Below are 55644 nucleotides of genomic sequence, written 5' to 3' on the forward strand. Positions count from 1 at the left end.
ATGCGAAAGCTGCTCGTGCTGGCAAACTGCCTGCTAGCTCAGGACCGCCTCTGGACCCCAAATCCGCCTTGACAACCAACACAGATTCTCATCCGCCTGCCGGCACCTTCTCCCCGTAAACGGGGCGAAGGGACCATGCCGCGACCTCTCCGTCCCTTGCCAACCTCTCGCAGGGCACGTCCCCTCGCCCCGTTTACGGGGAGAGGGTTAGGGTGAGGGGCGAAACCACAAGTTTCAGGGCAATGCATTAAGCCGCCATCGCCCGCAGCGGATGCAGCGTGCCGTCGCTGTAGACGAAGCGGCCGGCGCGGAAGGTGGCGCGGATGCGGTTGATGTCGCCGGGTTCCACCGCCACCAGATCGGCGCGCTGACCGAGGGCGATTTCGCCGCGGTCGGAGAGGCCGGCGGAGCGGGCGGCGTTGGCGGTCGCCATGGCGACAGCGGCCGGCAGGCCGCCTTCCACCATATCGGCGAGCTTGAAGATGCCGGGCACGAAGGCGGCCGGATGATAGTCGGCGGCGATAACGCTGAGCAGGCCGGCCTTGGCGGCATCGAGGGCGCTGAGATTGCCGGACATCGACTGGCCACGGAGCGCGTTCGGGGCGCCCATCAGCGTCCAGAGACCGCGGCGACGCGCTTCTTCCGCGGCAGGTGCCGTGACCGGAAACTCGCTGATGGTGACGCCGAGATCATGCATTTCGGCGACCTTTTCAACGCTGTCATCGTCATGCGAGGCGAGCGACAGCTTGTGCTTCAGCGACAGCGCGACAATCTCTTTCAGCTTGGCCTCGATCTCAGGATTGCTGCGCATGGCGATGCGCTTGGCGACGATCTCGGCGGCCATTTCCTCGGAGATGGCGCGGCGCTCGGAAATGCTGAGGATGTAGCTTTGCAGGTTGTTGTATTGGCCCTGACCCGGCGTGTGGTCGGTGAGCGAGACCATGTCGACCTGATCGGCATTCAGCAGGCGCTCCAGTGCCGGAGCGGCGCCGACATTGGTGATTTCGTAGCGGGCGTGGACGCGGTGGTCGATCAGCAGATCGTCGCGCAGACGGTTGATGCCCTCGATTACCGCCGAGGTCGTTTCCAGCGAGCGGACGTGGCCGTAAACGCTTTCGGTGGCGAAGGACACTGCGGCAAAGGCCGTTGTGACACCGGCAGCGGCGAGCTTCTTGTCGAGTTCGTGAATGCCGAAATCGATCGGCATCGTCGCATTCGGCCGCGGCGCAATCTCGCGCTCGATCATGTCGCCATGGAGATCGACGAAACCGGGCATCAGCAAGCGCCCGCCGCCGTCGATGGCGGCAGCGGCAACCGGCTCGGGCCGGATCTCGGCGATGACGCCATCCTCGATACGCACGGAACCTTCACTCACCACCCCGTTCGGGAGAACGAGGGTGAAATTGCTGAGCCACATGGTCTTCTCCTGACCGCATCCGATGATTGCCGCAGCGGATAGAACCGCTTGGTGACAGCCGTATGAAATTACGAGCGCTATTCTTAAAGCGGAAAGCTGAGCTTTGGAATGGCTGGATGGGCTTGCCCCGATTCACGATCATCGATCCAGGCAGCATATATCCAGAAGGCGCCGGCCCCGGCGGTCGCATTGACTAGTAATAAAATAACTAGTAATATTATGACTATGGCGATCAAACGCTCTCCCATCGCCCTCGCCGTCCTTGCAATGCTCATGGAAGAGCCACTGCATCCCTATCGAATGCAGCGGCTCATCAAGGAGCGCGGCAAGGCCGAGGTGATCAATGTCACACAGCGAGCGAGCCTTTATCAAACAATCCAGCGGCTCGAACGCGAGGGTTTGATCACCGCGCAGAAAACAGTCCGGGATGACAAGCGTCCCGAGCGGACCGTATACGAGATAAGCGCGAAGGGCCGCGAGATCTCGCTGGAATGGATGCGGACGATATTGTCGACCTTAACGCAGGAATATCCGGAATTCCCCGCAGCCATATCATTTCTTCCTCTGCTCACACCTGATGATGTGGCGAGACAGCTCAAGCTCAGAGCAAAAGCCCTCGAGGCGGAACTTCACCGGATCGACGAAGTCCTGCAGGAAGCGCAGGTGGTTCCAAGGCTCTTCCTTCTCGAAATGGAATATCTCCGAGCGCTTCACGCAGCCGAATTATCCTGGGTCAACGGCATTGTCGGGGACCTCGGCGCCCAGCGCATCGCCTGGACGGAAGAATGGCTGAGGCAGATCGCCGCCAAGTTCTCCACCGACGCCAAACTCGACCAAGAGTAACACCATGAAGGTTTTGATTATCGGCGCCGGGACTGGCGGCCTGGCACTCGCTCAGCTGCTTAAGCAGGCGGGGGTTTGCGTAGCGGTGTATGAACGCGACCTCCAGCCGAATACCGACAGCGGTGGTTATCGCGTCGGCATCAGCCCGGCTGGAAACCGAGCGCTGCGAGCCTGCATTCCCGGCGAGCTCTACGATCTCTATGTCGCCACCTGCGCCAGATCGCCGCGTTATTTCAACATGCTCACTGAACAGCTCTGCGAAGTGCTGAGCTTCGATATCGATGATGCAGGCCCGAATGCTCTCGACGGTGAAAGGAATGTCATTCGAAAGACGCTGAGGCGGGTTCTGCTCAGGGGTCTTGAAGACGACGTCCTCTTCGGGAAAGCGCTTCAAGGCTACTCAAGCAACGCCGACGGGTCGGTCACCGCCTGCTTTCAGGATGGGAGCCGCGTCACGGGAGACGTCCTGGTCGGCGCCGACGGCACGGGTTCCGCGGTACGCAGGCAACGCCTGCCGGAAGCGCGTCTGGAAGATACGGGGATCATATCGATCGGGGGCAAAATTCCTATGACGGCCGAGACGAAAGCTCTGCTGTCGGACAAAATGTTCGAGGGCATGTCGCTGATTATGGCGCCGATGGGCTTCGGCGCAATCATTCACTCGCTCGAGTTCGCCGACAGCCGAAATGATCCCGGTGTCGCTGCTCGATGGCCGGATTTCGTCGAAGCACTCGACGAGGACAGCATCGGCTGGGGGATATGGGGCGCTCGGCAGAATTGCCCGCGGGATCCGGCCACCCTGAGCGGCGAACAGCTGAGGGAACTGGCTCTCGAGCTCGCACGGGACTGGCATCCGCATTTACGCACCCTCATCCGCATGACGGCCCCCTCGACGATCCGCGACATCAAGGTCAGGACCTCGGTCCCGCTGACGCCTTGGGCGAGTTCAAATGTCACTCTGCTCGGTGACGCCATCCATACCATGACACCCGGACGAGGCGCGGGCGCCAATACAGCCCTTCGCGATGCCGCTCTGCTTGGACACATGCTGGTCGAAGCAGACCAAGGACGAAAGCCGCTCGTCGAAGCCATACATGCCTACGAAGTCGAGATGCTTCGCTACAGCACCGGCGATCTGGTGCATCGGCCGCTTGTCGGCAGACTCCAGCTCGCTGTGACGCGCGGCGTGATGCGCATCGTCAACGCGATGCCTGCAGTCAAGCGGCGCGCCTTTCGGCAAATGATGCGCGTTCGCGGGGAGAACTAATACCCCTCGTGGATCATGTCGATCCGCGCCACAGGCCACGTCAAGAAGCAGGTCCCGATCGCCTTCCCCGCTATCGAAGTTTGTCCCTGTTCAACAGCGCCCATTGCAGCAGCACGATCGTCTTGGCGTCGAAGATCTCGCCGGTTTCGATCATTGCGGCGGCTTCGTCGAGCGGGACTTCGAGAATCTCGATATCCTCGTGCTCCTCGTCCAGGCCGCCGCCTTCCGCCACGCGATCGGCGCTGTCGATCAGAGAGACGAAGAAGTGGACCACTTCGGTGATGGCACCCGGCGAGGTATAGCATTTGAACAGGAAACGCGCGTCGCGCAGGTGGTAACCGGTCTCCTCCATCGCCTCGCGGCGGATCGCGGCTTCGGGATGATCGTCGTCGAGAAGGCCGGCCGGCACCTCGATCATCCAGGCGGGATCGCCATGGAGATGGACAGGAAGGCGGAACTGGCGGACGAGGACGACGAGATCGCGTTTCGGATCGTAAAGCAGGATGCAGGCGGCCTGCGTGCGGTGATAGACCTCCCGCTTCAATCTCTGGGTCGCGCCTCTGCGGTCGATATAGTCGAGCAGATAGCTGCTCAACCGCGTCCAGCCATTCGACAGCGTTTCCTCGCTGACGATTTTCACCCGTGATTTCGGCTGCATCATACTGCGTCCTTGCGAAGCCAGACCTTGTTGTCGTGTACGGCCGCCCCGCCATAGGGCGCGACCGGGTCGGCGCCGGTCAAGACGTTGATACCCTCGCCGTCGACATGCGCCTTGTTCGGCCAGAGGCCCTCGGCGATCAGCACGCCCGATTTCACTTCGGTGGTGATGCGGGCGTGGATGCGCAGGTCGCCGCGGCTGTTGCCGATGCGCACAAGGTCTCCATGGGCGATGCCGCCGGCCTCGGCGTCGGCCGGATTGATCATGACCTCGGGGCGGCCTTCCTTCTGGCGGGAGGTCTTGGTCTCGGAGAAGCTCGAATTCAGGAAGTTGCGTGCCGGCGAGGTGGCGAGACGGAAAGGATGCTCGGGATCGGCGACTTCGATGACATCGACCTGATCCGGGAAGGCCGGCAACGCAGCATGCGGCCCGAGCACGCCGATCGCCGCCGGCGGCTTGTTCGGCGCCGGCTGATTGATCCAGTCCGGGCGGAAATGGAACCTGCCATCGGGATGGGCAAAGCCGTTCAGGAAGTGCGCCTCCTCGAAAGCCGGCTGGCGATCGAACCATTTGTGCTCGAGGAAATGCTCGTAATCCGGCAAACCACTCGCCTCGAGCACGCGGTCGACCATCTCGCGGGCAGTGAAGCCGAAGCCGGGACGATCGGCGACGCCGAGGCGCTTGGCCAGCTCCTCGATGACGAAGAGATTGCTGCGCACGCTCGGCGGCGGCTCGACCAGCTTCGGCCCCAGCAGAATATGGTTCTGGCCGCCGGCGCGGTAGATATCGTCATGCTCGACGAACATCGTCGCCGGAATGACGATATCGGCGATGTCGGCCGTTTCGGTCATGAACTGCTCGTGGACGGCAACGAAGAGGTCGTCGCGGGCAAAGCCGCGCCTGACGAGGCGCTGCTCGGGGGCGATGTTGGCCGGATTGGTGTTCTGGATCAGCATGGCCGTCACCGGGCCGCGATGGCGCAGCGCCACCGGATCGCCGGTCAACACCCGGCCGATCTGCGACTGGTCGAGCATGCGGATATCGGCATCCTTCATCGCCCGGCCGGTCAATTCCACATTGTTCATGCGGAAGATATCGGTGTTCGAATGGAAGGCGCCGCCGCCCTCATATTGCCAGGAGCCGAGAACCGTGGCGATCGAAGCGGCCGCATGCATGGCAACAGCCCCGTTGCGCTGGCGGGTAAAGCCGTAGCCCAGGCGGAAGAAGGTCTTCTTCGTCGTGCCGACGAGGCGGGCGAAGGCTTCGATCTCGTCGACCGAAAGGCCGGTGATCGCAGCCGCCCATTGCGGCGTCCTGGTCTTCAGATGCGCTTCGAGACCTTGCGGATCGTCGGCGTATTTCGTCATGTACTCACGGTCGGCATAGCCATCGCGGAAGGCGATGTGCATGACGGCGCAGGCGAGTGCCGCATCGGTGCCCGGCTTGACGATCAGCGCCATGTCGGCCTGCTTCATCGTCGGATTGTCGTAGATGTCGATGACGACGATCCTGGCGCTGCGCTCCTTGCGCGACTTGATGGCGTGGGTCATCACGTTGACCTGGGTAGAGACCGCATTGGTGCCCCAGATGACGACGCAATCGGTGCGGCCCATCTCGCGCGGATCGGGACCGCGCAGCGTGCCGGTCGCCACGGTGAAGCCGGTCCAGGCCGGGTTGGTGCAGATCGACGAGAAGAAACCGGAATAGCGCTTGGCATGGCGCAGGCGATCGATGGAATCGCGCTGCACCCAGCCCATGGTGCCGGCATAGAAATAGGGCCAGATCGCCTCGCTGCCGTCCCTCGCCTCGGCCTTCACGAAGGCTTCGGCGATCTCGTCAAGCGCATCGTCCCAGGAAATCTGCTGCCATTGCCCTGCCCCCTTGGCGCCGGTGCGGCGCAGGGGATGCATCAGCCGGTCGGGATGATAAAGCCGTTCGGAATAACGGGCGACCTTGGCGCAGATGACGCCCGAGGTGTAGGAATGATCGTTTGCGCCGCGCACGCGGCCGATGCGGCCATCCTCCGCTATCTCGACCTCCAGCGCGCAGGTGGATGGACAGTCATGCGGACAGGCCGTGTGGCCGACCTTGCTGTCCAGCTTCGGGGATTTGGCATGGATGGGGGTCGCAATGTTCATGGCCTTTGTATATTGCAAGGCTTCTGCGGCCAAAAGCCACAAAAACTCTCGATAACGCGAATTCATACGGGCATCAGCGAAAATGAACTACCGCCACATATATCATGCGGGCAATTTTGCCGATGTGCTGAAACATGCCGTGCTGGCGCGGCTGATCCGCTACATGCAGAAGAAGGACGCAGCATTCCGCGTGCTCGACACGCATGCCGGCATCGGGCTCTACGACCTCTCCTCCGAAGAAGCGCAGAAAACCGGCGAATGGCTTGAGGGCATCGGCAAGCTGATGCAGGCGGATCTCGGGCCGCAGGTTTCCGAGCTGCTGGAGCCCTATCTCTCGGCAATCCGCGAGCTCAACCCTGAGGGCGGCATCCGCTTTTATCCCGGATCGCCGAAACTTGCCCGCCTGCTGTTCCGGCCGCAGGACCGTCTGTCGGCAATGGAGCTGCATCCCGAGGATTATCTCCGGCTGCACCGGCTGTTCGAAGGCGATCACCACGCCCGCATCACCGAGCTCGACGGCTGGCTGGCGCTGGGCGCGCATCTGCCGCCGAAAGAGAAGCGCGGCATCGTGCTTGTCGATCCGCCCTTCGAGGAAGAGAATGAATATCAACGTCTGGCCGAGGGGCTGGAAAAGGCCTATCGCCGCTTTCCCGGCGGCACCTATTGCCTGTGGTATCCGCTGAAGAAGGGTGCGCCGATCAAGGAATTCCACGAGACGCTGCAGGCGCTCGACATCCCGAAGATGCTCTGCGCCGAACTGACCGTGCGCAGCGACCGCGGCATCACCGGACTGACGGGCTCCGGCCTCGTCATCGTCAATCCGCCCTTCACGCTGAAGGACGAGCTGCACCAGTTGCTGCCGGCACTGAAAGACCATCTGGCGCAGGACCGCTTCGCCTCGCACCGGGCCTTCTGGCTGCGCGGCGAGACCAAGGCGGTCAAGGATGATCGACTGGGGGACGATTGACGGACGGGGCGATTGACCGGGCAAGAGGCTTCGGGAATAGTCCGCCGCAGTTTTAAAAACTCGTCAGGTATCCCATGAAGCTTCTTTGGTCGTCCCCCTCGCCCTATTCCAGCAAAGTGCGGATGGCCGCGCATTTCCTGGGCCTGGAATTGAATGCCGTCCGGGTCGACACCAATGCCGGGCCGGCGATCCTGGTGGACAACAATCCGCTCGGCAAGATCCCGACGCTTCTGATCGATGACGGCGCCGCGGTCTTCGACAGCGTGGCGATCATGCATTATTTCGACCGGCTGGCGAAGGGCAAGCTCTACCCTTCCAAGAAGGGCAAACGCACCGATGCGGAAGTCCTCGAAGCGCTCTGCGACGGCATCTGCGACTGCCTGCTGGCGATCATGTACGAGCGGCGCTTTCGCGACGAGGAAAAGATCCACCAGCCGTGGATCGACCGGCAATGGAAGAAGGTCACGAGCGGGCTTGCGCATCTCAGCGCCAATCCGCCGAAAGCAGGCAAGAAACTCAACGGCGGACATTTCGCCTTGGCCGCCACGCTCGGCTATCTCGACCTGCGCTTCAAGGGCCAGTGGGAAGCCGATCATGCGCCGCTGATCGACTGGTTGGCGCAGTTCGAAAAGAAATTCCCCGCCTATCCGGAGCTCAAGACCAGCGCATAGCCTAGAGCATGTCGCGCAAAAGTGTGCGGCGGTTTTACGAGAACGACATGCGTAAAAACAAAGACCTAAAGCGCGAGGAGCGAATCTGAAAGATCGCGACGCGCTTTAGGCGTTTTGGGTCCTCCTTTTCCCAAGATTGACCAGTACCGCGATGACCACCGTCCCAGCGATGAACACGAACGCGGCGGCTGCGATGGCCGGACTGATATTTTCCCGGATGGTGGAGAACATCTGCCGGGCCAAAGTCCGTTGGTTTGGGCCCGCGACGAAGAGCGTCAGGACCACCTCGTCGAGCGAAGTCGCAAAGGCGAAGACAGCGCCCGAGATGATGCCCGGCATCGCCAAAGGCAGCGTCACGGTGCGCAGAACGACGTGGGGTGCCGCGCCTAGGCTCGCCGCCGCGCGTTCAAGCCGGCTGTCAATGCCTTGAAGTGAGGCAGTGACGTTTACGATGACAAATGGCACGGCCAGCACAGTGTGGGCGACGATCACGCCAATGTACGTGTTTGCGAGGCCATACTGAGCGAACATCAACTGCATTCCGACACCCAAAACAACGGCCGGCACGACCATGGGCAGGAGGAACACGGTTCTGATGAAGCCAAATACCAGCGAGAACGACGTCCCGCGGAGGCCAAGAGATGCAACGGTCCCGAGCACCGTTGCCAGCACGGTGGTCCCCGCCCCTATGATGAGGCTGTTGACGATGGACATCTTCCAGGCTCCGGCCGTGAACAGTTCAATGAACCACCGAAGGGAGAAGCCGGGAATGGGATAGTTCAAGAACACGCTGTTGGTAAACGCGAGCGGCAAAATCGCCACCAGCGGCGCCATCAGGAAGAAGACGGTAACGGCACCGAAAACCAGTTTCGAAATCGGCAGTAGCTTCATGCTCGCGCCTCCTCTGAGGAGAGTCGGAGGTAGACGACGTAGAGGGTGATGGTGGCCAGCAAAAGCACTAGCCCCAATGCTCCAGCCATTCCCCAGTTTGCCGCGCCCGTCGCGTAGTACGCGATCACGCCGCTGATCATCTGATCTTTCGCGCCGCCGATAAGCGCCGGGGTGATGTAGTAACCAAGTGCGCTCATGAAGACCAAGAGCGATCCGGACACGACGCCCCGCATCGAAAGGGGCATGAGGACGAGCCAGAAAGCCCTGATCGGCGGAGCCCCCAGGGAGGCTGCGGCGGGCATAAGGTTCCTCGGTACGGAGATCAGGACGCTGAAGATCGGCAGCACCATGAAGGGCAGCAGCACATGCGTCATTGCGATCACGACACCGACGCGGTTGAAGATGAGCGAGACCGGGCCGTCCGTGATCCTGAGAAATTCGAGTGCCGAATTAATGAGGCCGTTGTCCTGCAGCAGGATGTACCAAGCTGCCGTCCGCACCAGAAGCGAAGTCCAAAGAGGCAGAAGGACTGCTGCCAACAGGAGTTGCCGCCTCCATCCGGTGACGGACGCGGCCACCATGGCAAAGGGAAGTCCAAGCAGGACGCAGCAGATCGTCACGATCGCGGATGTGAACAGGGTGCGGACCAGAATGTCCCGGTTTGCCGATATACCTTCGGGGACAGAAGTGATGTTGCCTTGCGGGTCACGCATCAAATCGACGGCAGCCAGCAAGTTCCTATCGGTGATCGCCGATCTCGACGCGTCGCGCACTGCTATCCAAAAGGCCGGCTCAGCCCAACGCTCATCCACGGCCACCAAGTCGGCGAGATTCTCATCGGCCTCGGCGGCAGAACGTGTCTTGCTCATCAGAGTCCTGAATCCGGACTTCGCGCTATTCAGGCGTCGCACGAGATCGCCGAAGAGTTCAGGATCGTTGATCGCCCGAAGGTCGCGGACGAACATCTTCTGAACCTCGGCCGACGGGACCGATGCGCCGTCCCACCCCTTAAAGGCGGAGGCCGTGTTAGGAAGAGCTTCGGACGCGACCGGGTCGGACACCGCCGACGACATCATGTTCGCCAACGGTACCACGAAGAAGAAAGCCAGAAACAACGCCAGCGGTGCTATTAGCGCGAAGGATGTCAACTGCCTCCGGAAGCGAGCTTCGTGCGTCATGCCACAATCCAACACTGCTCGGCGGCAAAGGACGCGGTGACCTCGTCGCCGATCTGCGGCGGCGTCGCGCGGCGATCCGCCTTCACGATCAGGTCGAGGCCCTGCGCCGCAAGACGAATTTGGAGATGATCGCCGTGATAGACGATGTCAGACACTGTGGCCTTGAGGCGATTGGCGGAGGGCGAGCCGGCGTTGATTTCAACCCGTTCCGGTCGGACCGAAACCTTCACATTCTTGTTGTTGACCATATCCTGAGACGAATGAACATTCAGGTGCTGCCCGCCATCGAGCCTGACTTCGAAACTTCCGTCGCCGGAACGCGACACCTTGCCGACGAGAAGATTTGTCTCTCCGATGAACTGTGCGACGAACTGTGTGCGTGGACGATCGTATATTTCGGATGGCTCGTCGATCTGTTCGATCTTCCCGTGATTGAAGATCGCGATGCGGTCCGACATCGTGAGCGCTTCGGTCTGATCGTGCGTGACGAAGACGATCGTAAGGCCAAGCCGCCGATGGATATCGCGGATGTCGAGTTGCATCTGCTCGCGGAGCTTCTTGTCGAGCGCGCCCAACGGTTCGTCCATCAGGACGACCTCGGGCTCGAACACCAGTGCCCGCGCCAATGCCACGCGTTGTTGCTGCCCCCCGGACAACTGGATGGGACGCCGGTCCTGGAAGGCGGCCAGTTGCACCATGTCAAGCGCCCGGCCGACGCGCTCGACTGTTTCGGCCCTCGAAACACCTCGCATCCTGAGGGGGAAGGCGACGTTTTCCGACACGGTCATATGAGGGAACAGCGCGTAATTCTGAAAGACCACTCCCATGTTCCGTTTATATGGAGGTAACGCGTCGACGCGCTTGCCACCGACGGCAATGGAACCTTTCGACGGCCCCTCAAAACCCGCGAGCATCATCAGCAGCGTGGTCTTGCCCGATCCGGACGGTCCCAGCATGCTGACGAACTCACCCCTCGCGATCGTCAGGTCCAGGTCGTCGACGACCGTCATGATGCCGAAAGACTTGCTCACCTTCTCGAACTGGATAAATGCGTCTCTCATCTGGGCCCGCGATTTGGTGGTTGCCGCACGGAACTGACTACCTCATGCAGACAGTTCGAAGGGCGCGGGGTCGAAGCGGCCCCGCGCGATGTCTTACTGGCCGAGCCAAGCGTTGAAACGCTGCGTCAGCTCTTCGGAGTTATCGGTCCAGAAATCGACTTTTAGAGGGATCGCACCCTTCAGGTTTTCTTCCGTGGTCGGAAGCTCCTTCTTGTATTGATCCGGAACGAGCTTGGTCGCACCGAGGTTCGGAAGACCGTAGGCGATAAATTCCGGCAGCTTTGCCTGATTTTCAGCCTTGCTGGCATAGGCGATGAAATCCATCGCTGCGTCCTTGTTCGGACTATCCTTGAGGATCACCCAGTTGTCGATTGCATAGACGCTGCCTGGAAAGACGAAACCGAAATGCTTTCCTTCGGATCGGTTGATACCGCTGATGCGGCCGTTGTAGGCGGCGGTCATCACGACCTGACCGGAAGACAGCAACTGAAGCGGCTGCGCACCGGCATCCCACCACACAATGTCGGGCTTCAGTTCATCAAGCTTCTTGAACGCGCGATCCACGCCACCAGGGCCGCTCAGAACTTCATAAACCTTCTCGGCGGGAACGCCATCGGCCATGAGCGCGAACTCCAGGGCGTACTTCGGTCCCTTGCGAAGACCGCGCTTACCCGGGAATTTTTTGACATCCCAGAAATCGGCCCAGGACTTCGGCGCTTCCTTGAGCTTGTCGGCATCGTAGGAGAGACCGGTGGACCACACGATGTTGCCGACGCCGCAGTCGCTGACGGCCGCTGGGAGATACGCCTCCTTGCCGCCCAGCTTCTGCCAATCGATCTTTTCGTAAATGACGTCCGCGCAACCGAGGGCCAGTTCCTCGGATTCGACTTCGACGACATCCCAGTTTGGCGTGCCCGCCTTCACCTTGGCCCGCAGGACGCCGTATCCGCCATCCCAGCTTTCGTCGAGAACGGGCTTGCCGCTCTCCTTGGCGAAAGGCTCGAAGAAAATTTTGCGCTGTGCATCCTGGAAGTTGCCTCCCCAAGACACAACTGTGAGATCACGAGCGTGGACTGTAAGCGCGCCGCCCATGAGAATAGTGGATGCGATCAGTGTAGCAGTCAGGAATTTCATTTTTGGGGCTCCCCTGGTTTTCCTTCGACCGGGCGATAGGAAAACACGTTTCGAGGGATTTGGAAGTCGGCCTAACCGGCTTGGTGATTATTCTCACCACGACTTCCACGTGCCAGGGGCGCGCTAGTATGTAGGCGGCGTTATCGCGCTCAGTATTTCGCTCTCGCCATCGTGAACATTGCGGAACCTATGGGGCAATCGGCTGTCGAAGTAATAACCGTCGCCCGAACGCAGAACTTTCTTTTGATTCCCGACGGTTATTTCCACAGCGCCGGACAGGATCATCCCCGCCTCTTGCGCCGCATGGGTGAACTCCTCACCGGAGTCGGCCCCTACCCTGTACTTCTCGTGTAACATCAGCATCTGGCGGTTGGGATGGTCGAGACCAATCACGCGGTACGATATGGTGTCGACCTTTCCTATCTCGACGAGGTCCACCGCCGCGTAGAACGGTGTGTAGGGCAGGCTCGATTGCAGGTCGGAGAAAAAGCCGGGCAACGTCGTGCCGAGGGCATCGAGCACCGCTCCGAGAGTGTCGATGGATGGGCTCATTTTGTCCCGCTCTATCAGAGAGATCGTTGAGTGGGAGATGCCCGACCGAACGGCCAACTCCCGAACGCCCAGGTCGCGCCTACGTCGCAACTCCCGCAGCTTGCTCCCGATTTTCGGCATTCCGACCTCCTTGTTTCATGAAGTTGCCCGACGAACATGGCACCATGTCAGCGCGCTGGAAACTCGATGAAGCCGCGCACTTTCCAACCGGTGAAAATACTGAACAGGCGCCTTCGAGGCAATTGTCGGAATGAGTTCCGTGCGGGATGCTCCCGCCACCACGCACAAAGGGAGACACTCATGACGTCGCGGCTTGATGCACTCAAGGGCAAATTCACCCAGATCAAGGCTCCGAAACGGGACGCCGTTAACGACACGGCGGCGATCGAAAAGACCGTCAAGGAAATCATCGCCAATGTTCGCGAGCGCGGCGATGCGGCCGTTCGGGAATATTCCGCCATGTTCGACAAAGCCGACGTTGCGAACTTCGAAGTGACCGAGGAAGAAAAAAAGAAAGCGATCGCCGAGCTCGATCCCCAGACGCGCGAAGATACCGAATTCGCCATCGCGAATGTTCGCCGCTTCGCCGAGGCCCAGCTTAAGACCATCCTCCCGCTTGAGATCGAAAGTCTCCCGGGGCTCCATCTTGGACACCGCGTCATCCCAATCGAAATCGTCGGCTGCTACGTGCCCGGCGGCCGTTATCCGCTTCTCTCCGCCCCAGTCATGACGATCGTTCCGGCCAAGGTCGCAGGCTGCGATCAGATCATCGCCTGCCTTCCGCCGAACGCACATCCGGCAATGATCGCGGGTTGCCATCTCGCAGGCGCGGACCGTATCTTCCGGATCGGCGGAGCCCAGGCGATCGCTGCTATGGCCTACGGCACCGAGACGATTCCCGGCGTCGACAAGATCGTCGGTCCCGGCAACGCCTTCGTCAACGAAGCCAAGCGTCAGGTATTCGGGCAGGTCGGCATCGACCAGCTTGCAGGCCCGAGCGAAATCTTCATCGTCGCCGACGAGACTGCCAACCCGGCCACCCTCGCGACCGACATGCTGGCGCAGGCCGAACATGACGTCCGCACCCGCGTTGGATTGGTCACCACAGAGCGCAAGCTCGCGGAGGAGACGATCAAGGAAGTTGAGAAGCAACTGGAAAGCTTGTCGACCGCTCCCGTCGCCAGCGTTGCCTGGAAGGACTACGGCGAAGTGACCCTGGTCGAAGACGAGGCGGCGATGATCGCCTACTCCGACTACATCGCGACCGAGCATCTCCAGGTCCACACCCGCGATCCGCAAGCAACCGCGAAGAAGCTGCGCAATTACGGCTCGATCTTTATCGGCGAGCTGGCCAGCGTGGTGTATTCCGACAAGTGCTGCGGAACCAACCACACCCTGCCGACGATGGCGGCCGGCCGCTACACCGGAGGCCTTTGGGTGGGATCCTACGTAAAAATCGCCACCCACCAATGGCTCGACGAGCGTGGTGTCGCCGCCGTCGCCCCGGCAGCCGTTCGCCAGAGCGCCACCGAACAGCTCGAAGGTCACCGCCGTGCCGCCGCCCTGCGTCTGAGCCCACAGCAGCTATCCGCGGCGGAATAAAAGCCCCGCGTTTCTTTCCCAAGGTGAGCAGACAGCAAAAAGCCGGGTGATGAACCCGGCTTCTGCATGTTCGGAATGCTCAATCGGCTTAGAACTTGACGCCGATACCGAGCTTGACGCTGTTCTCGTCGTAACCGCGCGAGAAGCTGCCGGAGTCGAGGTCGTAGTCCTTGCTCTGGTAGTCGGTGTAGCGATATTCCAGGCGCGTCGTGATGTTGTTGGTCACGAAGGCTTCGACGCCGGCGCCGACCGTATAACCATAGTTGGTCTTGCTTTCGTCGGAGGTGCCGTCGGAAACCTTGACGTCGCCAATGGCCAGACCAGCCGTGCCGTACAGCAGGAAGGGGTTCATGTCGTAGCCGACGCGGCCACGGACGGAGCCGTTCCAGCCATACTTGTTCTTGACGCCGCCCTGCGAAACGTCGTCGCCGCTGTAGCCGAGATCGGATTCAACGCCGTAAACGATCTGGCCCTGCTGCCAGTTGTAGCCGGTGAAGACCTGGCCGCCGAAACCATAGGTGTGGCGGTCGGAACCGAAGCTACCCATGTTGTAGGTGCCAGCGCCGCCGAGGTAGAAGCCTTCCCAGTTGCCAGCCGGCTTGACCGGAGCATCCTGAGCGACCGGTGCTTCCGGAATCTGGTCGACGGCATCGGCCGCCTGAGCTGCCGAGATGCCGGCAATTGCAAAAACGGAGGCCATGAGGCCAGCAATGAGTACACGCATACTTAGTCTCCTTTCAGTCCCGCACCGCTTTTCATCTGTCTATCAGTGAAGCATTGGCGGGATATTGCCAGATGTCCCTTCCGGATCGAGACTGAAATTGGAACTCAAATGCGGATTTGAAAGAGCCAAATTGTGATATCATTGTGGCAGCCGCATGGCTGAAATTCGATGTTGCTTTGACGCAACATACATTTCATTAACCTTACTGAAGGGTTAAACTTAAAATACTTATTTTATGAAATCGCATTCTCAAATAATACATAGAATATCTCACCCGCGGGCGCAACCGCAGCGGCCTATTTATATAATCTTCGCCCGCCCCTATATAGTCGTCAGACAGACTCGCGGGATCAGAAGGCAGGATTTTGAACCACAAAAGACTTCGCTCAGCCCTTGTAACCGGGGCCGCCAAAAGAATAGGCCGGGCAATCGCCGAAGACCTTGCTGCAAATGGCTTTTCCGTCGCGATCCACGCGAACGGCTCCATCGGCGAAGCCGAAGAGCTGGTGGCGGAATTGCGGCGAAAGGGATATCGGGCGGTCGCGCTTCAGGCCGACCTGACCGATATCGGCGAAACAGGCGCGCTGGTCAAAAGAGCGTCGGAAGCGCTCGGGCCGCTCGATCTGCTGGTCAATAATGCATCGGTCTTCCAGCATGATTCCGTCCGCAGTTTCAACGCCGGCACATGGGCGCTGCATTTCGACCTGCATGTGCGCGCGCCCTCGATCCTGGCTGCCGCCTTCGCCCAGCAGATGCCCGCCGACGCGGCGGGGCTGATCGTCAACATCATCGATCAGCGGGTCTGGGCACTCAGACCCAGCTTCTATTCCTATACACTCTCCAAGTCGGCGCTGTGGACGGCGACACAGACGCTTGCCCAGGCATTGGCGCCGGGCATCCGCGTCAATGCCATCGGCCCCGGTCCCGCGATGCCGAGCGAGCGGCAGGCGCAGGAGGACTTCCAAGCGCAGGTCTCAGCCCTTATCCTGCAGCGAGGGCCGGCGCTGGAGGAATTCGGACAAACGATTCGCTTCCTTTACGACACGCCCTCGATCACCGGCCAGATGATTGCCCTCGACGGCGGCCAGCACCTCGCCTGGCAGACGCCCGATGTGGCGGAGATTACGGAATGAACGGACGAAAGCTGCCGGATGGCGGCGTTCTCTACGACGATACGGATGAGAGCGAAGACGATATCGAGGTGGAAGGCGACGTTTCCGCCGCTGCCCCGCTTGCGACCACGGTCGACTGGAACGCCGGCAGCCTCAACGAGACCGGGCTCGTCGGCGCCGAACTGATCGGCGAATTCGTCAAGCGGCTGCCGAACAGCCCCGGCGTCTACCGCATGTTCAATGCCGAGGGCGATGTGCTCTATGTCGGCAAGGCGCGCAGCCTGAAGAAGCGCGTCGGCAATTACGCCGTCGGCCGCGTGCATTCCAACCGCATCGCCCAGATGGTGCGCCAGACGGCGAACATGGAATTCGTGACGACGCGCACGGAAACCGAAGCGCTGCTCTTGGAAGCGAATCTGATCAAGCGCTTGCGGCCGCGCTTTAACGTGCTGCTGCGCGACGACAAGTCCTTTCCCTATATCCTGATCACCGGCGATCACCGGGCGCCTGCCATTTTCAAACATCGCGGCGCGCGGGCGCGAAAGGGCGACTATTTCGGCCCCTTCGCTTCGGCCGGCGCCGTCGGGCGCACGATCAATTCGCTGCAGCGCGCCTTCCTGATCCGCACCTGCACCGACAGCGTCTTCGAGACGCGCACACGCCCCTGCCTGCTCTACCAGATCAAGCGCTGTTCCGGCCCGTGCACCCACGAGGTCAGCGACGCTGGTTACGGCGAACTGGTGCAGGAGGCGAAGGACTTCCTGTCCGGCAAGAGCCAGAAGGTGAAGTCGCATATGGCCGAAGCGATGAACCAGGCGGCCGAGGACCTCGACTTCGAGCGGGCCGCGGTCTATCGTGATCGCCTGGCAGCACTCTCGCATGTGCAGAGCCACCAGGGCATCAACCCTGCCGGCGTCGAGGAAGCCGACGTTTTCGCCATCCACCATGAGGGCGGCGTCTCCTGCATCCAGGTGTTCTTCTTCCGCACCGGACAGAACTGGGGCAACCGCGCCTATTTTCCCAAGGCCGACCCGCAACTATCAGGCGCCGAAGTGCTGAACGCCTTCCTCGCGCAGTTCTACGACGACAAGCCGGTGCCGAAGCAGATCATGCTGTCGGAAACGATCGAAGAGATGGAACTGCTCGCCGCCGCGCTCAGCGAAAAGGCCGGCCATAAGGTTTCCATCCTCGTGCCGCAGCGTGGCGAGAAGCGCGACCTGGTCGATCACGTCGTCGGCAATGCGCGCGAGGCGCATGGGCGAAAGCTTGCCGAGACGGCGTCGCAATCGCGGCTGCTCGAGGGTTTCAAGGACACGTTCGGGCTTACCTATGCGCCGCAGCGCATCGAGATCTACGACAACTCGCACATCATGGGCACCAATGCCGTCGGCGGCATGGTGGTGGCGGGGCCGGAAGGCTTCGTGAAGAACCAGTACCGCAAGTTCAACATCAAATCGACCGACATCACCCCCGGCGACGACTTCGGGATGATGAAGGAGGTGATGACACGGCGGTTCTCGCGGCTGATCAAGGAGGAAGGCATTCCCGACCGGACGGCGCAGGCAGCCGCTGCCGATGCCGCCGACATGCCCTTCCCGGCCTGGCCGGATGTGATCCTCATCGACGGCGGCCAGGGGCAGATGACGGCGGTGCGCGGAATTCTCGCCGAACTCGGCATCACCGACAGCGTGACGGCGATCGGCATTGCCAAGGGCGTCGACCGCGATGCCGGGCGCGAGCGCTTCTTTCCGCCGGGACGCGAGAGTTTCACGCTGCCGCCGCGCGATCCGGTGCTCTATTTCATTCAGCGCATGCGTGACGAGGCGCATCGTTTCGCCATCGGCTCGCACCGGGCGCGGCGCAAGAAGGAGATGGTCAAGAACCCGCTCGACGAGATCGGCGGCATCGGGCCATCCCGCAAACGGGCGCTGCTCCAGCATTTCGGCACGGCGAAGGCGGTTTCGCGCGCTGCCCTTTCCGACCTGATGACGGTCGAAGGCATATCGGAAGCCGTCGCCAGGCAGGTCTACAACCATTTTCACGACGACGCCGCGAAATAACCGGCGTCCGTCGCAAATTCCACGCAAAGGCAGTGAAAAGACAGAAAGAATGTTGACGGTGCGCGGTCAAAGCCGTCATCTACCGCATCGGCCCGAAAATCGGAATCGATATCAGGAAAGCACGATGCGTCGGTTCAAAGTGTTACAGCGTCCTGAAAGACGCGCGGCGCTGTAGCGGCGCATCAAGTCAGAGAAACGATCATGGCATCGCGTGCGTACAGCATTCCCAATCTTTTGACCTACGGCCGCATCCTCGCCGTACCGCTGATCGTTCTCTGCTTCTTCATCGAGGGCAGGCTGTCGATCAGCAACACGGCTCGCTGGGTGGCGCTGTGGATCTTCGTCATCGCCTCGATCACCGATTTTCTCGACGGCTATCTCGCGCGCATCTGGAACCAGACCTCGAATATCGGCCGCATGCTCGATCCGATCGCCGATAAGCTGCTGGTTGCCTCGATCCTGCTGCTGGTCGCCGCCGACCAGACCATTGCCGGCTGGTCGATCTGGGCGGCGATCACCATTCTCTGCCGCGAGATCCTGGTGTCCGGCCTGCGTGAATATCTGGCGGCGCTGAAGGTCAGCGTGCCGGTGACGCGGATCGCCAAGTGGAAGACGACGCTGCAGCTGGTCGCCATCGCCTTCCTGCTCGCCGGCCCGGCCGGCGACGAGATTTTCCCCTATACGACCCAGGCCGGCATCGCGCTGCTGTGGATCGCCGCGCTGCTGACCATCTATACCGGCTATGATTATTTCCGCGCCGGGCTGAAACATATCGTGGATGACGAGGAATGACGCGGCTTGTCTATTTCGCATGGGTGCGCGAACGCATCGGCAAGGGCGAGGAGGAGATCGACCTCCCCTCCTCGGTCGTCACCGTCGCCGATCTGCTGAATCATTTGAAGACGCTGGGCGAAGAATATGAGACGGCACTTCAATATCCCGAGGTGATCCGCGTGGCGCTCGACATGGAGCATGTCGAGCATGACGAACCGATCGGCGCCGCGCGGGAGATCGGGATATTTCCGCCGATGACGGGGGGATAAGACGGTGACGGTGGTGCCGTGTCGCTACCCCCCTCTGTCCTGCCGGACATCTCCCCCACAAGGAGGGAGATTGGCTGGGAGCACGGACTTCCTCAAGCAATCAACGTCACAGCCCGGCAAAACTGTAGATGGGCACGATGGTGAAGCCGCTCGTGATCTCCCTCCTTGTGGGGGAGATGCCCGGCAGGGCAGAGGGGGGTTGGCACGGCACGCCCTCTCCATAGCCTCCCCGATGGCATCAAAGCAGTTGGGGATGTTATCATGACAGTCCCCCCCACCATCCGCGTCCAACGCGAAGACTTCGACCTGCAGGCCGAGGTCGACCTGCTCTCCAAGGGCAAAGCCGGCATCGGCGCCGTTGTGACCTTCTCCGGTCTCTGCCGCGATGAGGGCGGGACACTGGCAGCCCTCGAGCTCGAGCATTATCCCGGTATGGCCGAAGCCGAGATGACCCGCATCGGCGATCTCGCCATCGCCCGTTTCGGGCTGCTCGGCCTCACCGCCATTCACCGCTACGGCAAAATCGCCGTGGGCGAGAATATCGTGCTTGTCGTCGCAGCCGCGCCGCATCGGCAGGCGGCGTTCGACGGCGCCAATTTCGTCATGGATTTCCTGAAGACCGCAGCCCCCTTCTGGAAGAAGGAGCACGGCAAGGACGGTGCTACCGGCGACTGGGTCGCGGCGAAAGACGCCGACGATGCGGCGCGGGACAAGTGGAAATAAGTTAGAGAACAATTCGCTCCCTGCGGCTCATGACCAGGATCAGGACGAGCAGCGAGAAGATGACGAGATCGCGCCAGACGAAGGGGCCATAGGCGCCCCATAGGGTTTCGACGACGGCGAGGCCGGCGGCACCGCCTGCCGAGCGCAGCGGATCGGAATAACCGCCGACAGCGGCAATCAGCAGCACCTTCAACCCGAACATCAGGCCGGCGCCGAAATCCATCGAGCCGTAATAGAAGGTGGCGAGGATGCCGCAGATCGTGGCGACAAGGGCGGCGGCGGCATAAGCAACGAGGAAGACCCGGCTGGCGCTGGTGCCGCAGAGCTCGGCCGCCAGCGGATCGTCGGTGACCGCCCGCCAGACGCGGCCCCAGGCCGTGCGCCTGAGGATCAGCGTCCCGATCGCGACGATGGCTGCCATCAGCGCCGTGTCGATCAGCTGGATATGGGTGAGCGTCACCTTGAACGGACCGTCGCTCCAGAAGACCACCGTGCCGTTCAGAAACGGCGGCAGCCAGATGGCCCTTGTATCGGCGGCAAGCCTCGCGGTCTCCATCAGCACGATCATGATGCCGAGGGCGGCAACGATCACCGTATTCGGCGATTTGCTGGCGAGCGGCAGCATGATCGCGCGGCCGATCCATAGGCCGGCGGCCAGCGAATAGACGATCGCCGCACAAGCGCCGACGGCAAGGGCGGCCGGCAGCACCAGCCAGAACCTGACATAGGCAAGTTCGGTAAACAGCAGCAGGATCTGGCCGGAGAAAGCGAAGATCGCCCCATAGGTGATGTCGGCCCGCTTCGTCACGCCGAAGGCGACGGCATAACCGAAGGCGAGCGCGGCATAGAGGGCGGCAAGCGGAACCGCGTTTGCCAGCTGCTGCAGAAGATAGGCCATCCCGGACACTCCGCGTCGGGAAAATTATAACTGGTAAAACCTATTTCGCCAGTTATAATTTCATCATGAGCTTTTCTTGGACCCCTCACCGCTTTGCCGGTGGCGCACTGGCGCTCGATGTCGCCAACAGCGTCGTTCTGCGCGAGGATTCAGCGCGGCGGATCGACCGCTTCGCGATCGGGGAGCAGATGCGGGGCTTTCCGCAGGCGGCCGCAAAATTCTGCGCCGAACGCGCCCTCTTCGGCGATATCGCACCGGTCTCGGCGGAAAACGAGACGGATTTCATCGCGCTGCGGGAAGCAATCGACCTCTATTTCCGCAGGCGTATACTCAAGGGCAGCGATAACCAATTGCTGGCCGCGCTGCTGGAAGCGACGGCGAGAACGTTGCGCGACGCAAGTCCCGGCAGCCTGGCCACGGCCACCGCCCATTCGGTGCTGCGGCTGATCGCCATGCCCGATCCTGAGCGCATGAAGATCTGCGGCAATTGCGGCTGGCTGTTCATCGACCGCAGCAAGAACAGGAGCCGCGCCTGGTGCGACATGGCGGTCTGCGGCAACCGCGCCAAGGCGAACCGGCACTACCGCCGTAAGAAGGAGGAGACGCCATGAGAAAACATCTGATCGTCACAGCGGTTGCGACAAGCCTTCTGCTTTCCGCATGCCAGCGCCAGGCCGAAAATCTTGTCGAAGTGACCGGCCATCTCTTCGTCTTCAACTATCGCGTCGCGAGCGCCACCTATCTGCTGACGCTGAAGAAGACGGGGCCGATCCCCGACGGCTCTCTGATCATCGCCGAATTCGAAAATCCGCAAGGCGGCGATCCGCTGGTGCTGAACCAGAAAATCTATCCAATCGATGACAAGATCGCGCTGCAGAGCGAAAACCTGCACTGCGTACGCAAGGACCGTCCCTATTCAGTCAGTGTCCGACTGGTCGACAAGGACGGCAAGGTGCTGCAGGAATTGAAGACCGAGTTCCGCTCCGACCTCGACCAGACAGTGCTGCCGAGCAAGCCGCTCGTCGTCGGCGCGCTCTATGACAAGAATCCTGAGGTCTTCAAACCTGACGGCAGCGTCGATTTCTCGAACACCGACAAGTGCCCGGCATAGATGGCGGGCATAGAAAAAGCCGGAGCGAGGCCCCGGCTTTCGAGAGTCAATTCAAGGCATTGCGAGGCAATGCCGAAGCGTGGCTTCAGCCGACGACTTCGGTGTCGGAGAACCAGTACTTGATTTCCTGGGCAGCCGTTTCCGGAGCATCCGAGCCGTGAACGGAATTTTCGCCGATCGACAGAGCGTGAACCTTGCGGATCGTGCCTTCGTCAGCGTTTGCCGGGTTGGTCGCGCCCATGATTTCGCGGTTCTTGAGGATCGCGCCTTCGCCTTCCAGCACCTGAACGACGGTCGGGCCGGAGGTCATGCCTTCGACGAGTTCGCCGAAGAAGGGACGGTCCTTGTGAACGGCGTAAAAGCCTTCGGCTTCGCGGCGGCTCATCCAGACGCGCTTGGAAGCGACGACGCGCAGACCGGCATCTTCGAGCATCTTGGTGATGGCGCCCGTCAGGTTGCGCTTGGTTGCGTCAGGCTTGATCATCGAGAAGGTGCGTTCAATCGCCATAGTCAAATCCTCTGGTTTCTCGGGGAAAGTGGGCGGTCTTTATCCGCCCCGACGCCCGAAAACAAGAGGTCGGCGGCAATTTCACGCCGCTGTCACAGTCCGGCCGCGGCTTTCGTGGAGATCGAGGCAGCGTTCGAACCAGCCGATGACCGGATCATCGGCGGCCAGCATGGCCAGACCGGCACAGACACGCAGCCATTGCAGCGCGCCGAAGACGATATAGTCGGCAAAGAGCGGCGCCTGACCGCCGATGAAGGGTTGAAACTTCAGCATATGCCGCAACGGCTCCAGCTTGGCGGCGAAGGCGGCCCTCTCCGCTTCGCTGTCGGCGGCAATCACTTCCAGCGGCTTGCCGAGCCTCACCTCACGGCTTTCGCGGAAATAGGCCTTGTCTCCCTCGTCGAGGTTCGCATGGATGTCGAGAAGGGCGATGCGGGTGATGGCCGGATGGATGATCATCTGCGAATAGCCTTCGACCATGCGCGACAGCGCCTTGCCGCCCTCGCCATCGAACAGCGACGGCCGCTCCGGATAGGTCTCCTCCAGGTAGAGGGCGATGTCGAAACTGTCGGGGATCAATCGGCCGTTGTCGTCGAGAACGGGCACCGTCGACGAGACGCCGCCGCCGATCGCCCGGATGCGGGCATAGGTCGTCGGAACCTCCTCGAAATCGAGCCCCTTATGCGCCAGCGCCATCACCGCCTTCCAGCAATGGGGCGAGAAGAAGTGCCGTTGGTCGGCGCCGCAGAGGGAATAGAGGGCTCTGGTCATGACAGTCCTTTCGAGATCGAAGCTGCATCCATTCGACGACAGAAAACGCCCGTGATCAAATCAGGAAATTTCATGGGCGCATCACCGCGATTTGCGCGAGAAACGGGTTAGACTGGAGCGACGACCAGGGGAACCAGATGCTCAGACATTACAGGATGTTCGCCGCCTACAACCGCTGGGCCAACGCCCAAGTCTATGCGGCTGCGGCCGAACTCAGCGATGCGGAATTCCGCAGCGACCGCGGCGCCTTCTTCGGCTCGCTGCATCGCACGCTCAATCATCTGCTCGTCGCCGACCGGATCTGGATGAAACGCTTCACCGGCACCGGCGAAGCGCCGGCGACACTCGATGCCGTGCTCTTCGAAGAGCTGGATGCGCTTGCCGCCGCGCGCCAGGCCGAGGACGAACGGATCATTGCCTGGACGGGCACACTTGACGAGCCGACCCTGGCTGCCGACTTCACCTATGTGCCCGTGACGCAGCCGATCGAGATCACCCAGCCGCTGGCTCCCGCGCTCGCCCATCTCTTCAATCACCAGACCCATCATCGCGGCCAGTGCCACATGACGCTGACGGCGCTCGGCAAGCCGAGCCTCCAGCTGGACCTCATCTACTTCCTGCGCGGCGAGGGCCGCGAGTGGATGTGAGGCAACCCTCAAGACAGCATTAACCGCCTTTGCCGGTTTCGCCGCCAATACAGTGCTTCCCGCCCAGAGATTCAGCCTCTCTTAAAGCGTTGCAGGCATAGCGGATGAAAGGAAAGCCGGGCCGCGAGGGATCGTCATGCAGAATGCAAGCGCAAACGCATTGGTGCCGCGCAAGGCAGCACGCCCGTCGCCGACGACTGATATCCAGAGGATCGCCCAGCATATGGCGCGGCTGAACGTCGCCGCGCTGCCGCGCAACTACGAGCTCTTTCACGAGGCGATCATCGGACTCAATGCCGGGCTTGCGCAGGATATCGCCGCACTCGGACCTCAGCCGCAACAGGCGATGCTCGACGAACTCGGGCTGCAATACCGGCTCGTCGGCCATTGCGGACTGGCGGGCGAAACGTCGCGGAACGAGGCGAGCCGGATGCTGCGCGACGTTGCGGAGAGGCTTGCCGAAGGTCTCAAACACAGAGACGCCTTTGCGCGCGCCTGCGGTCAGATTCTGAAATCGGTCTCGAGCCACGAAGATCAGAGCCTTGCCGCCTTCACCAGCGAGGTCGACTATCTCTCCGCCTCGCTTGCCGCGGTACTTTCGGCGGAAATGGATATCGGCGCCAAGCTTCAGGAAGACATCAAGGCGCTGGAAGTGCTGGAACGCGGAATCTCGGCGATGCAATCGGCCACTGTTGCCGACAAAATCACCGGACTGGCGAACCGCATCGCCTTCAACCGGGTGATATCAGAGCTTTACGAACGCGAGGAAGGTGCGGCCGGCAACGCGCTGATCATGGTCGATATCGACAATTTCGCAGAGCTCAACGACAGGTACGGCACGCAGGCCGGTAACAAGCTTCTGAAGAAGCTCGCCGGCCTCTTCCGCAAATCGATCAAGAAGAACGACTTCGTCGCCCGCACGGAGGCCGACGAATTCGCCTTCCTGTTTTCCAATGTCGGCATGCAGGATGCGATGGCGATCGCCGAGCGCCTGCGTGCTTCCGTCGAGGACAATCTCGTCTTCGCGACATCCGACAAAGTCGCTCCCGGCGGGCTTACCATCTCGATTGGCGTGGCGCTGAGCGCCGACGCGGCATCTCCGGGACAGCTTCAGGCCAATGCACGCGTGGCGCTTTTCGCCGCGCAGTCGAACCCGCGCCAGCCGGTGCAGGCCTTCGGCCGCTAAAAGCGGACGAGAGGCCAACAAGCCGCCTTGCCGCGGACGAGCATGCGCTCTTGCCTTGGCGGGCACTTTCGGCCAAAACGCCGGCCATGATCACGATTACCGATATTTCCGCCCGTATCGCCGGGCGCCTGCTTCTCGACAATGCCAGCGTATCGCTGCCTTCGGGCACGAAGGCGGGGCTCGTCGGGCGCAACGGCGCCGGCAAGTCGACGCTGTTTCGCGTCATCACCGGCGATCTCGGTTCCGAGACCGGATCGGTGTCGATCCCGAAGGCCGCGCGCATCGGCCAGGTGGCCCAGGAAGCACCGGCAACCGAGGACGCGCTGATCGAGATCGTGCTTGCCGCCGACAAGGAGCGCACGGCGCTCGTCACTGAAGCGGAAACGGCGACCGACCCGCATCGCATCGCCGAAATCCAGATGCGTCTCGTCGATATCGACGCGCATTCGGCCGAAGCGCGCGCAGCGAGCATTCTTGCCGGCCTCGGCTTCGACCAGGCGGCGCAAGCCCGCCCCGCCTCCTCCTTCTCCGGTGGCTGGCGCATGCGCGTTGCCCTTGCCGCCGTGCTGTTTGCCGAGCCGGACCTGCTTCTGCTCGACGAGCCGACCAACTATCTCGACCTCGAAGGCACCTTGTGGCTGGAAGACTACATCCGCCGCTACCCGCACACCGTCATCATCATCAGCCATGATCGCGACCTGCTGAACAATGCGGTCAATTCGATCGTCCATCTCGACCAGAAGAAGCTGACCTTCTATCGCGGCGGCTACGACCAGTTCGAGCGGCAGAAGGCCGAGGCCGACGAGCTGCAGACCAAGGCCAAGGCCAAGAACGAGGCGGCGCGCAAACATCTGCAGAGCTTCATCGATCGCTTCAAGGCCAAGGCCTCCAAGGCGCGGCAGGCACAATCGCGCGTCAAGGCGCTCGAGCGCATGGGAACGGTCGCCGCAGTGATCGAAGACCACGTCACGCCGATCACCTTTCCCGAACCGGAAAAGCAGCCGGCTTCGCCGATCGTCGCCATCCAGAGCGGCGCCGTCGGCTACGAGCCCGGCAAGCCGATCCTGAAGAACCTCAACCTGCGCATCGACAATGACGACCGCATCGCCCTGCTCGGCTCGAACGGCAACGGCAAGTCGACCTTCGCCAAATTCATTTCCGGCCGGCTTGCGCCGGAAAGCGGCGAAGTGAAGCTGGCGCCGAGCCTGAAGATCGGCTTCTTCGCGCAGCACCAGCTCGACGACCTCATTCCCGAGCAGTCGCCGGTCGAACATGTACGCCGCCTGATGCCCGGCGCGCCGGAGGCCAAGGTGCGCGCCCGCGTCGCGCAGATGGGGCTGGCAACCGAGAAGATGGCAACGGCCGCCAAGGATCTTTCAGGTGGCGAAAAGGCCCGCCTGCTGATGGGGCTCGCCGCCTTCAACGCGCCCAACCTGCTGATCCTCGACGAACCCACGAACCACCTCGACATCGACAGCCGCCGGGCGCTGATCGAGGCGCTGAACGACTATGAAGGTGCGGTCATCCTGATTTCGCATGACCGCCACCTGATCGAGGCGACGGTCGACCGGCTGTGGCTGGTCAATGGCGGCACGGTGACGACCTTCGAAGGCGACATGGACGAATACCGCGACCTGATCGTTACCTCAGGTAAAAAAAAAGAAGAAAAGCCGCAGCTGATTGAAGACGCGACGTCGAAGGCGGAACAGCGCAAGCTCAATGCCGAAAAGCGTGCTTCGCTGACGCCGCTCAAGAAAAAGATCAACGAAATCGAATCCTTGACGGCGAAGCTGGAGAAACAGATTCAGGCGCTTGATGCGGAACTTGGCGATCCCGCCCTTTATGAAAAGACGCCCGCCAAGGCCGCCGAGAAGGCAAAGCAGCGCGGCGAGGCTGCCGCAAAACTGGCGGCCGCCGAGGAAGACTGGCTGATGCTTTCGGCCGAATATGAAGAAGCCATGGCGGGATAGCCGAGGCCTTTAGAAAGTTAGAACATGATGTCGCCCGAACACCGCTTACACTTTTCGGCATCATGCTCTCGCAAAAGCGTGGCGAAGTGCCGCGCATCGACACAATTGCGACCACTATCAACCAATCGTTAACCATAATTCGAAAGGTTGTCTCAACATTCGTTACTGATTTGTTGAGCCCTTTCGATGTATCGCTTTTTCGTTCTTTCCTGCATGGCCCTCACGGCCGCCCTGTCCGCCTGCAGCACCACCAAACCCGCCCCGGACACCTCGATCAAAACCGCCTCGGTGATCGCGCCCGAGGGACGGAAACTTGCCTATGGCGGCGACGATGCGGCACCACGCATGACCGGCTGGCACCATCTGGCCGGGCGGACGCTGGAGGTTTCCTCGCTTGCCGATCTCAAGCTGCAGGACAAGGAAGTGATCCTGAGCTTCGACGACGGCCCGATCCCGGGCCGGACCGATAAGGTGCTGGCGATCCTCGACCGGTTCGGCGTCAAAGGCGCCTTCATGATGGTCGGCGAAATGGCCGAACTGCATCCGGCGCTCGCCCGCAAGGTCGCCGAGAACGGCAATACGATCGGAAGTCACACCTATGACCACGCCAACCTGAGTTCACTCGATTTCGACGCGGCGATGGCCGAGGTGATCAAGGGCGAATTGGCGGTGACCAAGGCGACGGGAACCGACGTCTCCTTCTTCCGCTTCCCCTATCTTGCCGAGAGCCACAGGCTGCGTGCCGCCATCGCCATGCGCGATATGGTGGTCATGGATGTCGATATCGACAGCAAGGACTATTTCACCACGACGCCGCTCTCCGTGACGCAGCGGACGATGGACCTGCTGCACAAGCGCGGCCGCGGCATCATCCTGATGCACGACATCCATAAACGTACGGCAACCATGCTGCCGACGCTGCTTTCGGATCTCGAAGCCGAGGGCTACAAGGTCGTGACATTGAAATTCAAGAAGGCGCAGTCGCCGAACAACGTCTTCGCCGCGGCCGATTTCGTGACGATCCGGTAGAGGTCAGCTTTTCACGGAAGCGCGGAACCGCTCCGACGTTTGTTTTAACGCACCTCCCGGCAAAAGCGCCAGAAGATTCAGATCTTGAGCTGTGTGTTGGTTGGGGCGATTGCCAGACATCCGCACATGCGGAAGATTTTTCAACGAATGCACCCATTTCGAAAAATAAAATCTATATAATCTATCATAACAGTGGTCTTCTTTGAGAAAGAACGTTCCTTCTCTCTCAATGGATCACCATGCTCCCGTCCATCCAGCTGTCGTTTCGCGCCAAAATACTCGATGCGATCAGCGATCTCTTCTATCGGCGCGGGACTTATCTGGTCGGCATCGACGAGATCGTCCGGGAACTGAAGATTGCCCGCGCCACCCTCTACCGTCACTTCGGCGGCAAGGAGGGCCTCGTCGTTGCCTATCTCAAGCAGCGGCACACGTCTGTGAGCGGTCAGATGGAGACGCTGATCTCGGGCAAAAGAGGTGCGGCTGCGATTCTCTCCATTTTCGACAGTCTGTCCGACAAGACACGCAACGAAGCCTTCCGGGGCTGCGCCTTCCTCATCGCGGTGACAGAAAATCCCGGCTCTAGTGCGATACGCGACGTGGCCTGCGAGCATAAGGCATTTCTTCGTGAACTCTTCGGCCGGCTCGTCCCGCTCGGCTTCGCCCACGACGACCTCAGTGAGCAGTTGCTCCTTCTCTACGAAGGCGCGCTTGCCGGATCGGTGCTGCGGCCCGAAGCAAGGCCCGCAGACGTCGCCCGAAAAACGGCCGCGGCTCTTCTCCAAGCCGGCGGCGTCAACGCGCCTGAAGGTGAGCCATGATCGACATTGCCGCCGAGGTCCGTCTCGTCGCCAGCTTTCTCGGGGCCGCCTGCTTCCCAAGTGGCGAATGCCGATGGCCCAAACACTCAGTTCAAAAGCCTCACATTGCTCGAGGTCATGAACTGATCCCTCTGCCTTTCCTTCCAAAACGGAGCTCAAACATGTCACGTAAAATTTTCCCGAAGGCGCTCCTCGCCACGTCGATTTCGTTGATGGCGGCAACGCATGCATTCGCGGACGCCACGCTTGATCGCATTAAAGCCCGCGGCACCCTCACCGTCGGCGTCATTCTGTCGGGCGCGCCGTTTGGCTATATCGATCCGGCGTCGCAGACGCAGAAAGGATACAATCTCGATATTGCCAAGGCACTCGCCGACGATCTCGGCGTCAAACTCGAAACGGTCACGGTCACTCCCCCGAACCGGGTGCAATTTCTCCAGCAGGGCAAGGTCGATATCCTGATTGCGAACATGCAATACACGGAGGATCGCGCCAAAGTGCTTGACTGGGTGCCGACGCCCTATGATCGCAGCGGCGGCGCCGCCGTCGGACGCAAGGACAGCGGGCTGAAGGACTGGGCCGATCTCAAGGGGAAACCGGTCTGCGTTTCGCAAGGCTCGAATTTCACGCAGCCGCTCATCGAGCAATATGGCGCCGAAGTGAAGGGCTTGCCGAGCCAGCCGGAGTCGCTGTTGGCGCTGCAGGGCGGCAACTGCGTCGCAGCCGTCCATGTCGGCGCAACCGTCGGCCTGCTGCTGGAGGACCGACCCGAGGAGTGGAAGGACTACACCATTCTCTTTCCGACCGAGCTTCTCCCTTCGGATTCCGTAATCTGGGTGCGAAAGGGCGAAAAGGACACGGCCGACACACTCGATAAATCGATCCGGCAGTTCCATACGTCAGGAAAGCTCCTGGAATTTGCGAAGGCGAACAGGCTCCGCAATACCGAATATCTGGAGCAGGAGCGCCAGACCTTATCGGCCAGCAAGTAAGACAGGCAGCACTGGCGGATCGACATGCAGGATACAAGCATGACCAGTCTGTTCGTCACTTTGACGAACAGACTCGGCCTAAACTACGAGTTCCTGGCAACGGGCTATGAGGCGCAGATATGGCGTGACGGTTTCATCACCACACTTTATCTGATCGCTCTCCTGATCCCCATAAGCCTGATTGGCGGGCTGCTGTTTGCCGCCGGCCTGACATCGGGCAGGCTATGGCTATCGGCGCCGGTGCGCGCTTTCGTGGAAATCACCCGAAACACGCCGACGCTGGTGCAGCTGATGTTCAGCTTCCTGGTGCTCAATACATTCATATCGAACCTGGTCGGCGGAGCGCAGAACAATCCGCTGACGCCATTCTTCTGGGTGGTGGCGGTGGTCGGATTGCATATCGCCGCCTTGCATGCCGAGGCGATCCGCGCGGGGATAGAAGCAGTGCCATCGGCCACGGTGGAAGCGGCGCGGGGTATCGGCTTCAGCAAGCTACAGATCCTTCGTTACGTCGAAGTTCCCCTGGCGCTCCGGGCCTCGTTGCCGGCAATCGTCAACAACCTCATCAATCTCGTGAAGTTGACGACGGTGGGCAATGCGATCGCGGTCAGCGAAATTACCTATGCCTCCATCATGGTGTGGACGCAGCGCGACAACGTGGTGTCGCTGATGATCGTTATCCTGCTGTTCTTCAGCATCATCAACCTGGCCGTTGCCCGCATCGGCCTTTGGGTGGAGCGCAAGCTCGCCGTTCCGGGGTATGGCCTATGACGACTGCTGTGTTTTCGGAGCAGCGCAAGAGCGGACGCCTGCTGCGCAATATCGGCTTTTTGGTACTGCCGCTCATCACCCTCCTCTGGTCATTGGCCGACCCGACACTGGGACGCGAACTGGCGACGTGGGCCCCCTATCTCGCCTCGGGTTTCATGATGAATGTGATCATCAGCCTCTGTGCGATAACGCTTGGAACGGCCGTCGGAGCTCTGTTCGGCATATTGCAACTGGCTCCCTACAAGCTGGTTCGTTACCCGGTGGTCGTCTATGTGCAGGTCTTCCGCAATGCACCGCATCTCGTGCTGATCTTCGCGACGACTTACATCTTTCCCTTCGAGATCGTGGTGGCCGGCAACTACCTGCCCTTCCCCGATTGGCTGAAGGCGGTGATCGGCCTTGCCATACCGGCCAGCGCCTATGTGGCCGAGATCACCCGCGGCGCCATCCTTTCCATTCCGACCACTCAATGGGAAGCGGCAAAGGGGCTCGGATTTTCGCGCAGCGAGGCGCTGCGCTGGATCATCCTGCCACAATGCCTGCGGCGCTCGCTGCCGCCGTGGATGAACATATTGGCTTCCATCACCATGGGTACGTCGCTTGCCTCGCTGGTCGGCGTCCATGAATTGTTGCATGCGGCAACGGATGCCAGCACCTCCGTGCGCCGCCTCGATTTCACGATCATCGCCTATATCGTGGTGATGGCCGCCTTCTTCACGCTTTGCTACCCGATCGCCCGCCTGACGCGACGCCTCGAGCGACGTTTCAACGCGGCATGAGGATTTGAGACGATGAACACAGAAAACGACGAACCGATCGTGCGACTGGACGACGTGCACCTGTCCTTCGGCCAGACCGAGGTGCTGAAGGGCATAAACCTGACCGTCCACAGGGGCAATGCGGTTTCCATCATCGGCCCGTCCGGCTCGGGAAAGTCGACGATCCTGCGCTGCATCAACGCATTGGTGACGCCGCAGCGCGGCCGCATCACGGTCGACGGCACCCGCGTCGATCAACTGGCGAGGGAAAACGAACGCATCGCGCTGCGCAAGCGCGTCGGCATCGTCTTCCAGCAATACAATCTTTTTCCCCACCTGACGGTGCTGGAGAATATCGTGCTGGCCCCAACCCGCATCCTCGGCGTCGAGCGGCGCGAGGCCGAAAAGCTGGCGCGCGAACTGCTCGACAAGGTGAGGCTGTCGGAAAAAGCCGGCGCCTATCCTGGCCAGCTTTCCGGCGGCCAGCAGCAGCGTGTTGCGATTGCCCGCGCGCTGGCGATGAAGCCGGAGCTGGTGCTGTTCGACGAAGTGACCTCGGCGCTGGACCCCGAGACGGTGGGCGAGGTGCTGTGGGTGATCCGCGACCTCATTCGCGACGGCATGACCAGCATTCTGGTGACCCACGAAATGCGCTTCGCCGAGGAGATCAGCGACACCGTCGTCTTCACCGAGAACGGACGCATCATCGACCACGGTTCGCCTGAGCAGATATTTCACACGTTCGACAATCCGCGCATCCGCCAATTCGTTGGCGGCCTGGCCGGCGGGCGCGGGCCGATGCGCGGTGAAGTTATCTAGGATTTCGTCATGACGACCACATTCGCACCCCTGACTTCGGCATTCGCCCGGGCAATCATCTCTTCGGACCCGTTGGAAGATCCTGCGGCTGTGGATGCTGCCCGCACGGCGATCATAGATTTTCTCGCCTGCGCGATCGCAGGCGCCAGGGACCGGACGACCGGCATTCTGGCCGATGCCATCGGCGCCCGTCTACCGGGCGAAGCGATCCTGCTCGGAAGCACCCGCCGGACCGATCCGCTGATCGCGGCAGTCGTCAACGGCCATGCCGGCCATGTCCTCGACTACGACGACGTGCATGCAAGCGTGCGCGGCCATCCGACGACGGTGATCATCCCGGCGCTGCTGGCATTCGCCGCAGAGCGCGAATTTTCCGCTGAAGCACTGGTCGCCTCCTATATCGTCGGTGTCGAAGCCATGGCCCGGCTTGGATTGTCGCTCGGCTCGAAACATTACGAAAATGGTTTCCACGCCACGGCAACGCTCGGCACGGTGGGCGCGGCCGCTGCCATCGCTCATCTGACACGCGCCTCGATCGACGAGACCGCCATCGCACTCGGCCTTGCCGCAACGCAATCGTCGGGCCTGCGGCTGCAGTTCGGCACGGACGCAAAACCCTTTCATGCCGGCATGGCGGCGAGATCCGGGCTCTTGTCGGCGCGATTGGCAGCGGCCGGCTTTGGCGGAGCACGCGATTTCATCGATAATCCCACCGGTTTCCATTCGGCCTATGCCTTCGGTGCGGAACACCCGTCAGCCCTAACCGAAAACTGGGGTTCGCCATGGCAGATCGTGGCGCCCGGACTGACGTTGAAGGCCTATCCCTGCTGCACCGCCAGCCATCCGGTCGCTTCTGTCGGTATTGGCCTCAACGAGGAGGGCCTTCGCCCTGAGGCAATCGAGCGCATCACTTTCACCTACCCGCCAGGAGCCGATGCGGCCTTGGTGGTGAGCAAGCCCAGCAATGGGATCGAGGCACGCTTCAGCCCTGAATACGTGTTTGCCGCCGCCCTGATCGACGGCGCTCTGCGCCTCGACCATTTCGACGAACAGCCTGTTGCGCCGCGGCTGATGGAACTTGCCCGCCGCGTCCACCGGCGCCATGACCACACGGCGCTGCGCATGTCGAGCGATCCCCGGACCCGCTTCGTCATCGTCGATATCCTGCTTCGCGACGGCAGCACGATCCAGCGCCGCTACGACGGTCTGCCGGGGCTGACCGATCCGGCCGAAAAGTTTTACGGCGCAACCGCACCCCATTCCGCCTTCGCGGATATCCCGTCACTCGTCCTAACAATGAGCAGCGCTACCGACCTTCGCCAATTGCTGACGCTGCTCAACCAGGATGTCGCCCCAAACCTCGTTTGACGAAGGATTTTCCATGACCCGCAAAAGAGAAATCCACCTGGGCCTGTTCCTGCAGGGAGCCGGCCACCATGTATCCGGCTGGCGCCACCCTCACGCCGAGGCGGGAAGCGAGAATTTCGACTTGCTGAGGCGCGTTTGCCAGATCGCCGAAGCGGCCAAATTCGACATGATCTTTTTGGCCGACGGATTGACCAGCGGCGTCGATGCGCACCCCTCGACGATCGCGCGTTTCGAACCTCTGACCTTGCTTTCCGCGCTGGCTGTGGTGACTGGCAAGATCGGTCTGGCGGCAACCGCATCCACGACCTATGGCGAACCCTATCACACCGCTCGCGCCTTCGCCTCGATCGACCATCTGAGCCACGGCCGCGCCGCCTGGAACGTGGTCACGACATCCTATGCCCGCACGGCGAACAATTTCTCGAAGGCGCATCCCGAGCATGACGAACGTTACGCCGTGGCCGAGGAATTCGTCGACGTGGTGCGTGGTCTCTGGGACAGCTGGGACGACGACGCATTCATCAAGAACAAGCAGAGCGGCGTTTATGCCGACCCCGCCAAGCTCCATGTGCTCGACCACACGGGCAAGTATTTCTCGGTCAAGGGACCGCTGAACATCCCGCGTGCGCCGCAGGGTCATCCGATCCTGATCCAGGCCGGTTCGTCCGGCCCTGGCCAGGATCTGGCCGCCCGCACCGCCGACGTGGTGTTCACCGCGCAGCAGAGTCTCGATGAGGCGCAGGCCTTCTACAGAAGTGTCAAGGAACGTGCCGTCGGCTTCGGGCGCCAGCCGGACGACCTCGCCGTGATGCCCGGCTTTCTGCCGGTGATCGGCCGTACGTCCAAGGAAGCCGCGGACAAGCTTGCAGAGCTCGACAGGTGGACGGATATCAAAAGCGCGATGCCGCTTCTGGAAGAGCGCATCGGCCACAGCCTTGCCGATTACGACCTCGACGGCCCTCTGCCAGACCTTCCGATCTCCGACCAGTTGCGCAGCCGCGCCGAATTGCTGACCGCGCTTGCAAGGCGCGAGAACCTGACCATCCGCCAGCTGGCGCTGCGCGTTGCCGCCGGCCGCGGCCACCATATCGTGCTTGGCACACCAACCGAGATCGCCGACCGGATGCAGCAATGGTTCGAAAGCCGCGCCGCCGACGGCTTCAACGTCATGCCACCGTTTTTTCCCGAAGGGCTGGAAGACTTCACGCAGATGGTCGTGCCGATCCTCCAAGAGCGCGGCCTGTTCCGCACCGAGTACGGTGGCTCGACCCTGCGCGAACATCTAGGCCTGGCGCGGCCGGCATTATCTTCGTCGTAATCGTACGAAATGTTGACCATAGCGCCATACGTCTTCCAGATGTCCAAAGGACGCTGCGAGAGTTGAATCTACGCATCAGCCCGAAATCGATTTCGATTTTCGGGCTGATGCAGCAAGAAATGCTTTCGGTCGAGTGTTGACTGGACCGCAACGCCGCTGCTTCTATTCGAGAGGATGTTGGGAGGAAGTGGCTTGTTTCGTTATTCCTGTGGCGTGTTGTTGGCTTGCATGCCGCTGGCTACCGCTCATGCTGAATCTCCAAATTTCTGCAGAAACAGTTCCAACCCGAACGAAGCAGTCGAGTCACGATTCATGGGACTTGAATACGCGCTCATGGCTCATGTTCTCGCGGAAAAATATTGCGGGGCTGAACCGAGGCCGATGGGTCCCCGATTTCTAGGATACATCGAGAAGCAGGGATGCGATTCAGGAACTGAGATCTACACAGATGTTGAAGCAGGTATCGCAAAAATGGAGGGCGGCGGCCTGAAGCTGCTCGCCCAGGGTGGAAATCCCAAACTAACGATGTCCAACGAACAGGTGCAAGAATGGGCGTCGACTGCTGCGAAAGAGCTTGGGGGATGCGACGCGTTGAAAAAGGCTCATGACGCCGAACTTGGACAGTAAGCGCTCCACTTGTGCAGGCTCGCTGACATATTGAGCCAGCGTTGTCGCCGGATTGAAAATAAGCCCACTCCTTCCATAGGCTGTTCCAGGGATGAGCCATTTGAACAGTCAGAGCATGAAGGACTCCGAAAACCGCTCACGTCTAGCCGCATCATGCGATAGATCTGTGCGAAATCAACGAAGCCGGCAGGTCAGCTATGAACCTTCACCTCGAAACGGACGATGATCCGCGCACGCGCCAATTCATCGACGAACACAACGCGCTTTCCGACGCGGTATTGCGAACACCGCAATTTGTCGAAGATCGTGATGCGATCAAGGCGCTGATCGAGCGGCAGGATAGGCTGATCGTCCCGATGCGCCGCGGCGCGTGGCTGTTCGATTTCCGCCAGAGCAAGGACAATCCGCTCGGCGTCTGGCTCCGTCTGCCGGCGGACCAGGCTCCCCTGCCCGACGCAGCCTGGGAGCCGGTGTTCGATCTCGACGCCTTCTGCGCCGGCGAAGGCAAGCGCTGGAACTGGCGCGGCGCCGTCACCTGCCCGTGGGAGCCGACGCGGGTGCTGCTCACGCTTTCGGACGGCGGCTCCGACCTTCTCCGGCTGCTCGAATTCGACGCCGAGAGGAAACAGATTGTGGAGGGCGGTTTCGATACGCCTGCCGCGCGCTCGCACGCCAATTGGCTGAGCCTCGACGAGATCTGCTATTTCGGTTCCATCGACCGATATTCGGCGACCCGCTCGGGATGGCCGCGGGTCGGGCGGCGATTGACGCGCGGGCAGCGGCCGGAAGAGGCCGCCATCATGTTCGAGGCCGCCGACGAGGACGTCTACGGTTTCAATCTCGTCATCGACCCTGCCCTGTCGGGCGCCCCCGCGAATGCCGGACTGATCGACATTTTCGTCGCCGCCCATGAGATCGGCGTTTCAAGCGCGTTCCTGATCGGCAACGGCGGCGCGCGGCGGCGCATCGATCTGCCCGAGGAGGCGGATTTCCAGTTCAATCACGATCATTGCCTTTGGCGGGCAAAGACCGATGAGCGCGTTGCCACCGGCAGCCTCGTGCTGCAGCGCTTCGATCCGACCTCTGAGACGGCCGTGCTCGGGCCTGAACAGATCCTGTTTCAGCCTGGCGAGGGCCAGTCGATCTCGCAGATGATGCTGATGCGTCAGTGGTGCGTCTTCATCATCTCCGACCGGCTGCGTCCGCGCCTCCTGGTGCTGGACCTGACCAGGCCCGATGCCGAAGAGCGCGAGATCGCGCTGCCGGCCGACATGCAGACGGCTTATTTCAGGCCGCTGCACGCCGATCTGCACCTCGGCGACGATACGCTCCACATCGTCGGCCAGGGCTTCCTGCAGCCTCCGGCCTGCTACCGGCTGGAACTCTCGGATCGCAGCAAGGAACCCGAACCGATTTTCGTCGCGGCTGCGCCACGTTATTTCGACGCGACGGATATGTCATCCGAACTGCTGGAAGCGGTGTCGGAAGACGGAACAAAAGTGCCCTACCGGCTGGTCCTGCCGAAGCACTGGACCAAGGGCGCTTTGCCGGTATTGCTTTACGGCTATGGCGGCTTCGATGTCTCGCTATCGCCGACCTATTCCGGCGTAACAGGGCGCTGGCTGGAACAGGGCGGCGCCTATGTACAGGCCTATATCCGCGGCGGCGGCGAATTCGGGCCCGACTGGTATCGCAGCGCCAAGCGGCAGGGGCGAGACCGGGCGTTTGCCGATTTCGTCGCCATCGCCCGCGATCTCGTTGCCCGCGGCTATACCGTGCCGTCGCGGATCGCCTGCCAGGGCGGCAGCAATGGCGGCCTGCTGACCGGGGTGATGCTGACGCGTTACCCACAGGATTTCGGCGCCGTCTGGTGCCAGGTGCCGGTGCTCGACATGACACGCTTCCACCTGTTCAGCGCAGGACAGGCCTGGATGGACGAATATGGCGACCCGGAGATGCCGGAAGACCGGGATTTCATGCTCGGTTATTCGCCGCTTCACAATGTCAGGCCGGCGACGGAGATTGCCTATCCGCCGATCTATATCGAAAGCTCCGCCAATGACGACCGCGTGCATCCCTCGCATGCGCGCCGCTTCGCCGCACGGCTGGAGGAGGCAGGACACCAGCCGCTCTTCCATGAATTCGGCTCCGGCGGGCATGGCGGCGACGGCAATTCGCAAGAGCGCGCCGCCCGTGCGGCGCTGGGTTACAGCTTCCTTCGCCAAACTATCATGAGGTAGATGGGCCATCATGCGGTAGGATAGAAGAGAATGAAGGGGAGAGCTTGTCGACGCTCTCCTTTCTGCTAAAAGAAGCGCAATAAATCATACTTTTCACAGGCTCGAGCGAAACCATGTCTCCAATCAACCTCGCCATCGTCGGCGTCGGCAAGATCGTCCGCGACCAGCACCTTCCTGCCATCGCCAAGAACCCGGATTTCAAGCTCGTCGCTACGGCGAGCCGCCATGGCACCGTCGAAGGCATCAACAGCTATACGACGATCGAGGCGATGCTCGACGCCGAGCCTTCCATCGATGCCGTATCGCTGTGCATGCCGCCGCAATATCGCTACGACGCCGCCCATAAGGCGCTCGTCGCCGGCAAGCACGTCTTCCTGGAAAAGCCGCCCGGCGCAACGCTGAGCGAAGTGGCCGATCTCGAGTCGCTTGCGAGCAAGCAGGGGGCGTCGCTCTTTGCCAGCTGGCACTCGCGTTATGCGCCGGCCGTCGAAGCCGCCAAGGCGTTTCTTGCCGCGACGACGATCAAAAGCGTGCACGTGATCTGGAAGGAGGATGTCCGCCACTGGCATCCGAACCAGGACTGGATCTGGCAGGCCGGCGGTCTTGGCGTTTTCGATCCCGGCATCAACGCCCTTTCGATCGTCACCCACATCCTGCCGCGGCAGATCTTCATCACGGGAGCCGTGCTCGAATTCCCTGACAACCGCGACGCGCCCATCGCTGCCGACATTCGCTTCCAGGATGCCGGCGGCCTGCCCGTTCATGCCGAATTCGACTGGCGCCAGACCGGCAAGCAGAGCTGGGACATCGTTGCGGAAACGGCGGCCGGCCAGATGGTTCTCGCCGAGGGCGGCGCCAAGCTTTCGGTGGATGGCACGCTGACCTTCGCCGAGCCGGAACAGGAATATCCCTCGCTCTATCGTCGCTTCGCCGAAATCGTCAAAGCCGGCAAATCGGATGTCGATCTCGCACCGCTGCGCCACGTCGCCGACGCCTTCATGCTCGGCAAGCGCAAATTCGTCGAGGCGTTCCACGACTGATTGGCCAGATGCCACCACTCCGGCTACATGCTAAAGTGGCGGCCTAACGCTCGAAGGCCGCCTCCATGCAGCAGGAGCAGGATGAATCGTTTGGGCTGGGCGTCAGGCATCTGACGGTCAGACTTTCCGATCCCAATGCGAAATGGGGCGAGGCCTATCTGCTGGAGGAGACCAGGATTCGCGATGCGCTTGGCCCTCTGGCGCTCGATATCCAACATTTCGGCAGCACCGCCATTCCAGGCATCAAGGCAAAGCCGATCATCGACATCCTGGTCGGCATCCCCAGCCTTGAGGATGGGCTTGCCTGCATCGGGCCAATGGAAAAGATCGGCTACGACTATGCCGGTGCGGATATCGTGCCCGATGACCACCTCTTCGGCCGAGGTGTCATCGGCGAGACGCGCACGCATCTCGCCCATGTCGTCGAATATCAAGGTTTCAACTGGAGACGGAACATTCTCTTCCGCGACAGGCTACAAGGCGATACAACGCTCGCGCTGGCTTATGAGGAACTGAAGATCGGCCTGGCGCAGAAGTTCGCCGAGAGCCGCGCGGCCTACACCGGCGCAAAGAAGGTCTTCATCGACAAGGTTCTGGCCGAAGCCGGTTTTGCCTGACAATTCAGGCCTTCTTCTCCCACCGCCCTTCCGGGGTCTGCTGCCAATAGGTGAGGTTGTGCCCCTCGCCTTTCAGCTTCTTCCACTGCGCGCGGGCGGCCTCCAGCTGCTCCTGGTCGTGACCGTCGAACATGAAGACGATGCGCTCATAGGCCTCGACCGGCGGCGGCTCGGCGCCGTCGATGATGAAACGCACGGTCGCCGCATTGGCATTGCCTGACGTCACCGTCAAAAGCACCGGCTGGCTTTCGGCGAAATCGCCCTCGTCGATGCCGTGCGGCAGGAAGCTCTCCTCGCGGAAAGTCCAAAGATGCGCGTCGAGAGCATCGCGCCGCGCCGGCTCACGCGTCTGGACGGCAACGCGCCAGCCGCGCTCGACGCTTTTGTCGATCAGCGGCGGAAGCGCGTCTTCCAGCCTGGTTTCGGTCAGATGATAGAAGAGAACGTCCGTCATCAGGCTTCATAATGGGCGCGAACGAGTTCGTCGAGCAGGCGCACGCCGAAACCGGAACCCCAGGACTGGTTGATCTCATCCTGCGGCGAGCCCATCGCCGTGCCGGCGATATCGAGATGCGCCCAGGGCGTATCCTGTACGAAGCGCTTGAGGAAATGCGCCGCGGTGATCGAGCCGGCCTGCCGGCCGCCGGTATTCTTCATGTCGGCGAACTTGCTGTCGATCAGCTTGTCGTAGTCCTTGCCGAGCGGCATGCGCCAGAGCTTCTCGTTTGTGGAAAGGCCGGCTGCCGTCAGCCGGGCGGAAAGCTGGTCGTCATTGGAGAACAGGCCGGCATGCACGTTGCCGAGCGCCACGACGATTGCGCCGGTCAGCGTGGCGAGATTGATCATGAACTGCGGATTGAAACGATCATTGCAGTACCAGAGCGCATCGCAAAGCACGAGGCGGCCTTCGGCATCGGTATTGATCACCTCGATCGTCTGGCCGGACATCGAGGTGACGATGTCGCCCGGACGCTGGGCGTTGCCATCAGGCATGTTCTCGACCAGGCCGATAATGCCGACGGCGTTGACGGCGGCCTTGCGGGAGGCGAGCACATGCATAAGGCCGGTGACGGCTGCCGCACCCCCCATATCGCCCTTCATGTCCTCCATGCCCGCCGCCGGCTTGATCGAAATGCCGCCGGTATCGAAAACGACGCCCTTGCCGATAAAGGCGATGGGTCGATCCTTGGCCTTGCCGCCCTTCCACTGCATGACCGCCAGGCGCGGCGGACGCACGGAACCCTGGGCAACGCCGAGAAGGGCGCCCATGCCGAGACGGCGCATCTCCTTCTCGGTCAGGACCTCCACCTCGACGCCGAGCTTTTCCAGTTCCTTCGCCTTGGCGGCGAACTCGACAGGCCCGAGCACGTTCGGCGGTTCGTTGACGAGGTCGCGGGCAAGATTGACGCCGCCGGCGACCGCTTCGGAATCGGCAAACGCCTTCTTGGCGCCGGCGGGATCGGCGGTGACGATCGTCACCTTGACTAACTTCGCCGGCTTCTCCTCGTCGTCGCCCTTCTTCGTCTTATAGGTATCGAAGCTATAGGCGCGCAGCAGCAGGCCGAGGGCGAAATCGGCGGCTGCCCGCGCGCTCGTCTCGAGGCCGGGCACGTCGATGAAGATGGCGGCCTTGTCCGTATTCTTGATTTTCGCCGCCGCAGCGCCGCCGGCCTTCAGCCAATCATGGGGCGTGAGGCCGGCGGCCTTGCCGAGCCCGATGACGACAATGCGCTCGACGGAGGCGCCTTCCGGGGCGACAATATCGAGCGCACTCATGGATTTCGCGGAGAACCGGGCGATCCTGGCAGCCTTGGCGATCACGCCGGCCGGATCGACCGTGTCGGCGCCCGCAGGGCTGTCGGCGTCTGCGGTCTTCAACAAGATCGCCAGGCCGCCACTGAGCTTTGCCGACTTTGAGAATGAAATTTCGAACTTTGCTGACATGTCTTCTCCGCTGGGATTCTCGAAATCCGTCCCTGGCGGATAATTTCGCGTTTGGCGGGTCTGTCAATGGCTGGCGACAATTGTTATGGTCGCCCGCGGCCATCACGGCCCTCATGTTTTCGTCAGTTTCGTAGATATTCGCGTTGACAGTTTTCCCGAAAAATCCATGGCGGAGCCTGGCAATCCGCCTGCCGAAAACGACTTTCGGCGCATTCATGCTGCTGTTCTGGACGTGGTGGGTGCTGCTTGCCGTCTTTCGCGCCTTTCCCGCGATAGACATCTATTTTTCCCAGCTTTTTTTCCTGGCCACGGATTGCGACGCGACGGCGGCCCCCGGAAGCATCTGCGGCGGCTTTCCCTATCGCGATTCCGGAAATTTCGACCTGCTGCGCACCATCTTCTTCCGGCTGCCCTATGTCGTGGCAATCGTCATGGCGTGGAAACTCATCGAATGTTACCAGCAGCATGGCGCGACCTTCAACGCGGAACGAGCAAACAAGCTGAAGGTCTCGCTCGGAACGCTGCTGATCGGGCCGGTGCTGCTCGTCAATGTTATCCTGAAGGAACATTGGGGCCGGCCGCGGCCGATCCAGACGGATATTTTCGGCGGTGCGCTGCATTTCGTCGAGGCAGGTTCGCTTGCCGGAAAATGCGTTTCGAACTGCTCCTTCATCTCAGGCGAGGCAGCGGGCGCCGGCTGGCTCTTCTGCCTTCTTCTGTTCGTTCCGAAATCCCTTCGCTATGCAGTGGCAGCCCCCGTGGCGGCGATCTCGATCCTGACGCCGGCGATGCGGCTATCCTTCGGCGCGCATTACCTTTCCGACGTCGTTCTCGGATGGCTTTCGTCGCTTGTCGTCTTCGCCGCGTTGCTGGCGTTAACTGAGTCGCAACAGCATCGAAAAAATTCTGAAATTTGAATGAATTTTTGACACCAGCTTGTCGCAAAAGCGCGACAAAGAGCGTAGAGGGATTCTCCTGCAAAGCCGTTTGGGCGTGCAGGTGCTTTCAAGGGCAGGCATGAAACTACTCGAGACATACATATTGCGGCGCGTCGGCCAGATGTTTCTCGTGGCGCTCCTGCCCGTTCTGGCGATCATTTGGACGACACAGGTTCTGCAGCGCATCAACCTGGTCACCGACAGCGGCCAGTCGATCGGCTCGTTCGCCAAGCTCGCGACGATGATCCTGCCGTCGATCATTCCCGTCGTACTGCCCTTTGCCCTCGTTATCGCGATCACCCAGACGCTGACGACGATGAACAACGATTCCGAACTCACCGTCATCGACGCGGCGGGAGCGCGGCGCAGCGTGCTGATCCGCCCGATCCTGCTGCTTGCCGCCGTCGTCAGCGTGTTTTCCTTCTTCGTCGACAACGTCGTCGAGCCGCGCGCAAAGACCGTCGTGCGCCAGATGATCGCCGAGACCTATGCCGACCTGCTCTCTTCGGTGATCGAAGAGAAGACCTTCCGCAAGCTGGATGAAGGCCTTTATGTGCAGATCTCGAAGCGGATGGCCGGCCGTATGCTGAAGGGCCTTTTCGTCGCCGACGAGCGCGACCCGGCCTATGAGCTGATCTATTATGCGAAGGAAGGCGCCGTCGACGATACGGGCACGACGCTGATCATGCATGAGGGCGAAGTGCACCGCAAAACGCCGGACGGCAACGTCTCGGTGATCAATTTCGATTCCTACTCCTTCGACCTCTCCGACATGACCGAGAATCGCGGCCAGGCGACGCTGCGCGCCAGCGACCGTGACCTGTGGTTCCTGATCAATCCGGATCCGGCCGACAAGGACTATACGATCCGGCCGCAGAGCTACCGCGCCGAACTGCATCGCCGGCTGACGGACTGGATCCTGCCCGTGGTCTTCGCGCTGTTTTCGCTGGCGATCGCCGGCGATGCGCGCTCGCACCGCGAAGCGCGGCTGCATCCGATGGTGAGCGCGCTCGCCTATGCCTTCGCGCTCAGGTGGGCGGCCTTCTACGCGGCCAATCAGATCGACACCGACCCTGAATATATCGTCGTTCTCTATGCCATACCGATCGTCAGCAGCATCGTCTCGATCGTCTTCCTCGGCCTTCACAAACGACTGGCCATGCCTTCGTTCGTTCGCGACCGGATGTCGTCTTTCTGGAGACGGATGCAGGAAAGGCTGCTTGCAGCTACCGGCAGGACCGGCAGGGATGCCGCCCAATGATGTTCGGGACATTGTCGCGTTATTTCTTTCGCCGCTACCTGGTGACGATGGGCTGGTTCCTGATCGGCGTCTCGGCGATTTCCTTCCTTCTCGATTTCAGCGAGACGGCGGGCCGAATGTCCGGCCTCCCCGGCTATACGATCGGCGGCGGCATCCTGATGACCGCCGTGCGCCTGCCGCTCATCCTGCAGCAGACAGTGCCCTTCATCGCGCTGTTCGTCGGCATGACGGTGCTGATCGGGCTCAACCGCAAATATGAGCTTGTCGTCACGCGCGCAGCCGGCATTTCGGTCTGGCAGTTCATGTCTCCCTTCATCGCCGGCTCGCTGCTGCTCGGCATACTGACGATGACGGCGCTCAACCCGCTTGCCGCCTGGGGCCAGCGCCAGGCGCTGCTGGTCGAATCCGATTGGCGCGGCGAGAACGCGGTTCTGCGCAAGGCGCCGCAGATTCCGTGGCTGCGCCAGATCAGCGGCCGCGACGATGTCATCATCGGCGCCCACACGGTTCAGGAGAACGGAACCAAGCTGATCGACGCCGTGCTGATCCATTTCGATTCAAGCGGTCAGGTCATTCTGAGACAGGATGCTGCGACGGCGAAATTGGAAGATGGTTACTGGCAACTTAACAACGTTGTCGAGCGCAAGCCTGGCGAAATCCCCGTGCGTAAAGCTTCGGTTCAACTTCGCACCAATCTGAAACAGGACTTCGTCCAGGAGCGGCTGACGGCGCCGGAAACAATTGGTTTCTTTGACCTTTCCAACCGCATTGCCGCGGCCAAATCCTTCGGCATCTCGACCAAGGCGCTGGAGACTCAATTCAACTCGCTGTTGTCCCAGCCATTGCTGCTGGTGGCGATGACTTTCATTGCTGCAACAGTGTCCCTAAAATTTAGCCGGTTCAACCAATCCCGCTCCGTGATTCTGGGTGGCATCCTTTCGGGCTTCGTGCTTTATGTCATCACCGTGCTTGTAAAGGCATTCGGAAGCAGTGGAGTCGTGCCTCCCTTCGTGGCGACGTGGATACCGGTGGTCGTCGCGCTGGCCTTGGGTGCGACTATTCTGCTTCATCAGGAGGACGGCTAGTGGCGGCAGGCGACCGCAAGTATTTTAGTAAACAGTTGGTTGCCCTGCTTGTCAGCGCGGCTTCATGTTCCTATTTCGGCAGCGCTCCGGCCTCCTACGGCCAGGCCAGCGCACCCGAACAAAATATAGCGAAGAAGATTCCTGAAGAGGCCAAGCTTCTGCTTTCGGCCAATGAACTCGTCTATAACCGTGACGCCGACCTGGTGTCGGCGGTCGGCGGCGTGCAGATCAATTATGGCGGCTATAAAATGGTCGCGCAGAAGGTCGAGTACAATCAGAAGACCGGCCGGATGATGGCGCTCGGCAATGTCGAGATGGTCAGCCCGGACGGCAACCGCATCTATGCCGACAACCTTGACGTGACCGACAATTTTTCCGACGGTTTCCTCAACTCGCTGCGCATTGAAACCACCGACAATACGCGTATCGTCGCCGAAAGCGGCGAGCGCGTCGGCGGCACGAAGATGATTCTCAACAAGGGCGTCTACACCGCCTGCCTGCCCTGCGCCGAAGATCCGAAGCGCGCGCCATTCTGGCAGGTCAAAGCCAAGCGGGTGATCCAGAACGGCGTGACGCACACGATCCGTCTGGAAAGTGCGCGCTTCGAGCTGCTCGGCTATCCGATCGCCTTCCTGCCGTTCATCGAGGTTCCCGACAATACGGTGAAGCGCAAGTCGGGCTTTCTCTTCCCGACGATGAGCCTGTCGCAGAACCTCGGCTTCGGCCTTTCCATTCCTTATTATTACGTGATCTCGCCGAGCATGGACGCGACGGTCACCACCACCGGCTACACCGCCCAGGGCTTCCTCGTCGAAGGCGAGTTCCGCCAGCGCTTCGAAAACGGCACGCATATCCTGCGCGTCGCCGGCATCGACCAGGCAAAGCCGGACAATTTCAGCTCGGGCACCAGCGATGCCGAAGCCAGCCGGCGTGGCATGGTGGCGTCCAAGGCTGAATTCCGCATCAATCCGCGCTGGACGTTCGGCTGGGACGTCATGGTGCAGAGCGACAACAATTTCTCGAAGACCTACAAGCTGCGGGACCTGACCGGCACGGATCACACCAACCAGATCTACCTGACCGGGCTTGGGAAGCGCAATTATTTCGACATGCGGGCGTTCTATTTCGACGTCCAGGATGCCGACCGGACGAACACGGCCGAAAAGCAGCAGGCGATCGTCTATCCGTCGCTCGACTATCATTATGTGGCGCCGCAGCCGCTGGCGGGCGGCGAGCTTTCGGCCGACGTCAACCTGACCAATATTTCGCGCACCCATGACGACTTCTATACCGTCGACGGCTTCGACCGCTTTCGCGGCTTGAAGGGCCAGACCTCGCGGCTCACCGGCGAATTGGAGTGGAAGCGCACCTATGTCACGCCGACCGGCCTGGTGATCACACCGCTGCTGGCCGCGCGCGGCGATGCCTTCGCGCTTAATATGAACGACCCCACAGGTTACGGCGGCAATTATCTCGACGACAATTCCGCTACCCGTTCGATGTTCACGGCCGGGCTGGAGATGCGTTACCCGATCCTGATGACGACCGAGAACAGCACCCATATCCTCGAGCCGATCGCGCAGATCTATGCCCGTCCCGATGAGCAGCTCGCCGGCCGGCTGCCGAACGAGGATGCGCAGAGCTTCGTCTTCGATGCCACGTCGCTGTTCGACCGCGATAAATTTTCGGGCTACGACCGCGTCGAAGGCGGCACCCGCGCCAATCTCGGCGTCCAGTATACCGGCACGTTCGACAGCGGCTACAAGCTGCACGGCATCTTCGGCCAATCCTATCAGATTGCCGGCCAGAACTCGTTTGCGACCGACGACCTCGTCAATGTCGGCGCCGATTCCGGCCTTGAAACCACGCGCTCCGATTATGTCGGCCTCGGCGGCGTCGAGACGCCCTACGGCGTTTCGGTGACGGCCTCCTATCGTCTCGACGAGAAGGATTTCGAGTTCCGCCGCGGCGACCTGACGACGGCCTACCAGAACGACACCTTCCAGACGCAGGTGACCTACACCCATCTCAGCGCCCAGCCGGCATATGGCTTTGCCGAGGACAACGACGAGATCCAGACCAACAGTAAAATCAAGTTCAAGGATTATTGGTCGATCTTCGGCGGCATCGCCTGGGACCTGAACAATGACGTACTCAGCCGCAAGACGCTCGGTCTCACCTATGAGGACGAATGCACGATCTTCACGATCGCCTACACGGATACAAGGGACTCCAACGACGAAACGGCAAGTGACTGGACGATCGGCGCACGGCTGACCTTCCGCACGCTCGGCGATATCAAGATCGGCACAAACACCCTGGAATGACGGGCGGGCGGCGCGAACATGGCCTGAAGCCATTCTTTCGCCGTAAGCCTGTGCAGGACATTGCCGCCAGTCGATATCTGAGGCATAGGGGTTTCGCGCCGTGACGGAAGCGATGTCCGCGTGTCTCGCACTGTGATAAAAACGCCGCGAACAACGGCTCGCGACGCTATCGGGAGGTCAACGGATGATTGACGCGAAAAAAGCCATAACCACGTTCCTCGCCGGGGCTACGTTTGCCTTGCTGACGGGTGTTGCCGCTCCAGCGCTTGCGGCAAGCGAGGTCAAGGCCGTGGTGAACGGCACGGCCATCACCAGCGGCGATGTCGCCAAGCGCCAAGCCTTCCTGCGGCTGCAGCATACCAAGGCCGACGCCAAGGCTGCCGAGGAGCAATTGATCGACGAGTCGCTCAAGCGGCAGGAGGTCGCCCGCGTTCATATGTCGGTTTCGCAGCAGGACGTCGATGCGTCTTTCGCGCGCTTTTCGGCCGGCAACAAGCTTTCCGTCGAGCAGATGTCGCAGATCCTCGATCGTGCCGGCGTCGGGGTCGACCATTTCAAAGGTTTCATCGCCGTGCAGATGAGCTGGCCGCGCGTGGTCAACGCGCGCTACGGTTCGACCTCGCGGCTGTCGAACTATGACCTCGTCTCGCGCATGATGCAGAACAACAAGCAGAAGCCGGTGACGACCGAATATATGCTGCAGCAGATCATCTTCGTCATTCCGCAAGCCAAGCGCAACGCCATCGCCGGCAAGCGCAAGGGCGAAGCGGAGGCATCGCGCTCGAAGTTTCCGGGCTGCGATCAGTCAAAGGTCTTTGCCGCGACGATGCGCGACGTTTCCGTGCGCGATCTCGGCCGCATGCTCGCCCCCGAGATCCCGCCGGATTGGAAGCCGCTGGTCGAACAGGCCAAAGGCAATACGACAGGGACCCGCGTCACCGACAAGGGCGTCGAATATCTGGCAATCTGCAGCCAGCGCCAGGTTTCCGACGACCAGGCGGCCGAAATGGTCTTCCGCCAGGAAGATCTCGGCAAGTCCAAGGACAGCAAGGACGCCAGCCCGGAAAACGAAAACAGCAAGAAGTACCTGGATGAACTGCGCAAGAAGGCGCAGATCGCCTATCGTTGATCTGCGATGACGATACCGTTTTCGCGACCGCTTGCGCTGAGCCAGGGCGACCCCGCCGGCATCGGGCCGGATATTACGCTGATGGCCTGGCTGCGGCGGCGCGAACTCGGGCTGCCGCCTTTCTTCCTGATCGGCGATCCCGGCGTATTGGCGTTGAGAGCGCGCCAGCTCAACCTGGCGGTTTCGATCCGCGAGACCGATAAAGCAAGCGAGGCCGCCGGCATGTTTGCCGATGCGCTGCCCGTCATGCCGGTGTCTGCCGGTATCGAAGTGGTTGCCGGCGAGCCACATGTTGCAACGGCGAAAGGCACGATCGCGGCGATCGAGAAAGCCGTGTCGCTCGTCATCGGCGGCGAGGCGACGGCGGTCGTCACCAATCCGATCGCCAAGTCGGTACTCTACGAAGCAGGTTTCCGGTTTCCCGGCCATACCGAATTTCTCGCCGATCTCGCCACGAGAGCGACCGGCCGGCCGGTGACGCCTGTGATGATGCTTTCGGGACCGAAGCTCAGGGCCATTCCGGTCACCATCCACATCCCGGTCCGGGACGTGCCGCAGGCGCTGACCGGCGAACTGATCATGGAAACCTGCCGGATCGCCCATGAAGATCTGAGGCAGCGCTTCGGCATCGCAGCACCGCGGCTGGCCGTCGCCGGCCTCAACCCGCATGCGGGCGAAGACGGAACGATCGGCAGAGAGGACGAGGATATCATCCGCCCGGCGATCGAGCGCCTGCGCGACGAGGGCATCGATGCGATCGGCCCCCTGCCCGCCGACACCATGTTCCATGACGAGGCGCGGGCGCGGTACGACGTCGCCGTCTGCATGTATCACGACCAGGCGCTGATCCCGGCCAAGGCACTCGGTTTCGACGACAGCGTCAATGTGACGCTCGGGCTTCCTTTCGTGCGCACCTCGCCCGATCACGGCACCGCGTTCGGCATTGCCGGCAAAGGGCTGGCGCGCGAGCAGAGCCTGGTTGCGGCGCTGAAGCTTGCAGCCCAGCTCGGCCGCATTCAGGAAAGCCGTCGCTGATGGCAGCACTCGATGGCCTGCCGCCGCTTCGCGACGTCATCCAGCGTCACGGCCTTGATGCGCGCAAGGCGCTCGGGCAGAACTTCCTGCTCGACCTCAACCTGACGCAGAAGATCGCCCGTACGGCCGGTCCGCTTGAAGATGCGACGATCTTCGAGGTCGGCCCCGGCCCCGGCGGGCTGACGCGGGCAATCCTGGCGCTCGGCGCCCGGAAGGTCATCGCCGTCGAGCGGGATGCCCGCTGCCTGCCGGCGCTCGCCGAAATCGTCGATCATTATCCCGGCCGGCTGGAGGTGATCGAAGGCGATGCGCTGAAGACGGATTTCGAGGCGCTGGCGCCTGATGGGCCGGTCAAGATCATTGCCAACCTGCCCTACAATGTCGGCACACAGCTTTTGGTTAACTGGCTGCTGCCGAAAGCCTGGCCGCCATTCTGGCGGTCGCTGACGCTGATGTTCCAGAAGGAAGTCGGCGAGCGTATCGTTGCCGGTGAAGACGACGACCATTATGGCCGTCTCGGCGTGCTCTGCGGCTGGCGGACGGAGGCACGGATGGCCTTCGACGTGCCGCCGCAGGCCTTCACGCCGCCGCCGAAGGTGACGTCGACGGTGGTGCATCTGACACCTCGGGAAAACCCGATCCCCTGCGCTGTCGGCAATCTGGAAAAGGTAACGCAGGCGGCCTTCGGCCAGCGCCGCAAGATGCTGCGCCAGAGCCTGAAACCGCTCGGCGGCGAGAGCCTGCTCGTCAAGGCCGGGATCGATCCGGCGCGCCGGGCGGAGACCCTGTCGGTCGAGGAATTCTGCCTTCTCGCAAATAGCCTTTAGCGCCACATCTCCTGGTGGATGCAGAAGGACGCGCCTTAGGTCGAAGGCCGTCCTTTCGCACTGGCGATCGGACGCCAGGCTTGATGAGGCGCGCTTTGCTTGCAGATCGCTTGGGCAAGAAAGCCGCGCATCGCCTCGGCGAAGGGCGGCCGCATCATATGCTCCGCCATCTTACTTTGGTGACAGACGGCGCGGTGACAGACGGCGCGCGGATGCGAGAAGACGAGGAAACCGAATTTGCCATGATATGCGTCCATGCCGGAATGACCGACGCCGCCGAAGCGCAGGCTTCCGCCGTGGCGTGGCTCATGCAATCGTTTATGGTCGCGCCGCCGGAGGTGGGGCGTTGATGCGATCGATGACGTCTGCGACGTCACGATAGGGAAGAACCGGCAGAAGCAGGTGGGATCAAGGGTCAGCGTCGGTGGCAGGTGGCCTTCGGCCAAGAGTTTCTCAAATCCGTTGGCGCGGTCTGGGCGACTCCTCCTCAAGCACGGAAGTCCGTTCTTTCAGCGACCTATGCACCAGCTCTCTTCGCGATATGACCGCAGAAAGTTACTCTGCAACGTTGCGCTTTGCCTGATGTCCCGACGCACGACACTGTCTAAAAGTTTTACCAGAGCCGCAGGGGCAAAGGTCGCTCGTACGCCGTTGCAGTCGACTGACCAGCGGCAACAATATAGTGCTCGGCAAAATTGTGGCGAATGCTATTGTCACCTTTGCCGAAAACCCGGGAACGACGAACCCGCGGCCGGCCCTAAATCCCTGCCATGCCTTTTTCGCGACGTATTCCGCCCTGACCTTAGGCAAAATCTTGAACAAGGCTGCGCGGGCTGCACCCGAGTTACGGAGAAACTCAGTCGCCACAGGCCCTGGGGTAACGCAAGTCACAGTGACGCCCGTTCCGCGAAGCTCTTCATTCAGTGATGTTGAAAAGGAACGCACGAAGCTCTTACTGGCATAATAAAGCGCCATGTTGGGACCCGGCAAAAAGCCGGCGACAGAACCCAGGTTGATCACTCCACCCCTCCCTCTTGCCGCCATCGCAGGCAAAAATCGCAGGGTCAGATCTGTCAATGCGCGAATATTGAGATCCACGATGCCCAACTGGTCGGACCTCGGGATGATCGTCGCCGCACCACGCAAGCCGTAGCCAGCGTTATTGACGAGCACATCACAAAACAAACCACTCTCATCAAGAAACATTTCCAGCCGCTGGGATGCCCCAGGTGCGGCTAGGTCCAGCTCGAGTGTGACAGCGTGGCCACCGGCTGCTCGCACGTCCGCCGCTGCCGCCGCCAATCCTTCGACAGAGCGTGCAAGGAGAACGATGGTGGCGCCTTCGCCCGCTGCGATCTTCGCTATCGCGCGACCGATACCTCGCGAGGCGCCAGTGACAACGACGCTTGGATGGGGATTTTTATCCACTTTCATTGGTTATTCCCGCGAGGGATCGTTGCCACATCCGCTTCGTGAGCAGGTGCGCTTACTTCGTTAGCGATCTCCCCATTGAGGATCGCCTCGAAGCGTTGCAAAGCCCTTGCGACGATCGCGCCATCCATGACCCGGTGATCGTACAGGATGCGGACAGTGACGGTTGCGTCCTCGCTGATCGGCCCATAATTGAGTAAGGTGGTCAACGGCGTCAGGGGATTTAATGATTCCGCTCCCAGCCCTGAATAGACTGAAAATTGAAAAGTGCCGAAAAAGCGCGGCCGCTGCCGACCGAGATTCAGCCCGATCCACATAAGAAACCAGCGAAGCGGCGCCGGAAGCCGAGCGAACTTCAGGCTGCGGCGGAATTGCTTGATTTGCGCGACTGGTCGCGTACGGGCGTCCCGGATCAATGCATCGAGCTCGGCGATGGACTTGCGTTCGGGGTGCCGGATGGGACACAAAAGGACGATACGCTCACCCTCGTATTCGCGCTCGTGGGCCACCGACGCCACACTTTCGGGATATTCGTAGAACTGAGGCCGGGGCAGCTTCACATAGGCGCGGCGGAATTCCGGAACCTCAAGGGCAAGAAGCCCATAGCCTTTTATGAATAGCGCCGTCCACGAGGGACGCTCGGGCCGAGCTTGTCGTGCTGCCAGCAATGGGGCAAGATTCATTTGCCGCTGCACGGTCACCCTCGGCACGTGAATCGAGAATCGCATCAGGTCTCCGACAAGACGCCTAGCCGCCGAAAGCTTGATTGGTTTGCCCCGCATGAAGTTCCCTCAATAGATATAGGGGATGATGCGCTTGGTCTTGTCCATGTAATCGCGATATTGCGGGCCGAAGAATTCGATCATCATCTTCTCTTCTCTTTGCACTCTCAGGAAGAACAGGAATGCGAAACCGATCAGCCCCGCCACCCCGACAAACCAATTTGCCAGCAAGCATGCTTGGCCGAGCGCCATCAGCAGGAACGACGTGTACATGGGGTGGCGTATGACGCTGTATGGGCCAGTCGAGATCAGCTTGTGCTCCTCGCGGATCTCCAGCGAAATCGACCAGTTTCTGCCAAGTTCCTTATGCGTTCGGCGGAAAATCCATATCGCAGCCGCGTAGACGATCGTGCCCAGCGCAAGGGCCCAGCCGGCCAATGGATAGTCAAAGCGAGCTGGAAATCCCGAAAAGACATATATGCCTGGAACGACGGCAAGACCGATGATGGCGGCGACAAGACCCAAGCCGTCCCGCGCCGACCGTCTATTGTTGACTACCGCATTGCGCTTGGCGCGCCTCGCGGCCGGCCGGCGGACGAAGTACCAAGCGATGATTCCCAGTACCCAAATCGTCTTACCAAGCGTAATCAGCGAAAGGCTCACAGGGATCACCCACTTCGTTGCGGGCCGCTGATCGCAGAAAACGTGTCGGGGAAACAGCCCAATCGCCCATACGCCAACGAACAAACAGGAGGCAAGCTTACCCAGCACACGCAACCTAGGCAAGACGCCGACGCGCTCAGCCCGTATTCATTTCTCTGAGCTGAGTAATGTACTGTTGTGGTCTGAGCCAGATGCCGGGAGTTTTGTATCCCATGTGGCGAGCGATTTGCCCGGTCCAAGCGTTGCAATTATTGACGGTCGCCTCCCAGGTTTTGGACGTAGCCTGTAGTTTGCGAATGTAGGCGACGACATTGCTGTATTCCACCGGGCTAAGCAGCACACGCCAACTTGCGGATCGATATTGCTCTTCAAGATCCCCATCGGTCCAACCGGTCGAAGCCGGGACGGGCACGAAATGGCCAAGCACATAGTCAGCCGGACTGTGAGAAGCCGGGGCAAGTCCTGCCACCTCTGGATTGATCATGTTGCCGCTCTGGTCCAACTTGCCGAAAACCACATAAGTGTGGCCGTAACTCAACGCATATCTCGAGCGAAATTCGATGAAATACTGATTCCCGACAACCTTATTGGTTGTCGTTGTGGGAGCGTTCTTACTGACGGACGTAAAGCGCGGTTGTTGAGGCTTATCTGTTGATTGGCAAGAGACCAGCACACCTACCATCAGAATCGCCAGCCCCGAGCGACCATTTCCAAAGAGCATCAATACGCCCCATTGCTTGCCCTGCCACGCAGGTCGGAAATTGCCAACCACTCTTGAACGTCGAGCATCGAAAACCGACGAGCAAGCCTGACGGATTTAAGAAGAGGGAAGGACTATGCTAGCCCTCCCCTACTTGAATCGTATTTACTTATAGACAGCCGCAGCGGGCGGCGGCGCCTTACCTTTTCCCTTGCCTATGGTCCCGCAAGCACTCAGATTGGCAACAGCAAGCACTGCAAAGATCACGACTATGATTCTGCTCATCAAGAAGTCCTCTGCTAGTCTGGAGTGGCTATCGATAGAAACGAATCTAAGTTTAGCGGCAAACCGGTTCCTGACTAGTGCATAAAGAACACAATCTGCAACTTCGCTACTTTAGCAGTTCGAAATGCGAATAGCCAACCCTTCAGTTCAAATGGTTAACGTCGTCAAATCACCACTACCCGAGTACCCACCGGGACGCGATTGAAGAGATCAACGATGTTTGCGTTGGTCATCCGTATACAACCATTTGAAACAGCCTGACCGATCGACCAGGGCTCATTCGTCCCGTGCACACGGAACAGGGTGTCTTGCCCGCCTTGATAAAGATATAGCGCTGCAGCGCCAAGCGGATTAAGCGGTCCACCGGGAACGCCATTGGCATATTGCGCCAGTCGCGGCTTGCGCAGCATCATGTCCTCGGTCGGCCTCCAAGAGGGCCACTCCGCTTTCCGCCCGATGATTGCTTCGCCCTTAAAGCTTAGACCCTCCTGACCGACGGCGATACCATAGCGTGTCGCCCGTCCGCCGGACTCTACGTAGTAGAGAAATCGTTCCCCGGTGTTAACTATGACGGTACCTGGCGCTTCCCACCCGTAGTAAGCTACCTCCTGTTTGCGATAGCGCGGATTTTGATCGGGATCACCAGCGAAGACGGACCTTATCGTCCAGTCTTCCGGAGCGCCACATCCAGAAACTATAGTTGCAAGTCCACCCAACACGATTGCCCGGCGCGTAATGTGGTCTATCCCCATTCCACTTGCTGCCTTCTTACTCTCTCTCCGCAAGCTATCATTGCAGAATACGCCGACCATGCCAAGTGATGGTCCTGTAACGGCATTTTTTGAATTATAGGCTATTCGCTTGCGATGTGTTGTTATCTTATCAAGGAAGTGCGATGAGCCTCACGTTGCGGTGACAAGGACCAGCGAATGAAACTTGGCCTTCAGGGAAAGATTGCGGTTGTGACCGGCGGAGCTTCAGGAATAGGGGCCGCAATATGCCGACAGCTTGGCGGCGAAGGTGTGGGCGTGGTGATCGCCGATATCAACCTGGCTGGGGCAAACCGCGTTGCACAAGAGATTCGCTTGGAAGGTGGCATCGCTTTCCCCTTCTTTGCCGACGTCACCGACCCCGTTTCGGTGGAGCAATTGATCGCCTTCGCTGAAGTGGAATGCGGAGGGATCAATCTGGCCGTCAACAACGCGGGAATTCGCGGCCCGCATAAAGCGACGAGAGACTATCCGATCGATGAGTGGCATCGGGTGATCAAAGTCAATCTCGATGGGGTTTTTTACTGCATGAAAAGCGAGATCGCAGCGATGATGGCACGCGGCGGCGGAGCAATTGTCAACGTTTCATCCATTTTAGGCGCTGTTGGCTTACCGTTAACATCAGCTTACACAGCCGCCAAACACGGCGTACTCGGACTGACAAAAGCCGCAGCCCTTGAATATGCCAGGTTTGGAATCCGCCTGAACGTTGTCGGGCCGGGCTGGATCGAAACGCCGTTGCTGACAGAACAACAGGAACTTCCGATGCAGAAAAAAATCGAGTCCCTCCAACCGATGGGCCGGCGCGGCAAACCCGAGGAGGTTGCAGCCCTCGTCTGCTTCCTTCTCTCCGAGCAGGCGAGTTTCATCACAGGTAGCTACCATGCGGTCGATGGGGCCTACACCGCGCACTAAGTGCAAAGGCCGCTAGCGCAGCCTCGACCAGGGCACGAATCCGCGCAATCAACTCGCTAAAGCATTTCCGCTTTTCTTCG

The 55644-nt window shown here is 60.9% G+C and carries 55 protein-coding genes and 1 pseudogene; 35 read left to right on the top strand and 21 right to left on the bottom strand.

Annotated features, from left to right (window positions below; genetic code table 11):
* Positions 1-247 precede the first annotated feature (247 nt).
* The gene (locus GGD57_RS24035) at positions 248-1417 is read right to left on the bottom strand and encodes an alpha-D-ribose 1-methylphosphonate 5-triphosphate diphosphatase (protein WP_184472738.1); all 1170 of its coding nucleotides are present in this window, start codon (positions 1415-1417) and stop codon (positions 248-250) included.
* Positions 1418-1636: 219 nt separating this feature from the next.
* On the opposite strand from GGD57_RS24035, the gene GGD57_RS24040 reads away from it, so the two are divergent.
* Positions 1637-2260 (top strand): PadR family transcriptional regulator, encoded by a 624-nt coding sequence (locus GGD57_RS24040; RefSeq protein ID WP_184472739.1) that lies wholly within the window; start codon positions 1637-1639, stop codon positions 2258-2260.
* A gap of 4 nt (positions 2261-2264) precedes the next feature.
* Complete coding sequence (locus GGD57_RS24045) at positions 2265-3527, top strand: FAD-dependent oxidoreductase (protein ID WP_184472740.1); 1263 nt, start codon at positions 2265-2267, stop codon at positions 3525-3527.
* A gap of 70 nt (positions 3528-3597) precedes the next feature.
* On the opposite strand, the gene GGD57_RS24050 is transcribed toward GGD57_RS24045, so the two are convergent.
* On the bottom strand, positions 3598-4188 hold the full coding sequence (locus tag GGD57_RS24050) for an NUDIX domain-containing protein (protein ID WP_184472741.1): 591 nt from the start codon (positions 4186-4188) through the stop codon (positions 3598-3600).
* Positions 4185-6389: a molybdopterin-containing oxidoreductase family protein gene (locus tag GGD57_RS24055; RefSeq protein ID WP_184472742.1), complete on the bottom strand. Its 2205-nt coding sequence runs from the start codon at positions 6387-6389 to the stop codon at positions 4185-4187. The genes GGD57_RS24050 and GGD57_RS24055 overlap by 4 nt, the downstream gene beginning before the upstream one ends.
* A 16-nt stretch (positions 6390-6405) precedes the next feature.
* Between GGD57_RS24055 and GGD57_RS24060 the strand changes: the two genes are divergently transcribed.
* Positions 6406-7290, top strand: coding sequence for a 23S rRNA (adenine(2030)-N(6))-methyltransferase RlmJ (locus tag GGD57_RS24060; protein ID WP_184472743.1), 885 nt, complete (start codon positions 6406-6408; stop codon positions 7288-7290).
* A gap of 74 nt (positions 7291-7364) precedes the next feature.
* Positions 7365-7961, top strand: a complete 597-nt coding sequence (locus GGD57_RS24065) for a glutathione S-transferase family protein (RefSeq protein WP_085736792.1) — start codon at positions 7365-7367, stop codon at positions 7959-7961.
* 105 nt (positions 7962-8066) lie between these two features.
* Here GGD57_RS24065 and GGD57_RS24070 read toward each other — a convergent pair whose 3' ends face one another.
* The 5 genes from GGD57_RS24070 to GGD57_RS24090 form a co-directional block, all read right to left on the bottom strand.
* Positions 8067-8852 carry an ABC transporter permease gene (locus tag GGD57_RS24070; RefSeq protein ID WP_184472744.1) on the bottom strand — a complete coding sequence of 262 codons (786 nt, stop codon included), beginning with the start codon at positions 8850-8852 and terminating at the stop codon, positions 8067-8069.
* Complete coding sequence (locus GGD57_RS24075; protein WP_184472745.1) at positions 8849-10030, bottom strand: ABC transporter permease; 1182 nt, start codon at positions 10028-10030, stop codon at positions 8849-8851. The genes GGD57_RS24070 and GGD57_RS24075 overlap by 4 nt, the downstream gene beginning before the upstream one ends.
* Positions 10027-11091 carry an ABC transporter ATP-binding protein gene (locus GGD57_RS24080; protein ID WP_184472746.1) on the bottom strand — a complete coding sequence of 355 codons (1065 nt, stop codon included), beginning with the start codon at positions 11089-11091 and terminating at the stop codon, positions 10027-10029. The genes GGD57_RS24075 and GGD57_RS24080 overlap by 4 nt, the downstream gene beginning before the upstream one ends.
* A 93-nt stretch (positions 11092-11184) precedes the next feature.
* Entirely contained in the window at positions 11185-12225 is a 1041-nt protein-coding gene (locus GGD57_RS24085) for an ABC transporter substrate-binding protein (RefSeq protein WP_184472747.1), read from the bottom strand.
* 123 nt (positions 12226-12348) lie between these two features.
* A complete protein-coding gene (locus GGD57_RS24090; protein ID WP_184472748.1) occupies positions 12349-12897 on the bottom strand; it encodes a cupin domain-containing protein in 549 nt (182 codons plus the stop codon).
* Between the two features lie 180 nt (positions 12898-13077).
* Here GGD57_RS24090 and hisD point away from each other — a divergent pair, with 180 nt between their 5' ends.
* Positions 13078-14379: a histidinol dehydrogenase gene (gene hisD / locus GGD57_RS24095; RefSeq protein ID WP_184472837.1), complete on the top strand. Its 1302-nt coding sequence runs from the start codon at positions 13078-13080 to the stop codon at positions 14377-14379.
* Positions 14380-14467: 88 nt separating this feature from the next.
* On the opposite strand, the gene GGD57_RS24100 is transcribed toward hisD, so the two are convergent.
* Positions 14468-15103 (bottom strand): outer membrane protein, encoded by a 636-nt coding sequence (locus tag GGD57_RS24100; protein ID WP_085736791.1) that lies wholly within the window; start codon positions 15101-15103, stop codon positions 14468-14470.
* A gap of 365 nt (positions 15104-15468) precedes the next feature.
* Here GGD57_RS24100 and GGD57_RS24105 point away from each other — a divergent pair, with 365 nt between their 5' ends.
* The 5 genes from GGD57_RS24105 to GGD57_RS24125 all read left to right on the top strand — a co-directional run bounded on the left by GGD57_RS24105 (position 15469) and on the right by GGD57_RS24125 (position 20041).
* Positions 15469-16236 (top strand): SDR family oxidoreductase, encoded by a 768-nt coding sequence (locus tag GGD57_RS24105; RefSeq protein ID WP_184472749.1) that lies wholly within the window; start codon positions 15469-15471, stop codon positions 16234-16236.
* Complete coding sequence (uvrC, locus tag GGD57_RS24110; protein ID WP_184472750.1) at positions 16233-18275, top strand: excinuclease ABC subunit UvrC; 2043 nt, start codon at positions 16233-16235, stop codon at positions 18273-18275. The genes GGD57_RS24105 and uvrC overlap by 4 nt, the downstream gene beginning before the upstream one ends.
* A 201-nt stretch (positions 18276-18476) precedes the next feature.
* On the top strand, positions 18477-19067 hold the full coding sequence (gene pgsA / locus GGD57_RS24115; RefSeq protein ID WP_184472751.1) for a CDP-diacylglycerol--glycerol-3-phosphate 3-phosphatidyltransferase: 591 nt from the start codon (positions 18477-18479) through the stop codon (positions 19065-19067).
* Positions 19064-19318 (top strand): molybdopterin converting factor subunit 1, encoded by a 255-nt coding sequence (gene moaD, locus GGD57_RS24120; RefSeq protein ID WP_025570203.1) that lies wholly within the window; start codon positions 19064-19066, stop codon positions 19316-19318. The genes pgsA and moaD overlap by 4 nt, the downstream gene beginning before the upstream one ends.
* A gap of 261 nt (positions 19319-19579) precedes the next feature.
* The gene (locus GGD57_RS24125; RefSeq protein ID WP_184472752.1) at positions 19580-20041 is read left to right on the top strand and encodes a molybdenum cofactor biosynthesis protein MoaE; all 462 of its coding nucleotides are present in this window, start codon (positions 19580-19582) and stop codon (positions 20039-20041) included.
* A 1-nt stretch (position 20042) separates the two neighbouring features.
* On the opposite strand, the gene GGD57_RS24130 is transcribed toward GGD57_RS24125, so the two are convergent.
* Positions 20043-20939: a branched-chain amino acid ABC transporter permease gene (locus GGD57_RS24130; RefSeq protein WP_184472753.1), complete on the bottom strand. Its 897-nt coding sequence runs from the start codon at positions 20937-20939 to the stop codon at positions 20043-20045.
* A gap of 65 nt (positions 20940-21004) precedes the next feature.
* On the opposite strand from GGD57_RS24130, the gene GGD57_RS24135 reads away from it, so the two are divergent.
* Together GGD57_RS24135 and GGD57_RS24140 are read left to right on the top strand one after the other, a co-directional pair.
* Complete coding sequence (locus tag GGD57_RS24135) at positions 21005-21550, top strand: CGNR zinc finger domain-containing protein (protein ID WP_184472754.1); 546 nt, start codon at positions 21005-21007, stop codon at positions 21548-21550.
* Complete coding sequence (locus GGD57_RS24140) at positions 21547-22050, top strand: hypothetical protein (protein ID WP_184472755.1); 504 nt, start codon at positions 21547-21549, stop codon at positions 22048-22050. Before GGD57_RS24135 ends, GGD57_RS24140 begins: the two co-directional genes overlap by 4 nt.
* A gap of 85 nt (positions 22051-22135) precedes the next feature.
* On the opposite strand, the gene ndk is transcribed toward GGD57_RS24140, so the two are convergent.
* Entirely contained in the window at positions 22136-22558 is a 423-nt protein-coding gene (ndk, locus tag GGD57_RS24145) for a nucleoside-diphosphate kinase (protein ID WP_003574140.1), read from the bottom strand.
* 81 nt (positions 22559-22639) lie between these two features.
* Entirely contained in the window at positions 22640-23329 is a 690-nt protein-coding gene (locus tag GGD57_RS24150) for a glutathione S-transferase family protein (RefSeq protein ID WP_184472756.1), read from the bottom strand.
* Between the two features lie 137 nt (positions 23330-23466).
* On the opposite strand from GGD57_RS24150, the gene GGD57_RS24155 reads away from it, so the two are divergent.
* The 15 genes from GGD57_RS24155 to GGD57_RS24225 all read left to right on the top strand — a co-directional run bounded on the left by GGD57_RS24155 (position 23467) and on the right by GGD57_RS24225 (position 39532).
* On the top strand, positions 23467-23976 hold the full coding sequence (locus GGD57_RS24155; RefSeq protein WP_184472757.1) for a DinB family protein: 510 nt from the start codon (positions 23467-23469) through the stop codon (positions 23974-23976).
* Positions 23977-24112: 136 nt separating this feature from the next.
* Positions 24113-25162 carry a GGDEF domain-containing protein gene (locus tag GGD57_RS24160; RefSeq protein WP_184472758.1) on the top strand — a complete coding sequence of 350 codons (1050 nt, stop codon included), beginning with the start codon at positions 24113-24115 and terminating at the stop codon, positions 25160-25162.
* 86 nt (positions 25163-25248) lie between these two features.
* Positions 25249-27132: an ABC-F family ATP-binding cassette domain-containing protein gene (locus GGD57_RS24165; protein WP_184472759.1), complete on the top strand. Its 1884-nt coding sequence runs from the start codon at positions 25249-25251 to the stop codon at positions 27130-27132.
* A gap of 186 nt (positions 27133-27318) precedes the next feature.
* Entirely contained in the window at positions 27319-28161 is an 843-nt protein-coding gene (locus GGD57_RS24170) for a polysaccharide deacetylase family protein (RefSeq protein ID WP_184472760.1), read from the top strand.
* A 239-nt stretch (positions 28162-28400) separates the two neighbouring features.
* Entirely contained in the window at positions 28401-28982 is a 582-nt protein-coding gene (locus tag GGD57_RS24175) for a TetR/AcrR family transcriptional regulator (protein ID WP_184472761.1), read from the top strand.
* A 161-nt stretch (positions 28983-29143) separates the two neighbouring features.
* Entirely contained in the window at positions 29144-29974 is an 831-nt protein-coding gene (locus GGD57_RS24180) for a transporter substrate-binding domain-containing protein (RefSeq protein ID WP_184472762.1), read from the top strand.
* A 24-nt stretch (positions 29975-29998) separates the two neighbouring features.
* Entirely contained in the window at positions 29999-30745 is a 747-nt protein-coding gene (locus GGD57_RS24185) for an amino acid ABC transporter permease (RefSeq protein ID WP_184472763.1), read from the top strand.
* Complete coding sequence (locus GGD57_RS24190) at positions 30742-31524, top strand: amino acid ABC transporter permease (RefSeq protein WP_184472764.1); 783 nt, start codon at positions 30742-30744, stop codon at positions 31522-31524. The genes GGD57_RS24185 and GGD57_RS24190 overlap by 4 nt, the downstream gene beginning before the upstream one ends.
* A gap of 12 nt (positions 31525-31536) precedes the next feature.
* Positions 31537-32322: an amino acid ABC transporter ATP-binding protein gene (locus tag GGD57_RS24195; RefSeq protein ID WP_184472765.1), complete on the top strand. Its 786-nt coding sequence runs from the start codon at positions 31537-31539 to the stop codon at positions 32320-32322.
* Positions 32323-32331: 9 nt separating this feature from the next.
* The gene (locus tag GGD57_RS24200) at positions 32332-33690 is read left to right on the top strand and encodes an MmgE/PrpD family protein (RefSeq protein WP_184472766.1); all 1359 of its coding nucleotides are present in this window, start codon (positions 32332-32334) and stop codon (positions 33688-33690) included.
* Between the two features lie 13 nt (positions 33691-33703).
* On the top strand, positions 33704-35008 hold the full coding sequence (locus tag GGD57_RS24205) for an LLM class flavin-dependent oxidoreductase (RefSeq protein WP_184472767.1): 1305 nt from the start codon (positions 33704-33706) through the stop codon (positions 35006-35008).
* A gap of 192 nt (positions 35009-35200) precedes the next feature.
* Positions 35201-35635: a hypothetical protein gene (locus GGD57_RS24210; RefSeq protein WP_184472768.1), complete on the top strand. Its 435-nt coding sequence runs from the start codon at positions 35201-35203 to the stop codon at positions 35633-35635.
* A 197-nt stretch (positions 35636-35832) separates the two neighbouring features.
* A complete protein-coding gene (locus GGD57_RS24215) occupies positions 35833-37875 on the top strand; it encodes a prolyl oligopeptidase family serine peptidase (RefSeq protein ID WP_184472769.1) in 2043 nt (680 codons plus the stop codon).
* Positions 37876-37988: 113 nt separating this feature from the next.
* Positions 37989-38915 carry a Gfo/Idh/MocA family protein gene (locus GGD57_RS24220; protein WP_184472770.1) on the top strand — a complete coding sequence of 309 codons (927 nt, stop codon included), beginning with the start codon at positions 37989-37991 and terminating at the stop codon, positions 38913-38915.
* A 65-nt stretch (positions 38916-38980) separates the two neighbouring features.
* A complete protein-coding gene (locus GGD57_RS24225; RefSeq protein ID WP_184472771.1) occupies positions 38981-39532 on the top strand; it encodes a GrpB family protein in 552 nt (183 codons plus the stop codon).
* A 4-nt stretch (positions 39533-39536) separates the two neighbouring features.
* Here GGD57_RS24225 and GGD57_RS24230 read toward each other — a convergent pair whose 3' ends face one another.
* Both GGD57_RS24230 and GGD57_RS24235 read right to left on the bottom strand, forming a co-directional pair.
* Entirely contained in the window at positions 39537-39986 is a 450-nt protein-coding gene (locus GGD57_RS24230) for a DNA polymerase III subunit chi (protein ID WP_085736772.1), read from the bottom strand.
* Positions 39986-41476, bottom strand: a complete 1491-nt coding sequence (locus tag GGD57_RS24235; RefSeq protein ID WP_184472772.1) for a leucyl aminopeptidase — start codon at positions 41474-41476, stop codon at positions 39986-39988. Before GGD57_RS24235 ends, GGD57_RS24230 begins: the two co-directional genes overlap by 1 nt.
* 143 nt (positions 41477-41619) lie before the next feature.
* Here GGD57_RS24235 and GGD57_RS24240 point away from each other — a divergent pair, with 143 nt between their 5' ends.
* The 7 genes from GGD57_RS24240 to rsmA all read left to right on the top strand — a co-directional run bounded on the left by GGD57_RS24240 (position 41620) and on the right by rsmA (position 50078).
* Complete coding sequence (locus tag GGD57_RS24240; RefSeq protein WP_184472773.1) at positions 41620-42393, top strand: phosphatase PAP2 family protein; 774 nt, start codon at positions 41620-41622, stop codon at positions 42391-42393.
* 100 nt (positions 42394-42493) lie between these two features.
* Positions 42494-43675, top strand: coding sequence for an LPS export ABC transporter permease LptF (gene lptF / locus GGD57_RS24245; RefSeq protein WP_184472774.1), 1182 nt, complete (start codon positions 42494-42496; stop codon positions 43673-43675).
* On the top strand, positions 43672-44760 hold the full coding sequence (gene lptG, locus GGD57_RS24250) for an LPS export ABC transporter permease LptG (RefSeq protein ID WP_071090205.1): 1089 nt from the start codon (positions 43672-43674) through the stop codon (positions 44758-44760). The genes lptF and lptG overlap by 4 nt, the downstream gene beginning before the upstream one ends.
* Positions 44760-47087 (top strand): LPS assembly protein LptD, encoded by a 2328-nt coding sequence (locus GGD57_RS24255; RefSeq protein ID WP_184472775.1) that lies wholly within the window; start codon positions 44760-44762, stop codon positions 47085-47087. The genes lptG and GGD57_RS24255 overlap by 1 nt, the downstream gene beginning before the upstream one ends.
* Positions 47088-47271: 184 nt before the next feature.
* Positions 47272-48216 (top strand): peptidylprolyl isomerase, encoded by a 945-nt coding sequence (locus GGD57_RS24260; RefSeq protein ID WP_184472776.1) that lies wholly within the window; start codon positions 47272-47274, stop codon positions 48214-48216.
* Positions 48217-48222: 6 nt separating this feature from the next.
* Positions 48223-49251 carry a 4-hydroxythreonine-4-phosphate dehydrogenase PdxA gene (gene pdxA, locus GGD57_RS24265; protein WP_184472777.1) on the top strand — a complete coding sequence of 343 codons (1029 nt, stop codon included), beginning with the start codon at positions 48223-48225 and terminating at the stop codon, positions 49249-49251.
* Positions 49251-50078: a 16S rRNA (adenine(1518)-N(6)/adenine(1519)-N(6))-dimethyltransferase RsmA gene (gene rsmA / locus GGD57_RS24270; protein WP_184472778.1), complete on the top strand. Its 828-nt coding sequence runs from the start codon at positions 49251-49253 to the stop codon at positions 50076-50078. The genes pdxA and rsmA overlap by 1 nt, the downstream gene beginning before the upstream one ends.
* Before the next feature lie 98 nt (positions 50079-50176).
* Here rsmA and GGD57_RS24275 read toward each other — a convergent pair.
* The 7 genes and pseudogenes from GGD57_RS24275 to GGD57_RS24300 all read right to left on the bottom strand — a co-directional run.
* Positions 50177-50477: pseudogene (locus tag GGD57_RS24275) on the bottom strand (coniferyl aldehyde dehydrogenase); the annotation flags it as partial.
* Positions 50478-50633: 156 nt separating this feature from the next.
* A complete protein-coding gene (locus GGD57_RS24280) occupies positions 50634-51512 on the bottom strand; it encodes an SDR family NAD(P)-dependent oxidoreductase (protein ID WP_184472779.1) in 879 nt (292 codons plus the stop codon).
* Entirely contained in the window at positions 51509-52291 is a 783-nt protein-coding gene (locus tag GGD57_RS24285; protein ID WP_184472780.1) for a hypothetical protein, read from the bottom strand. The genes GGD57_RS24280 and GGD57_RS24285 overlap by 4 nt, the downstream gene beginning before the upstream one ends.
* A gap of 9 nt (positions 52292-52300) precedes the next feature.
* On the bottom strand, positions 52301-52894 hold the full coding sequence (locus GGD57_RS24290; protein ID WP_348645997.1) for a protein-S-isoprenylcysteine O-methyltransferase: 594 nt from the start codon (positions 52892-52894) through the stop codon (positions 52301-52303).
* Positions 52895-53030: 136 nt separating this feature from the next.
* Positions 53031-53615: a hypothetical protein gene (locus GGD57_RS24295; RefSeq protein ID WP_184472839.1), complete on the bottom strand. Its 585-nt coding sequence runs from the start codon at positions 53613-53615 to the stop codon at positions 53031-53033.
* Between the two features lie 144 nt (positions 53616-53759).
* Positions 53760-53879 (bottom strand): ABC transporter, encoded by a 120-nt coding sequence (locus tag GGD57_RS29315; RefSeq protein ID WP_246713728.1) that lies wholly within the window; start codon positions 53877-53879, stop codon positions 53760-53762.
* A gap of 164 nt (positions 53880-54043) precedes the next feature.
* A complete protein-coding gene (locus GGD57_RS24300; RefSeq protein ID WP_184472840.1) occupies positions 54044-54631 on the bottom strand; it encodes a L,D-transpeptidase in 588 nt (195 codons plus the stop codon).
* 177 nt (positions 54632-54808) lie between these two features.
* Between GGD57_RS24300 and GGD57_RS24305 the strand changes: the two genes are divergently transcribed.
* Positions 54809-55564, top strand: coding sequence for an SDR family NAD(P)-dependent oxidoreductase (locus GGD57_RS24305; RefSeq protein ID WP_184472781.1), 756 nt, complete (start codon positions 54809-54811; stop codon positions 55562-55564).
* Positions 55565-55644 lie beyond the last annotated feature (80 nt).

The organism is Rhizobium esperanzae (genome assembly GCF_014197615.1).
Taxonomy (GTDB): domain Bacteria; phylum Pseudomonadota; class Alphaproteobacteria; order Rhizobiales; family Rhizobiaceae; genus Rhizobium; species Rhizobium esperanzae_A.

What these genes read in the sequence shown, in the direction of transcription:
- GGD57_RS24090 (WP_184472748.1), bottom strand. Translation starts at nt 12,897, where the DNA reads ATGCCGAAAATCGGGAGCAAGCTGCGGGAGTTGCGACGTAGGCGCGAC.
- GGD57_RS24225 (WP_184472771.1), top strand. Translation starts at nt 38,981, where the DNA reads ATGCAGCAGGAGCAGGATGAATCGTTTGGGCTGGGCGTCAGGCATCTG.
- GGD57_RS24170 (WP_184472760.1), top strand. Translation starts at nt 27,319, where the DNA reads ATGTATCGCTTTTTCGTTCTTTCCTGCATGGCCCTCACGGCCGCCCTG.
- GGD57_RS24305 (WP_184472781.1), top strand. Translation starts at nt 54,809, where the DNA reads ATGAAACTTGGCCTTCAGGGAAAGATTGCGGTTGTGACCGGCGGAGCT.
- GGD57_RS24285 (WP_184472780.1), bottom strand. Translation starts at nt 52,291, where the DNA reads ATGCGGGGCAAACCAATCAAGCTTTCGGCGGCTAGGCGTCTTGTCGGA.
- GGD57_RS24180 (WP_184472762.1), top strand. Translation starts at nt 29,144, where the DNA reads ATGTCACGTAAAATTTTCCCGAAGGCGCTCCTCGCCACGTCGATTTCG.
- GGD57_RS24075 (WP_184472745.1), bottom strand. Translation starts at nt 10,030, where the DNA reads ATGACGCACGAAGCTCGCTTCCGGAGGCAGTTGACATCCTTCGCGCTA.
- GGD57_RS24055 (WP_184472742.1), bottom strand. Translation starts at nt 6,389, where the DNA reads ATGAATTCGCGTTATCGAGAGTTTTTGTGGCTTTTGGCCGCAGAAGCC.
- uvrC (WP_184472750.1), top strand. Translation starts at nt 16,233, where the DNA reads ATGAACGGACGAAAGCTGCCGGATGGCGGCGTTCTCTACGACGATACG.
- GGD57_RS24215 (WP_184472769.1), top strand. Translation starts at nt 35,833, where the DNA reads ATGAACCTTCACCTCGAAACGGACGATGATCCGCGCACGCGCCAATTC.
- GGD57_RS24050 (WP_184472741.1), bottom strand. Translation starts at nt 4,188, where the DNA reads ATGATGCAGCCGAAATCACGGGTGAAAATCGTCAGCGAGGAAACGCTG.
- GGD57_RS24295 (WP_184472839.1), bottom strand. Translation starts at nt 53,615, where the DNA reads ATGCTCTTTGGAAATGGTCGCTCGGGGCTGGCGATTCTGATGGTAGGT.
- hisD (WP_184472837.1), top strand. Translation starts at nt 13,078, where the DNA reads ATGACGTCGCGGCTTGATGCACTCAAGGGCAAATTCACCCAGATCAAG.
- lptG (WP_071090205.1), top strand. Translation starts at nt 43,672, where the DNA reads ATGATGTTCGGGACATTGTCGCGTTATTTCTTTCGCCGCTACCTGGTG.
- GGD57_RS24155 (WP_184472757.1), top strand. Translation starts at nt 23,467, where the DNA reads ATGCTCAGACATTACAGGATGTTCGCCGCCTACAACCGCTGGGCCAAC.
- GGD57_RS24260 (WP_184472776.1), top strand. Translation starts at nt 47,272, where the DNA reads ATGATTGACGCGAAAAAAGCCATAACCACGTTCCTCGCCGGGGCTACG.
- GGD57_RS24195 (WP_184472765.1), top strand. Translation starts at nt 31,537, where the DNA reads ATGAACACAGAAAACGACGAACCGATCGTGCGACTGGACGACGTGCAC.
- rsmA (WP_184472778.1), top strand. Translation starts at nt 49,251, where the DNA reads ATGGCAGCACTCGATGGCCTGCCGCCGCTTCGCGACGTCATCCAGCGT.
- GGD57_RS24235 (WP_184472772.1), bottom strand. Translation starts at nt 41,476, where the DNA reads ATGTCAGCAAAGTTCGAAATTTCATTCTCAAAGTCGGCAAAGCTCAGT.
- GGD57_RS24060 (WP_184472743.1), top strand. Translation starts at nt 6,406, where the DNA reads ATGAACTACCGCCACATATATCATGCGGGCAATTTTGCCGATGTGCTG.
- moaD (WP_025570203.1), top strand. Translation starts at nt 19,064, where the DNA reads ATGACGCGGCTTGTCTATTTCGCATGGGTGCGCGAACGCATCGGCAAG.
- GGD57_RS24175 (WP_184472761.1), top strand. Translation starts at nt 28,401, where the DNA reads ATGCTCCCGTCCATCCAGCTGTCGTTTCGCGCCAAAATACTCGATGCG.
- GGD57_RS24230 (WP_085736772.1), bottom strand. Translation starts at nt 39,986, where the DNA reads ATGACGGACGTTCTCTTCTATCATCTGACCGAAACCAGGCTGGAAGAC.
- GGD57_RS24065 (WP_085736792.1), top strand. Translation starts at nt 7,365, where the DNA reads ATGAAGCTTCTTTGGTCGTCCCCCTCGCCCTATTCCAGCAAAGTGCGG.
- GGD57_RS24220 (WP_184472770.1), top strand. Translation starts at nt 37,989, where the DNA reads ATGTCTCCAATCAACCTCGCCATCGTCGGCGTCGGCAAGATCGTCCGC.
- GGD57_RS24160 (WP_184472758.1), top strand. Translation starts at nt 24,113, where the DNA reads ATGCAGAATGCAAGCGCAAACGCATTGGTGCCGCGCAAGGCAGCACGC.
- GGD57_RS24185 (WP_184472763.1), top strand. Translation starts at nt 29,999, where the DNA reads ATGCAGGATACAAGCATGACCAGTCTGTTCGTCACTTTGACGAACAGA.
- GGD57_RS24200 (WP_184472766.1), top strand. Translation starts at nt 32,332, where the DNA reads ATGACGACCACATTCGCACCCCTGACTTCGGCATTCGCCCGGGCAATC.
- lptF (WP_184472774.1), top strand. Translation starts at nt 42,494, where the DNA reads ATGAAACTACTCGAGACATACATATTGCGGCGCGTCGGCCAGATGTTT.
- GGD57_RS24100 (WP_085736791.1), bottom strand. Translation starts at nt 15,103, where the DNA reads ATGCGTGTACTCATTGCTGGCCTCATGGCCTCCGTTTTTGCAATTGCC.
- pgsA (WP_184472751.1), top strand. Translation starts at nt 18,477, where the DNA reads ATGGCATCGCGTGCGTACAGCATTCCCAATCTTTTGACCTACGGCCGC.
- pdxA (WP_184472777.1), top strand. Translation starts at nt 48,223, where the DNA reads ATGACGATACCGTTTTCGCGACCGCTTGCGCTGAGCCAGGGCGACCCC.
- GGD57_RS24140 (WP_184472755.1), top strand. Translation starts at nt 21,547, where the DNA reads ATGAGAAAACATCTGATCGTCACAGCGGTTGCGACAAGCCTTCTGCTT.
- GGD57_RS24205 (WP_184472767.1), top strand. Translation starts at nt 33,704, where the DNA reads ATGACCCGCAAAAGAGAAATCCACCTGGGCCTGTTCCTGCAGGGAGCC.
- GGD57_RS24080 (WP_184472746.1), bottom strand. Translation starts at nt 11,091, where the DNA reads ATGAGAGACGCATTTATCCAGTTCGAGAAGGTGAGCAAGTCTTTCGGC.
- GGD57_RS24280 (WP_184472779.1), bottom strand. Translation starts at nt 51,512, where the DNA reads ATGAAAGTGGATAAAAATCCCCATCCAAGCGTCGTTGTCACTGGCGCC.
- GGD57_RS24040 (WP_184472739.1), top strand. Translation starts at nt 1,637, where the DNA reads ATGACTATGGCGATCAAACGCTCTCCCATCGCCCTCGCCGTCCTTGCA.
- GGD57_RS24135 (WP_184472754.1), top strand. Translation starts at nt 21,005, where the DNA reads ATGAGCTTTTCTTGGACCCCTCACCGCTTTGCCGGTGGCGCACTGGCG.
- GGD57_RS24130 (WP_184472753.1), bottom strand. Translation starts at nt 20,939, where the DNA reads ATGGCCTATCTTCTGCAGCAGCTGGCAAACGCGGTTCCGCTTGCCGCC.
- GGD57_RS24190 (WP_184472764.1), top strand. Translation starts at nt 30,742, where the DNA reads ATGACGACTGCTGTGTTTTCGGAGCAGCGCAAGAGCGGACGCCTGCTG.
- GGD57_RS24085 (WP_184472747.1), bottom strand. Translation starts at nt 12,225, where the DNA reads ATGAAATTCCTGACTGCTACACTGATCGCATCCACTATTCTCATGGGC.
- GGD57_RS24045 (WP_184472740.1), top strand. Translation starts at nt 2,265, where the DNA reads ATGAAGGTTTTGATTATCGGCGCCGGGACTGGCGGCCTGGCACTCGCT.
- GGD57_RS24165 (WP_184472759.1), top strand. Translation starts at nt 25,249, where the DNA reads ATGATCACGATTACCGATATTTCCGCCCGTATCGCCGGGCGCCTGCTT.
- GGD57_RS24125 (WP_184472752.1), top strand. Translation starts at nt 19,580, where the DNA reads ATGACAGTCCCCCCCACCATCCGCGTCCAACGCGAAGACTTCGACCTG.
- GGD57_RS24300 (WP_184472840.1), bottom strand. Translation starts at nt 54,631, where the DNA reads ATGGGGATAGACCACATTACGCGCCGGGCAATCGTGTTGGGTGGACTT.
- GGD57_RS24070 (WP_184472744.1), bottom strand. Translation starts at nt 8,852, where the DNA reads ATGAAGCTACTGCCGATTTCGAAACTGGTTTTCGGTGCCGTTACCGTC.
- GGD57_RS29315 (WP_246713728.1), bottom strand. Translation starts at nt 53,879, where the DNA reads ATGAGCAGAATCATAGTCGTGATCTTTGCAGTGCTTGCTGTTGCCAAT.
- ndk (WP_003574140.1), bottom strand. Translation starts at nt 22,558, where the DNA reads ATGGCGATTGAACGCACCTTCTCGATGATCAAGCCTGACGCAACCAAG.
- GGD57_RS24035 (WP_184472738.1), bottom strand. Translation starts at nt 1,417, where the DNA reads ATGTGGCTCAGCAATTTCACCCTCGTTCTCCCGAACGGGGTGGTGAGT.
- GGD57_RS24150 (WP_184472756.1), bottom strand. Translation starts at nt 23,329, where the DNA reads ATGACCAGAGCCCTCTATTCCCTCTGCGGCGCCGACCAACGGCACTTC.